Here is a 56,516-nt window from a genome sequence, read left to right on the forward strand (position 1 = left end):
CACCCCGTAGCGGGGTGCGGGCCCTCCGACAGTCCAGTCAGCTGCGTCGCGTCGGCGCGTCAGCCAACGGCCACGCGGACCATGTCGGCCTGCGGGCCCTTCTGACCCTGCGAGATCTCGAACTCCACCCGCTGGCCTTCCTCGAGGGTGCGGTAGCCGTCCATCTGGATCGCGCTGTAGTGGACGAACACGTCCGCACCACCGTCGACCGCGATGAAGCCGTACCCCTTCTCCGCGTTGAACCACTTGACGGTGCCCTGAGCCATTCCTAACTCCCCTATTGCTGGCCCTTTTGCGCAGGACCGCACTCCGCGGACCCGGGTCAGACCTCACCCTCCGGTCAGGGAGGGTGTGCGCCGGAACGCGTCGACCGCCGCTGAATGTATCCGTCCCAACGCCCTCTGCAACAGGTCAATCGGACGAGAATTCTGGGGACGGCCGAAGGTCCAAAAGTGAAGGATTCTCACGAATGTGGGACAACTCGGGCCGGACATAGGGCACTAACTCGACAAATCATGCTCACATTTCGCGCACAACTTGACGAGTTCCGTATGTGGAATCCGGCCTTCAGCCGGTTCGGAATCTGGCCAACTGTATCGCGATTCCACACACGGAATCGCCCCGTCCGTTTTTCTCCGGACGGGGCGATTCCGATGGTGAAGGGGTGATGGGGGGTCAGCAGCCGCCCGCCACCGCCGGGATGATCGAGACCCCGGCACCGTCCGGCGTGGCCGTGGCCAGGCCCTCCGCGAACCGCACATCGTCATCGTTGACGTACACGTTCACGAAGCGGCGCAGCTTGCCGGTGTCGTCCAGCACGCGCGCGGAGATGCCCTGGTGGTTCTTCTCCAGGTCCGCCAGGACCTCGGCGAGGGTCGCGCCCTCGGCGCTGACCTCGGCCTGACCGCCGGTGTAGGTGCGGAGGATGGTCGGAATTCGGACGTTGACGCTCATACGAGTCCAGCCTCTCGGAACGAGTCAAGGGTGGGGCGGATGGTGGCGGAGGGGCCCGTGGTGGGGGCCACCGCGTCGAGGGTCTTCAGGCCGTCGCCGGTGTTGAGGACGACGGTCGTCAGGGCCGGGTCGAGGAGTCCGTCCTCGATCAGCTTCCTGGTCACGCCGACGGTCACCCCGCCCGCGGTCTCCGCGAAGATCCCCTCGGTGCGGGCCAGCAGCTTGATCGCGTCGACGACCTGCTCGTCGGTGACGTCCTCCACGGCACCGCCGGTGCGGCGCGCGATGTCCAGGACGTAGGGGCCGTCCGCCGGGTTGCCGATGGCCAGCGACTTGGCGATGGTGTTCGGCTTCTGCGGGCGCACCACGTCATGACCGGCCTTGAAGGCGGCGGAGACCGGGGAGCAGCCCTCGGCCTGGGCGCCGAAGATCTTGTAGGGGCGGTCCTCGACCAGGCCGAGCTGGATCAGCTCCTTGAGCCCCTTGTCGATCTTGGTGAGCTGGGAGCCCGAGGCGATCGGGACGACGATCTGGTCCGGCAGCCGCCAGCCGAGCTGCTCGCAGATCTCGTAGGCCAGGGTCTTGGAACCCTCGCCGTAGTACGGGCGCAGGTTCACATTGACGAAGCCCCAGCCCTCGCCCGCCGGGTCGCCGATCAGCTCGCTGCAGAAGCGGTTGACGTCGTCGTAGGTGCCCTCGATACCGACCAGGTCACCGCCGTAGACGGCGGCCATGACGACCTTGCCCGCCTCCAGGTCGTGGGGGATGAAGACGCAGGAGCGGAAGCCCGCGCGGGCGGCCGCGGCGCCGACCGCGCCCGCGAGGTTGCCGGTGGAGGAGCAGGAGAGCGTGGTGAAGCCGAAGGCGCGGGCCGCCTGGACGGCGATGGCGACGACCCGGTCCTTGAAGGAGTGGGTCGGGTTGCCGGAGTCGTCCTTGATGTGCAGCTCGCCCGTGACCCCGAGCTCACGGGCGAGGTTGTCGGCCTTGACCAGCTTGGTGAACCCTGGATTGAGGCTGGGCGTGTCCGCCACGTCCGCCGGGACCGGAAGGAGCGGGGCATAGCGCCAGATGTTGTTCGGACCGGCCTCGATCCGCCGGCGGAGCCCCTCCGGGTCGCCGGTCGGCAGCTCGTACGCGATCTCGAGCGGGCCGAAACACGCCGCACACGCGAAGATCGGGCCGAGGTCGAAGCGCTCACCGCACTCGCGACAGGACAGCGCGACGGCGGGGCCGAAGGAGGGCGAGGTGGACGCCGGGGCGGCGGTGTCGGAAGAGGTGGTTGAGCTTTCGACGGATTGCACAGCCATGGAGGCGAGGCCCTTTCTCCTCATCTTCCTCGCGACGCACTTCGCCACGAGACGGAATTGGCACCTTCCCGAGCTGGGAGCCTCGCGGTGAGCACGAGACCAGCTGGAGGGTTGCCGGGGCTTCAACGGGCCGTTCCCTCTGCCCCTCTGGATGAGCGGTATGGCACCGGGCTCCGCCCGGGCGTTTGTCAACGCGATGAGCGCCGTGGAGCCGGGTCGACCCCGACATATGACGGTCATGCGCGCTGTTCAAGACTGTAACCGAAGGCCCGGAGGGTTGAGACAGCCGTCCGAAGCGCGAGATGGATCACAGCTGATCACAAATGATCACAGCAGCAGGGAGACAGACAGGTGCTGGATGAGGTGGAGCGCTGGCTGGAGCACCGCTCCTGGTCGGCCGACGACCGTCCGCTGGACCGCCTGCTGGCCGCCAAGCGCGACACGGGCCGCACCGTGAGCGTGGTGCTGCCCGCGCTGGACGAGGAGGCGACGGTCGGGGAGATCGTCGCGGTGATCCGCCGGGAGCTGATGGACGGGGCGGTGCCGCTGGTCGACGAGCTGGTGGTGCTGGACTCCGGCTCCACCGACCGCACCGCGGAGGTCGCCGCGGCGGCCGGGGCCACGGTGGTCCACCGCGACTCCCTGCTGCCGCGGCTGCCCGCGCTGCCGGGCAAGGGCGAGGTGCTGTGGCGCTCGCTGCTGGCCACCCGTGGCGAGATCGTCTGCTTCATCGACGCCGATCTGCGGGAGTTCGACGCGCGCTTCGTCTCCGGGATCGTCGGACCACTGCTGACCGATCCGGAGGTGCAGCTGGTCAAGGGGATGTACGACCGTCCGCTGGGGGACGCGGCCGGTCAGGGCGGCCGGGTCACCGAGCTGGTCGCCCGTCCGCTGCTCAATCTGCACTGGCCGCTGCTGGCCGGGTTCGTCCAGCCGCTGGGCGGGGAGTACGCGGCACGGCGCTCGCTGCTGGAGCGGCTGCCGTTCCCCGTGGGGTACGGGGTGGAGCTGGGGCTGCTGGTGGACTCGCTGCACACGGTCGGGCTCGACGCACTGGCCCAGGTCGACATCGGTGTGCGCAGACACCGCCACCAGGACGGGCAGGCGCTGGGCCGGATGGCGGCGGCCATCTACCGCACCGCGCAGCTTCGGCTGGCCCGCGGCCATCTGGTGCGGCCGCGGCTGACCCAGTTCGACCGCGGCGAGAACGGCTTCGAGCCGCGGACCTCGGCGGTGGACACCGAGGAGCGGCCGCCGATGATCGAGATCCCGGAGTACGCGGAGCGGCGGGCGGCCTAGGCCGGATGGGGCGGGCCCGGCGCGGCGCCCGGCCGGGTACCCCCTACGGGCCGAGAGACCGCCGCCACGTTTGCGTCGCGCGCCCGCTGGCTAGGCTCGCGACATGGCTGCCCCGCGCACTGCCCAGATCCTCGTCGCCTCCAACCGCGGCCCGGTCTCGTACGCGCTGGGCGAGGACGGTTCGCTCGCCGCCAGGCGCGGTGGCGGCGGGCTGGTCTCCGGTCTCAGCGCGATCGGTCCGGACGCCGGTGCGGTGTGGGTGTGCGCAGCCCTCGGCGACGGCGACCGGGAGGCGGCGCGGCGCGCCGGGAGCGGCCATCTGGACACCGCCGACACCGGCGGGCAGCAGGTGCGGATGCTGGACATCGCGCCGGACGTGTTCGCCGCCGCGTATAACGGGGTGGCCAACTCGGTGCTGTGGTTCGTCCACCACCTGCTCTACCAGACCCCGGTGGAACCGGTCTTCGACGCCGGGGCCGCCGCCCAGTGGGCGGCCTACGAGACGTACAACGCGGCCTTCGCCGACGCGCTCGCCCAGGAGGCGGCCGAGGGCGCGGTGGTGCTGGTGCAGGACTACCACCTGGCGCTGGTGCCGGGGCTGCTCCGGGCCCGCCGCCCCGATCTGCGGATCGGCCACTTCTCGCACACCCCGTGGGCCCCGCCGGACTACTACCGGCTGCTGCCGGACGACGTGGCGGAGGCGGTGCTGCGCGGGATCCTCGGCGGTGACCGCGCGGCGTTCCTCACCGAGCGCTGGGCCACGGCCTTCGCCGACTGCTGCGCGGCGGTGCTCGGCGCCGAGGTCGTCCGGGACGGCGGTGCCGGTGGCGCGGCCACGGCGGTGCGGTTCGAGGGACGGGAGACCCGGCTCGGGGTGCACGGACTGGGCGCGGACGCGGAGTTCCTGCGGGAGCGGTCGCACGCGGCGGACGTGGACGAACGGCTCAACGCGCTGCGGACCCAGATCGGCGCTGGCCGGAAGACCATCGTCCGGGTGGACCGGACCGAGCTCTCCAAGAACATCGTGCGGGGGCTGCTGGCGTACCGGCGGCTGCTGGAGACCCACCCCGAGTGGCGCGAGCACGTGGTCCACCTGGCGTTCGCCTACCCCTCACGCCAGGACCTCGCCGTCTACCGCGACTACACGGCGCGGGTGCAAGCCGTCGCGGACGAGATCAACGCGGAGTTCGGCACACCGGGCTGGCAGCCGGTCGCCCTGCATGTGAAGGACGACTTCGCCCGTTCGCTGGCCGCCTACCGGCTGGCCGACGTGGCGCTGGTCAACCCGATCCGGGACGGGATGAACCTGGTCGCCAAGGAGGTGCCGGTCGTCTCCGAGCGGGGGTGCGCGCTGGTGCTGTCCCGCGAGGCGGGGGCCTGCGCGGAGCTGGGCGAGGACGCGCTGGTGGTGAACCCGTACGACGTGGAGGGCACGGCGGCGGCGCTGCACGAGGCCCTGCGGATGAGCGACGCCGACCGCGCCGACCGCACCAAGCGCCTCGCCGCGGCGGCCACGGCGCTGCCCCCGCAGAAGTGGTTCCTGGCGCAGCTACAGGCCCTGGAGGCATAGCCCGAGGCGTAGCCCGTCTTGGGCCGTCGTCTCCGCCCGAATGCCCACCCGGCGCGGGAACGGCAGCCCCCCGCCGGCCGGCCCGTAGCACGGCCGGTCCCCGCCGCTCGGACCACCGCGCCCCGGCCCCACCCACGTATGCCCGGCGGCGTGGCTAGGCCGGGTCGGCGGCGGTCGCCAGGGAGTCGAGCAGGGCGACCACGCCCGCCGGGCCGTCGACCACGAGGTCGGCGCGGGCCGCCAGTTCGGTGACCTCCGTACTGCCGCTGCACACCAGGACGCCGCGCAGACCCTCCTCGCGCAGCTTCTCCACGGCGGCGAAGGCGGCCAGATCGCCGAGGTCGTCGCCCGCGTAGAGGACGGTCTCGGCGCCGGTGGCGCGGAGGTACTCGGTGAGGGCGACGCCCTTGTCCATCCCGGACGGTCGCAGCTCCAGCACCAGACGGCCCGGTTCGACGATCAGCCCATGGCGTTCGGCCAGCGCGTGGAGCGGGTCACGGAGCCGTTCGAAGGCGGCGTGCGGATCGTCGGCGCGGCGGGTGTGGACGGCGAACGCGCGCCCCTTGTCCTCGGTCCACAGGCCCCGTCCACCGCCGTGGGCCTCCAGTACCGCGGGGAGCTCCGCCTTGGCGGCGGCGACGCCCGGCGGGGGCGCGGGGGCGGTGAGCCCGCCGTCGGCCGCGTCCCAGCGCTCGGCACCGTAGGCGCCGAGGACCACCAGACCGGCCAGTTCCCCGACCCCGGCGAAGCCGCCGTAGTCCACCGCGATCCGGGCCGGACGGCCGGTGATCACGGCGACGGAGCGCACCAGCGGGGCGAGGCGGGAGAGCGCGGGGACCGCGCCGGGGTGGGCGCGGGCCTGGTCCGGGTCGGGGACGATCTCGGCGAGGGTGCCGTCGAAGTCGAGTCCGACGACGGCGCCGCCGGGCCGCTCCAGGAGGGCGGTGAGGCCCTCGCGTCCGGCGGCCGTGGTCGGTTCGGGAAGGGGGTGGCTGCCCATGCCGGTGACCCTACCCAGCCCGGTGCCCGGTCAGCGGCGCATCCGCCGCTCCTGCCGCACGCGGCGGAGGCGGTTGACGGTGACGGGGTCGTGCTCCAGGGCCCGGGGGTCGTCCAGCAGCGCGTTCAGGAGCTGGTAGTAACGGGTCGGGGAGATGCCGAGGCGTTCGCGTACCGCGCGCTCCTTGGCGCCGGGGCCCGGCCAGCCGCGCCGCTCCAGGGCGAGCACGGCCAGGTCCCGCTCGGACAGCCCACCGGGCTCGGGGTCCGGTCCGTCAGCGGAGTCGGGCCCGTCAACGGAGTCCGGCCCGTCAACGGGGTCCGGTCCGTCCACGGCCTCCGGCCCGTCGGCGGGCTCCGGTTCCGGTCCGGCGTCCCCCGTCACATCCGTCATGTCCCCGCGTTCTCCATCGCGTCGGCCGCACGCTGGATCTCGCCCAGCACGCTCGCCGGGTCTCCGCCCTTGACCACCGTCGAGCCGATCTTCTCCTTGACCAGCTTGCTGACGGCCGCCCAGGAGGTCTTGTCCGACGGGTAGAACTCGGCGCTCTCCAGCTCGTCCAGGAAGCGCCACAGCGACTTGTACTCGCGGTCGTCGAGCATGGTCTCCCGGACGGTGGTGGTCACGGGCAGCAGATCGTACTGGGTGGCGAAGCCGAGCACGTTCTTGTCGCTGTAGACGAAGTCGAGGAAGTCGCCGATCTGTTCGCGGTTGCCGTGGGTGTTGAAGGCCATCAGCCAGTCGGCGACGCCCATCGTCGAGCGGGACTTGCCCTTGCGGCCGGGCAGCGCCGCGGTGCCGTAGCTGATGCCGTGGCCGGATGCCTGCTGCATCAGGGTGGGGTGGCCGTTGAGCATGCCGACCTCACCGCGGGTGAAGGCGTCGAAGACGTCCTGGCGGTTGGTGCGGGCCGGGGAGCCGGGGCCGGTGAGGCCCGGGGCGACCAGCTTGTCCCGCAGCCATTCGAAGGTCTCGATGTTCTCGGTCGAGTCGATGGTGTAGCTGCCGTTGGCGTCGGTGTAGCCGCCACCGCCGCTGAGCATCCACATCATGGTCTCGGCCTGGGTCTCCTCCGGGCCGAGGGGCAGTCCGTACGGGGTGCGCACCCCGATCCCCTTGAGCGCCTCGGCGGCGTCCTTCAGCTCGGCCCAGGTGGTGGGCGCGTCGGTTATCCCGGCCTGGTCGAAGAGCTTCTTGTTGTAGAAGAGCAGCCGGGCGCTGGAGACGAAGGGCAGTCCGTACTGCACCCGGTTCACCTCACCCGCGTGGGCGATCGAGGTGATGAACCCGGCCTGGGTGGGGATGGAGAGCATCTGGTCGGCGCGGTAGAGCTTGCCGTCGGCCGCGTAGTCGGCGTACGCGCCGATCTGCGCGATGTCGGGGGCGTCACCGCTCTTGACCATCTCGGCGACGCGCTTGTCGACCTCGGTCCAGCTGTAGACCTTGACGTCGATCTTGACCTTGGTGCCGTGTTCGGCCTCGTAGGCGCGGGCCATCTTCTCCCACGCCTTCTGGGAGCTGTTGGCGGCGCTGTCGCCGTAGTCGGCCGCGACCACCTTGAGGGTGACCTCACCCCCCGAGCCGCTGCCCCCGCCGCAGCCCGTCAGCACCGGCGCCGTGGCCGCCGCAGCGACTCCAGCCGTCGTCAGACCCAAGAACCGTCGCCGCTGCACCGCTGTTTCCCACCCTGTTGGCTTGATTCATCCCCAGGGGTTCGTCCCCGGAGTCTCCCGGGGTGCGCCCCCGAGGTCGAGCGAGTCTGCCTTGCAAACCTCCACAAGGTCTACACCATGGGCATATCACTTCGGTATCGGGGCCCCGCCTTCCCAGTTCAGGGATGGTCCACACCTATAAGTGGAATGTGCCACGCCGCCACAACTCCCGTACGGCGCACGGAAACAAGGGTCAGAACGCGCCGAAGGCGGGAAGGGGCGAACGGGTCCCTCTTCCGGGGAGAAGCGGCGAGTGGACTAGACCTCTCATGGGGGATCGCGGGAGACTGTTTCCCGTGGAACACGTCATCGCCCTCGATGTGGGCGGCACCGGCATGAAAGCCGCCCTGGTCGGGGCGGACAGCACCCTGCTGTACGAGGCCAGGCGGCCCACCGGACGCGAGCGCGGCCCCGAGGCCGTCGTCGCCGCGATCCTGGACTTCGCCGCGGACCTGCGCGCGGTGGGCGAGGAGCGTTTCGGGCGGCCGCCCTCGGCGGCCGGCGTCGGCGTGCCCGGGGTCCTCGACGAGGCCCGCGGGGTCGCGGTCTTCGCCGCCAACCTCGGCTGGCGGGACGTCCCGCTGCGCGCACTGCTCTCGGAACGGCTGGCCGGGGTCCCGGTCGCACTGAGCCATGACGTCCGGATGGGCGGACTGGCCGAGGGGCGGATAGGAGCGGGCGAGGGCGCCGACCGGTTCCTCTTCGTATCGGTCGGCACCGGGATCGCGGGCGCCATCGGCATCGAGGGCCGGATCGACCCGGGGGCACACGGCTCCTCGGGGGAGATCGGCCATGTGGTGGTACGGCCGGGCGGCCCGGAGTGCGGCTGCGGTCAGCGGGGCTGTCTGGAGACGCTCGCCTCGGCGTCCGCGGTCGGCCGCGCCTGGGCGGCGGCCAGCGGTGACCCGTCGGCCGACGCCGCCGCCTGCGCCGAGGCCGTCGTCGCCGGCGATCCGCGGGCCGAGGCCGTGTGGGGGGAGATGACCGCGGCGCTCGCCGACGGTCTGGTGATCGCCCACACCCTGCTCGACCCCCGGGTGCTGATCATCGGCGGTGGGCTCGCCGAGGCCGGGGAGACCCTGTTCGGCCCGCTGCGCACGGCGGTCGAGAAGCGGCTCACCTTCCAGCCGCTGCCCCATATCGTCCCGGCGGGCCTCGGGGACACCGCCGGATGCCTGGGCGCGGGCCTGCTCGCCTGGGACCTACTCGCCACGGAGGTTTCCGCCTGATGGTGCAGCGAACGGTTCTCACGGGCGCCCGGGTCGCACTGCCGTCGGGGGTGGTGGAGAACGGGCGGGTGACGGTCGAGGGCACCCGTATCGCCGCCACGGACGCGGGGCCGGGCGCGGGCGCCGGGCGGGACACGGATGCCGGACCGGGCGCGGCCGGGTCCGGCGCAGTGCGCGATCTGACCGGCTGCTGGATCGTCCCCGGCTTCATCGACATCCATGTGCACGGCGGCGGTGGCGCATCGTTCTCCGCGGGCACCGCGGAGGAGGCCCTCACCGTCGTCCGCACCCACCGGGCCCACGGCACCACGACCCTGCTCGCCTCCACCGTCACCGGTGACCTGGACGACCTCGCCCGGCAGGCGTCCGTCCTCTCCGAACTGGTCGAACAGGGCGAGCTCGCGGGCATCCACTTCGAGGGGCCGTTCATCTCCCCGCACCGCTGCGGCGCCCACCAGCCCTCGCTGCTGCGCGTCCCCGACCCGGCGGACGTCCGCAAGCTGGTCGACGCGGCCCGCGGCACCGCACGGATGATGACGCTCGCGCCCGAACTGCCCGGCGGCCTTGAGTCCGTCCGGCTGCTCGCCGACAGCGGGATCATCGCGGCCGTCGGTCACACCGACTCCGGCTACGAGGCGACCCGCGAGGCGGTCGACGCGGGCGCCACCGTGGCCACCCACCTGTTCAACGCGATGCCCTCACTGCTGCACCGTGAACCGGGTCCCATCGCCGCGCTGCTGGAGGACGAGCGGGTCACCGTCGAGCTCATCAACGACGGCACCCATCTCCACCCGGCCGTGCTCCAGCTCGCCTTCCACCGCGCGGGCGCCGGTCGCGTCGCGTTCATCACCGACGCCATGGGCGCCGCGGGCATGAGCGACGGGCGCTATCCGCTCGGCCCGATGGAGGTCGAGGTCAGGGACGGGGTGGCGCGGATCAGCGACGGGCCGACGGCCGGTTCGATCGCGGGCTCGACCCTCACCCTCGACCGCGCCTTCCGGCGGGCGGTGACCGTCGACGGGCTGAGCGTCGGCGAGGCGGTGCGGGCGCTGTCCACCACCCCCGCGAAGGTGCTGGGCGTGGACGGCCGGGTCGGCTCGCTGGAGCCCGGCAAGGACGCGGATCTGGTCGTCCTCGGCCCGGACTTCCGGCTCCGCGGCGTGATGCGCCGCGGCACCTGGGTGGTCGATCCCGAAGTGAACTGATATACCCCGGTGTTGAGCCGTCCGGCAGGGGCCGAGGTCTGGGCCGGGGGCCACGGCTTTGGCATGATCGCCTGACGGCGAGCGCCGCTCGTCGCACAGCCGTACGCTTCAGCACAGGAATCTCCGTCCGGCGGGGGGACGGGAGAGGGGATGCCAGGGTGATCCTGACGGTCACGCTCAACACCGCCCTCGACATCACCTACCGGGTGCCGCAGTTGCGCCCGCACACCACCCACCGCGTGACCGACGTCGCCGAACGGCCCGGCGGCAAGGGACTCAATGTGGCCCGGGTGCTGGCCGTGCTCGGCCACGACACCGTCGTCACCGGCTTCGCGGGCGGGGTCACCGGCGCGGTGCTGCGCGAACGCCTCGCCGCCCTCGCCGGATCCGGATCCGCTGCCGGCACCGGCACCGAGCCGCCCCGCGGCCGGATCACCGACGCCCTGGTGCCCATCGCCGGGACCACCCGGCGCACCATCGGCGTCGTCGACGACTCCACGGGCGACACCACCCAGCTCAATGAGCCGGGACCGATCGTCACCACCCCCGAGTGGTCCGCATTCCTCACCGGCTACGCCCGGCTGCTGCGCGAGGCGTCGGCCGTCGCGCTGTGCGGCAGCCTGCCGCCCGGTGTCCCCGTGGGCACCTATGCCCAGCTCATCCGGGAGGCGCACGCGGCGGGGGTGCCCACCCTGCTGGACACCAGCGGGGAGCCGCTGCGCCGCGGGATCGCCGCCCGGCCGCATCTGGTCAAGCCCAACGCCGCGGAGCTGGCGGGACTGACCGGCGCCACCGATCCGCTGCGCGCCGCCCGGGACGCCCGGCGGCGCGGGGCGCGGGCGGTGGCCGCCTCCCTGGGCGCGGACGGCATGCTCGCGGTCACCTCACAGGGCACCTGGCGGGCCCGGACGCCGCTGCGGCTGTCGGGGAATCCGACCGGGGCCGGGGACTCGGCGGTGGCGGGGCTGCTGTCCGGTCTGGTGGAGGAGGTGCCGTGGCCGGACCGGCTGGCCCGCGCGGTGGCCCTGTCCGCGGCGGCGGTGCGGGCCCCGGTGGCGGGCGAGTTCGACCGCGCGGACTACGACGAGCTGCTGGGGCGGGTCGAGGTGACGGAGCACCCGGCAGCGGCGTGACCGGCCGGGTGCCCGGGACCAGGGCGTGTTCCGAAAGGAGCGCCGTCCGCCCGGAGCGCGGGCCCCGCGGCGTCAGGGGGCACCGCACCTCCCGGCGGTAGCCGGGAGAGCGTGCGATCGCACGGCGGAGGGTCGCCCTCGCGGGGGTGCCCCCGGACGGAGTCCGGGGACGGGCCCACTCGGACGAAACACGCCCCGGCGTCCGTCACCCGGTCCGCGTCAGTCGCCCGGCTTCTTGTTGGTCAGCCACATCTGGTCGAGGTTGGCGTTGCACTTGTCGCCCGCCTCACAGGACACCGTGATGGTGTTGGTGCCCGCGTTCAGCTCGACCAGGGACCAGCTATTGGTCCAGCCCTTCTCCCAGTCGCCCTTCGGGCCGTGGGCGAAGTTGTCCATGTTGATCGGACGGGACTGCTTCTGGCCGTTGATCGACAGCGTCATGCTCTGCTTCTCGCCGGGTACGCCGTAGCCCACGTAGAGCCGGTACCCCTTGCCCTTCTTGACGTCCACGCTCCAGCTCGCGGAGGCGCCCGGGGTGTTCAGACCGGCCACGTACTGGCCGCCCGCGGCCTGGGCGCCCTTGATGTCGCCCGCGGCCGCCGCGCCGCCCGCGAGCTGCATCTTCACAGCGTCCTCGGTGGGCAGCTTCTGGTTCGGCCTGGCGGACGGACCGGCGCTCCGGCCCGGCTTCTCGCTCTGCCCGGTGGTCGGCTCGTCGCTCGGCCCGGCCTGGTCGTCCTTGTCGTCGCCGCCATTGGTGATCATCGCGATACCGATACCGACGATGACCACGGCGACCACCGCGATCGCACCGATCAGCAGGCCCCGGTTGTTGGGGCCGCGGCCACCACCACCGCGGCCGCCGGCCGGGGCGGCGGACGGCTGCCGGGGCGCGCCGCCGGGCAGCGTCTCGGGCGCGGCGTAGTGGGCGTTCTGGCGGCCGTAGCCGCCCTGCTGCTGGCCGTAGCCGCCCTGCTGCGGACCGGGCGCCTGCTGGCCGTAGGTGCGCTCGCCCACCGCACGGACCTGGTTGTACGAGGTCCGCGGGACGCCGGGCTGGGCCGGACCGGGATAGCCGTAGCCACCGGTACGGGCACCCGGCTGACCCGGCTGGCCGGACTGCTCGCCCTCGGAGCGGTACAGATAGGCGAACGGGTCGTCGTTCTCCGGTGTGTCCGAGCCGTTGTTGCCGGCCGTCATCCCTCGTCACTCCCCTGTGCATTGGCCTTCGGCGTCACGATGCGTTGCGCCACGACTGCTCATACCAGGGCCGACAGGGCCTCGGCAGGTGGTGCGCTGTCCGGATGGCCAATATTCATGATCGGTTCACTGTCGGCGGCAGGGCCGCATCGGCGCAGCCTACCGTGACAGGGACGTGCTGAGCCCCCGCCCGGGTTCCACCCGGCCGGGACCGGTGGGACACCCGGGGCCTTAACCGGCCCGTCTGCGCTCCTTGGAACGCGACCGCTTCTCCACATACATCCGCTGATCAGCGGATTGCAGTACTTCCTCGGCCGACATTCCACAGCCCGCCCAGCCGATGCCGAAGCTGGCCCCGACCCGGACCGCCCGGCCGTCCACCCGGATCGGCGGGATGATCGCGTTCCGCAGGCGGACGGCGAGGTCCTGGGCGTCGGCCCGGCCGAGCCCGTCGGCGAGCACCACGAACTCGTCACCGCCGAGCCGGGCGACGGTGTCCCCGTCCCGGACGCCGTTGGTCAGCCTGCGGGCGACCTCGATCAGCACCGCGTCGCCCGCGTGGTGGCCGAACCGGTCGTTGATGGACTTGAAGCCGTCGAGGTCGCAGAAGAGCACCGCGAGCCCCTTGTGGCCGTCGTCGACGTCACTGTCCTCATTGGGCGGGACGGTGTGCACATGGCTGTCGAACGGGACGCCGCCCGGGGCGGGCGGACTGCCGAACGCCTCGAACTCGTCGAAACCGTAGAGATGGCCGCCCGGACCGCCCGGGTCTGCCTGGGCGGCGACCACGGCGGGCTCCTCCTCCACCCCGCCCGGCAGCGGCGGGGTGCCGCACAGCCTGCTGCCGAGCCGGGCGCGCAGCTCGGCGCTGTTGGGCAGGCCGGTCAGCGAGTCATGGCTGGCCCGGTGGGCGAGCTGGAGCTCATGCCGCTTGCGCTCCTCGATGTCCTCGACGTGGGTGAGCAGGAAGCGCGGCCCGTCGGCGGCGTCGGCGACGACCGAGTTGCGCAGCGAGACCCAGACGTAGGAGCCGTCCCGGCGGGCGAGGCGCAGCTCGGAGCGGCCCCCTTCGGCGGAGGTGCGCAGCAGGGTGCCGATGTCCTCGGGGTGGACCAGGTCGGAGAAGGAGTAGCGGCGCATCGCGGAGGCCGGGCGGCCCAGCAGCCGGCACAGGGCGTCGTTGGTGCGCAGCAGACGGCCGTGCTGGTCGCCGCCCATCTCGGCGATGGCCATCCCGCTGGGCGCGTACTCGAACGCCTGCCGGAAGCTCTCCTCGCTGGCGCGCAGGGCCTGCTGCTCGCGCTCCAGGCGGAGCAGGGCGCGCTGCATATTGGCGCGCAGCCGGGCGTTGCCGATCGCAATGGCCGCGTGGAAGGCGTACATCTGGAGCGCTTCACGGCCCCAGGCGCCGGGGCGGCGGCCGTTGCGCGGGCGGTCGACGGAGATGACGCCGATCAGCTCACCGCCGGAGGCGCCCGCCGCATAGAGCGGGGCGAACAGCCGGTCCATCGGATGCCATTCGTCGGCGAACCGGGGGGCGGGGCCGGGGGTGTGCCACTGGGGGACGTCGTCGTCGTCGAGGACCCAGCCCTCGGTGTACGGGATGAAGCGCAGATCGCCCCAGCGGTCGCCCATGGAGAGCCTGCGGTCCCAGGAGGTGCGGGAGCCCACCCGCCCCGCCATCAGCGCTTCGGCCCCGGCGCTGCCGCCGACGGCCGCGACCACGAGATCGCCGTCCGGACGGACCAGATTGACGGCCGAGAGCTCATAGCCGAGCCCGGCTATGACCCCGTCCGCGACGGTCTGCAGGGTGTCGGCGAGGCTGCGCGCGGTATTCAGGTCGGCGACCACCTGGTGCAGCTGCCGCAGGGTCGCAAGGCGGATATAGGGCTCCGACTCGGTCTCCATTGCTCGCACTCCCCCGAGACCTCGACAGCAACTCCTGGCTTCTTGTCGTCCGATTGCCACGGCCACTGAATCACAGCGAGCTGCTCACTCGGTACACAGGGTCAACAATTACTGGCTGCTGTGACTCATGTCACAGACCGTGTTCAATCCTTGGCGAGAGGGTGTGGGAGCGCTCCTATCTTTCCGGTCCGCAAATTCCGAAATGACAATGCCTGGTCATCCCTTGCGTTCCCTGGTAACCGGGGCGATGTCCGATCTAGAACCGAAGACCTAGGCCCGCTTTGGGTCCAGAGTCCGATGCGGGCGGGAAGTGTGCGGCGTTAGCGTCGGGACGTGTTCCCGACAACGCCTTCCACTCCCGCGTCCGCCCCTGCCGGGCCCTCCGTCCCCCATGCTGGTGGGGTGAGTGAGGACGATTTCCGGGCCGCGCTGTCCCGCCTGGCCGCGGGCGTGGTGCTGGTGACCGCGCACGACCCCGAGGAGGGGCCACGCGGTGAGGACGTCGGTATGACGGCCACCGCGTTCATGTCCGTGTCGCTCGATCCGCCGCTGGCGATGGTGAGCGTGCGCAACGGCTCCCGGATGGACGACCTGCTGGAGCGGCAGCCGCTCTGGGCGGTCTCGGTCCTGGCGGAAAGTCAGCGGCATATCGCGGGACGTTTCGCGATGAAGGGGCGCATCAGCGACAGACTGCTCTTCGACGACATGCCGGTCGTACGGGGCACGGCGAGCGGGGCGCCGCTGGCCGCGGGCGCGCTGGCCACGCTGGAGTGCCGCACCGAACAGCGGATGACCGCCGGTGACCACACCCTGGTGGTCGGCCGCGTCCTGACGGCGGCCACGCCGACGGGCGCCGAGGGCGGCCCCCTGATGTACTTCCGCGGCCGCTACCGGACGATGGACTGACCCGGGGCCGGGACGACGCGCGACCCGTCAGCCGGAGGGCGCGTTCGGGTGCTTTCCGGTGCCGGGGGTGCTTTCCGGCGCCGGGGCGCGGGTCAGTGCCAGTCGCGGCCGGAGCGGCCGCGCTTGGTGTCGCTCCGCTGCTTCTTCTGCCGCAGCCGCCGCTCATTGATCCCGCGCGGGATCCGGGTGGCCCGGCGCGGCTTCGGCGGCGGCGCGGTGGCCTCCGCGAGCAGCGAGGCCAGCCGCACGGCGGCGGTCTCGCGGTTGCGCCACTGGGAGCGGTGCTCGGACGCCCGTACGGTCACCACGCCGTCGGTCAGCCGTCCGGCCAGCCGCTCCAGCGCGCGCTCCTTCCACACCGGCGGCAGCGCCGTGGTGCGGCCGAGGTCGAAGCGCAGCTCGACCTGGCTGTCGCTGGTGTTGACGTGCTGTCCGCCGGGCCCGGAGGACCGCGAGAAACGCCACATCAGCTCGGCCTCCGGCAGGGAGACCGAGCCACGGATGACATAGGGCGCGGACATGGCCCCATGGTCCCGTGTCCACACGGCCCCCGTCACCTCGTTTTGCGGTCCGTTCCCGGTACGGCGTCCCGGCCCGGCATCAGGATTTGGCAAAGAAAGTAAAGAGAGCTGGAACCCGACACCGCCCTGATGGCGTTGTGGAGGGTGACGGTAGCTTCGTCCGGTACGAAGCCCGACGCTCGGATTCATCGAGACCACGAAAGGGACTCCCCATGGCTGTAAGCCTGTCCAAGGGCGGCAACGTCTCGCTCACCAAGGAGGCACCGGGCCTGACCGCCGTCACGGTCGGCCTCGGCTGGGACGTCCGCACCACCACGGGCACCGACTTCGACCTGGACGCCAGCGCCATCGCGGTGAACACGAACGGCAAGGTCTACTCCGACCAGCACTTCGTGTTCTTCAACAACAAGGCCACCCCGGACCAGACCATCGTCCACACCGGTGACAACGTCACCGGCCAGGGCGAGGGCGACGACGAGCAGATCAACGTCAACCTGGCCGGTCTGCCCGCCGACATCGAGAAGATCGTCTTCCCGGTCTCGATCTACGACGCCGAGTCGCGCAGCCAGAACTTCGGCCAGGTGCGCAACGCGTTCATCCGCATCGTCAACCAGGCGGGCGGCACCGAGATCGCGCGCTACGACCTGAGCGAGGACGCCGCCACCGAGACCGCCATGGTCTTCGGCGAGCTCTACCGCAACGGCGCGGAGTGGAAGTTCCGCGCCGTCGGCCAGGGCTACGCGGCCGGCCTGGCCGGCATCGCCCAGGACTTCGGCGTCAACGTCTGACGTTCCGCCGGAACCACGTGTGCGTAACACGAGGGCCGGATCCCGCTGCAGCGGGATCCGGCCCTCGGCCGTGGTGGCTCAACCGCAAGGAGAACCCCCGTATCTCCCCGCCGGTCGTCATGGGCCGCCCGCCGGGCGGCCCGCCGCCGTCCAGCATGGTGGAGGGCGCGCCGGACGTCATGCGCACAGCGTCCACTGTTATGAGCAGGGAGTCGACGGCACGGCCGCGCCGGGGACGTGGAGGGCCTGCCGCCGGTAGTCGCTGGGCGGTACGCCGTACGCGGTGCGGAAGGCGCGGGTGAAATCGGCGGCGCGGGGGAAGCCCCAGCGGGTGGCGACGGCGTGGACGGGGGTGGCGGCCATCCCCGGATCGCCCAGGTCACGGCGTGCCCGCTCCAGCCGCTGCGAGCGGATCCAGGCCGCCACGGTCTCGTGCTCGCCCTGGAAGAGGCGGTGCAGATAGCTGATCGAGATGTGGTGCGCGGCGGCGATCGACGTCGGCGTCAACTCCGGATCGTGCAGATGCCGTTGCACATGGGCCCGGATGCGCAGCACCAGGCTCCGGGTGCGGGTTTCCGGCGGGAGCGCGCCGTCCGCCTCCAGGGTGTGCGCGAAGAGCGAGGACAGCAGATCGATCACCACCCCGCCCAGCCGGGGCCCGTCGGACGGCAGATAACAACTGGTGTCCGACGAGAGCTGGGTGAGGAACTGCAGGAGCAGGGCGCCGAATCCCTCCCGTCCGGACATTCCGCGGGCGAACAGCCCGTCCATTCTGTTCTGCGGCAGGGGCAGCACGGCCTTGGGGACTTCGATCCCGATCCCCGTGAACTGCTCGGCCCCGTTGGAGGAATAGACCTGGAAAGCCCGTGAGCTGTCGAAGACCTGTATCTCGCGGGCGCCGTACACGGCGTTCTCGTTGTCCCAGGAAATGTGGTTGGTGCCGTGTATCGGAATCCCGATGTGGTACTGCTCGGGGTCGGACTGGCGAATGAGCTTCGTGGTCCGGCGAAAGCGGATGGCCTGGTGGGTCGTGGGCCACACATACACCGCGCCGAGGTCAAGCACCCGCTGCCGCGCCTGGTAGTCCGCCGCATGGGGGCTGTACAGATCCAGTGGCGCATGGGTCCGCCCGACGCGCTCGCACCAGAAGTCGAACCGGTCCGCCCCGTGCAGTCCCTCGGTCCGGAACACGGTCTCGTTCAGCATCCCGCCGCCGCCTCCCCTCATCTCCCGCCCCTGCCCTGGCCAGGGCACCGGGGCGGGTTCCAATCCAGCCGTACCAACTCCATTCGAGTCCATCACAAGGCGGGGACATGACATCGACACGGGCACATTCGGCCTCTGTCACCGGACATGGGGCCACGACGCGCCGCGATGGCCTCCGCCGACGGGAGGAGCCGCGTCCCTACGCGCTGAACGAAGCGGGCGCCACCGTCCGAGCCCGCTCGCGCAGCTCCCGGGCGACTCGGTTCTTCAGATGCGGACGGAGGAGCCCCGCCATCACACGCATACGCTCGTCCGCTCGGCCCGACTGGACCAGCGGGTAGTCGTCCAGGGCCTGGTGCCAGGTCGCGCAGGCGGCCTCCAGATGGCCCACCTGCATCTGACGCTCGGCGAGCATGGCTCGGTGGCGGACACCCGTACGGCGATAGACGCTGTATCGCAGTGCGTCCGACTGCTGCATAGCCGCGATCGACCCGTGGATATCGCCCAGCTCGAAGCGCACCTGACTGATGTGGTAATTCATCGACGCCGGGTCATAGGAGCCGAACGCCTTCTCCCTGGACTCCGCCTTGTCCATGGCCGACTCCGCCTCACGCAGACGCAGCAGAGCCGTCTCACGCTCACCGATCTGCGCCGCGGCATGGGCCTGCTGGCCCGCCAGAAACGCTCGCATCCTGGGCCCGGCCTTGGGCGACGCCGAAGCGGCGGCGTCCGCCAATCGCATGGCCTCGCGGCCGTGGCCGAGGTCGACCGCCTGGACGCTCATCCCGCGTAACGTCGTGCAGTAGGTCAGATGGTCTTCCGAAGCCCCGGCCAGCTCCAACGCCTTGACGTAATACCGCTGCGCCAGGCCGTGCAGCCCCTCATCAACAGCCATCCAACCCGTCAGATAGCAGAGATCGGAGGCGGCCGACATCATCGCCTTGCGCACGGCCTCGGGGGCGTCCGCCTTCAGATAGGGCACGACAGTGTTCACCAGGAACGCCGCCGCCATGGGGCGGGCATGCCGTCCGCCGAATTGGTCGTCCGCTTCGGAGATGCGCTCGGTCATGGCCGTGACCATGTCCACGTCGGCCATTCCGGCCCGCTGGACCCGCCCCTTCCCTGCCGCTTCCATCCGTCCCACGACATCGGGCCAGTGCGGCACGGTCAACGCGACGGAGAAAAGACTCGCGCCAAGGACGCTGCGGCGTGAGGGGTCCATGTCCTGCCTCCCCAAGTCGACCAACCCCTCCACGGTACTCGGGCGGGCGTTCGACTCATCGGCGGTCACGGGGAATCCCGATTCGGCGTGCGTGATCGGGCGGCCCAGTTTCCGGGCGAACGCTTCCAGGATCAGCGGCCGGGTGGCCTCTTTGGGCAGATGCCCGCGAAGCCACTGATGAGCGGAGGGTTCCCGGTACTTCTGCGGTGTACCGCGTTCCGTGCCGATGCGGTTGATCTCCTGGACCCACTGCCGCAACGTCCATCCGGTCGCCCGGAACAACCGCTCCAGACCGGCGTTGGGATCACGCTGACTCACTCGCGCTCAACTCCTCGGCAAAGCACGGCGCTTAAAGCTTTTAAAAGCTGCTGCGCGCATCACCGTACCGCGATGCGTAGCGGACCGGTTGCATAGAGCGAGAGAGCACCCCCGCGGCCGTGGCACCGGCCCGGGGGCATGGTCAACGCCGTAGAGCTGAAGAGGAGCGTCAACATGCGTGAGCGTATCGCCCGGTTCATGGTGCGGTGGCGAGAAACCTTACGGCCCGCCCTCGGGCTCGCGTATCCCGCACATCCCGCGCCCGCACCCGCACCCCTGCGGGAGTACACCACCGCCCCGGTGCGCCTACCCGCCGTTGTCGACCGCGCGGATCCCCCCACGCTGCGCCTGCCGCGTCTCCCTGCCGGGGATCGCTTCCCCATCGCCTGGGACACGGACCCGGTTCCGCTGTACGTCCTCCGGCACGAGCACCTACGGACGCTGGGGGCTCGGTGAGCACCGCGCGGCCCCGACCGGGCCAGGAAGCCTATGACACCGCCACGGGACGTGTAGGCGTCCTCCAGGCCATCTGCGACGCCAAAGAGCTCATCTTCGACCACCGGATGCCGGGCCCGCGCGTCGCATTCCTCCGCCCCATGAGAGGTGGACAGGAGTGGACGACCGACTTCCAGAACGTCACGTTCCCCGAGGGAGCACGAGCGCGTTCCGACGCCGAGGACGAGGGCGGCACACCAGGCTGGACCACGAAGGGAACACCGTCATGACAGCAGTAGCCAACGATCAGCGGACCGGCCGATCACTGGTCAGCGAGGAACTGTTCGACAGCATCGCCCACTTCGTGGCCGTCCACGACGCACAGCCCTGGGAGCGCGCCGAGCGGATCGCCGACCAGGCCATCGCGTTCATCGCCACAGCGGCGACAGCGAGCACGGCCATGGTGCCGTCCGACGACGTGGACCTGGGCTTACACGCGTTCATCCTGCACACCCAGGAGTACGCGCGGTTCTGCCACGCGCACGCCGGTCGCTACCTGCACCACAATCCCGCTCCCGGCGGACCCGGGCGGACTCTGGAAGCGGTCACCACCGGTGCCCATGCCATGAAGGCGGCAGGCTTCATGGTCGTCGACGCCCTGTGGACCGTGCGGGGCGAGAACGCCGCCCAGTGCGATTCCGACTGCGGACGGCCGTACGGGCAGTCGGAGTAGTCTCCGGCCGGTGACATAGGACGGGCCGGCCCTCAACCTGGACCGGGGGTCGGCCCGTTTCGTGAGAGGACCGGATCCATGGCCGCCGTCGAAGCACCGTACGAGATCCCCGCCGACGTCTCGGCGGCGCTGGATCCCCACGAGCGGCGGCTGGTGCTCGATCGGCGGGGATCGACCGTCTGGGACGTCGGGACGGAGCGGGGACGGTACGCCGTGAAGCTCGGGTATCCCAGCGTGCCGCACGCATGGACCGCGTTGGCCCCCGCCCGTGAGGGGGTCGTCCTGCGGCAGCTCGGCCGCGGAGAGGTGAGCTACGGCGACTGGGAGCACGGGACCTGGAACGTACAGCCCTGGCACCAGGGCATCAGCCTGTACGACAGGTGGCGGCCGCACCGTGCCGAAGGGGCCTCGTCCGAACCCGACCTCGCCGACGCGCTCTCCTGCGCGCGGGCCGTGGCCGCCCTGCACGCCACGGGATGGGTGCACGGGGACGTCCAGCCCGCGCACTTGATCATCGGGGCGGGCGGGACGGCGCTCATCGATCTCGCCCTGGCGCACGGTGGGGAGGTCCCGGCCGCCTATGACTTCCGCTACCGGGGCTGTCTGGTCCACTACGAGAGTCCGGAGATCTCGCGGAGCGTGCTGGAGACCGGCACGGCCACTCCGAGTACGGCGTCGGACGTCTACGCGCTCGGCGCCTCGCTCTTCATCAGCGCCACGGGGCTGCGTCATGTCCCGTATCCCGACGACGCGAGCCGCGCGGAACAGCGGCAGGCCATCGTGGACGGACCGCATCGGCCGGTGGACGTACCCGGGGTGCTCGGCGGGCTCATCGAGGCCATGCTGAGCCCGGACCCCGCCGACCGGCCGACGAGTGGCGAGGTCTGTGCGATATTGAGCGACGCGCGGTGAGCCCACCTGATCGCCACTCCGGCGGACAGCGATGTCCGCCGGGTCAGAACTCGCTGGTGTCCAGGTCGAATCCGAGGGGTTCGGGCAGGGAGAGCGGCTGGGAGAGGTCGACCTCGACCTTGCGGGTGTAGCGCGTCCCGGTCGGCAGACTGTGCAGGACCGCCTGTCCCCGCCCACGGTCGATCAGCAGATAGAACGGGATACCCGACCGGGCATACCCGCGCAGCTTCGGCCCGCGGTCGTTGTCGGCGGTCGAGGGTGAGGTGACCTCGCCGACGAGCATCGCGGGACCGGGGGCGTGGTACTCGAGGGCGTCACTGAAACTGCCCTTCGGCGCGACGACCAGATCGGGAACCACTCTGCCCGCGGGGGAGGCGCCGGGCACGAGCAGTCCGATGCCGGTGTAGCGCCCCAGGTCCTTCCGGTGGTCCCGCACCTGACCGGACACTTCCGACACGATCTCTTCGTGCTCCCCATTCGCCGGAGGCACCACGTGGATCTCCCCTTCGATCAGTTCCACGCGCCACCCCTCTGGAGCTGCCGCGCTCAACGCCTCGAAGGCGTCCTCGACCGATGAGGTGGCGCACCCGCCGCCTCCCGTGTGGGGTGCACGCTCGGGAGCCGTCAGTGCCACGGTGGACCTCCTTCGTACGGAGCGACGATTCCAGCGTAGGCGAGTGACCGTGACCGACTGGATCGCATGCCACCCGAATGGGTGATGGACAGGGTGCCTCCCTGCCCCGTGACCTCGCGCCGAGCCCCCATGCGCAGGTGGTCCGCGTCTGCCGCGCAGACGGCGGCAGGCGCCCGGGAGCGCGGGGCCCGGTCCGCGTCCGACAGCGCGTCAACCAAATAAACTACGGGGTCAAACGAATGCGCCATCCCGTGATCCGGTGGGCGCGCCCGGGGGATCGCCGGGGGTGAAACCCCCGGTGGGGGCTGAAAGGTGCCACCCGGGGGCGGGTGATCCGGATGTCGATGGGGCGATAAGTCGCCATACTCCGGGCGCCGTTACGCATCAGAAGCTGACCGATTTCGCCCCTGTATCAACAAGCCCAAGTCAAATCCTTGTTACGGACCTGTCAGAACCGGTCGTTCGGTGACAGTCTCTGCTCGACCTCGCCACGCGCATCGGCAAACGCGTCGGTAAGGCCGTACCTCACGCACCACTCCTGCTGTACCGGACGGTCCACCCACGGCTGTCCGAACCCCCTACACAGGGCCACGAACCGGTGGCCCCCAAGCAAGGAGACCGAGTGAGACCCAACGCTTCCTCCCCCCGCAGACGGACCGTCCGTGCGGCGGCGTTCATCGCCTCCGCCGCCATGGTGGTCATCGGTGTCCAGACCGGCCAGGCCAGCGCCCAGCCGGACCGCGCGGACCAGGCAGGGGCGTCCGCGCTCCAGCTCAGCGCCGCGCAGCGGACCACCGCGATCAAGGCGGCACAGGCCGACGCCTCCGCGCAGGCGGAGTCCCTCGGACTCGGGGCCAAGGAGAAGCTCCTCGTCCGCGATGTCATCAAGGACGCGGACGGGACCGTCCACACCCGCTACGAGCGCACCTACGCGGGACTGCCCGTGCTCGGCGGTGACCTGGTGGTCCATGAGAAGAAGAGCGGCAAGCGCTCCGTCACCAAGGCGACCGGCGCGCGGATCGCGGTGGACAGCACCACGGCGGGCATATCGGCCGCCACCGCCGAGAAGGCCGCGCTGAAGACGGCGCTGAAGGCCGCGAAGGGCGCGGCCGACTCGGACGACCCGCGGCGCACCCGTTCGCCGCGCAAGGTGATCTGGGCGGCCACCGGCGAGCCCGTGCTGGCCTGGGAGACCGTCGTCACCGGCACCCAGCACGACGGCACCCCCAGCGAGCTGCACATCATCACCGACGCCACGACCGGCAAGCGGCTGTTCCAGGACGAGGCCGTGGAGACCGGCACCGGAACCAGCCAGTACAGCGGCACGGTGTCACTGGGCACCACCCGCAGCGGGTCCGGCTACACCCTGAACGACGGCACCCGCGGCAGCCACAAGACCTACGACCTGAAGCAGGGCACCTCGGGCACCGGCACCCTGTTCACCGACGCGGACGACCGCTGGGGCGGCGGACGGCAGACCGCGGGGGTGGACGCCCACTACGGCGCCGGGCAGACCTGGGACTTCTACAAGAAGGTGCTGGGCCGTAACGGCATCCGCAACGACGGCGTCGGCTCGTACTCCCGCGTCCACTACGGCAACAACTACGTGAACGCGTTCTGGCAGGACTCCTGCTTCTGCATGACCTACGGCGACGGTTCGGGCAACGCCAACCCGCTGACCTCGCTGGACGTGGCCGGTCACGAGATGACCCACGGTGTCACCGCGGCCACCGCCAAGCTCAACTACAGCGGCGAGTCCGGCGGTCTCAACGAGGCCACCTCCGACATCCTCGCCACCGCCGTCGAGTTCTACTCGACCAACTCCGCCGACCCCGGTGACTACCTCATCGGCGAGAAGATCGACATCAACGGTGACGGCACCCCGCTGCGCTACCAGGACAAGCCCAGCAAGGACGGCGCCTCCAAGGACTACTGGTCCTCCTCGCTCGGCGGGATCGACGTGCACTACTCCTCCGGGCCCGCCAACCACTTCTTCTACCTGCTGTCCGAGGGCAGCGGCGCGAAGACCATCAACGGCGTGAGCTACAACAGCCCGACGTACGACGGCTCCAGGATCACCGGGATCGGCCGGGACAAGGCCGTCCGGATCTGGTACCGGGCGCTGACCACGTACCTGACCTCCACCTCGAAGTACGCCCAGGCCCGCACCGCCACCCTCAGCGCGGCGCGTGACCTCTACGGCTCCACCTCCACCGAGTACAAGACGGTCGCGGCGGCCTGGACCGCGATCAACGTCCGGTGAGAAACGGCTGACAGCGCGACGCGGACCGCACCGGAAAACCGGTGCGGTCCGTTCCTGTCGTCACCGTTGATCGGCACTTACGCTGCTCCCATGACTCAACAGGTACGCGGCGTGGTGGCCCCCGGAAAAGGCGAGAAGGTCAGGATCGAGACGATCGTGATCCCCGACCCCGGCCCCGGCGAGGCCGTGGTGCGGGTCCAGGCGTGCGGTGTCTGCCACACCGATCTGCACTACCGGGAAGGCGGTATCAACGACGACTTCCCCTTCCTGCTCGGCCATGAGGCGGCCGGGACCGTGGAGTCCGTCGGCGAAGGGGTCACCGAGGTGGCGCCCGGCGACTTCGTGGTGCTCAACTGGCGGGCGGTCTGCGGTGAGTGCCGCGCCTGCCGCCGCGGCCGTCCCTGGTACTGCTTCAACACCCACAACGCGTCGCAGCCCATGACGCTGACCGACGGCACCGCGCTGACGCCCGCGCTCGGCATCGGCGCGTTCGCCGAGAAGACGCTGGTGGCGGCCGGGCAGTGCACCAAGGTGGACCCGGAGGCATCGGCCGCCGCCGCGGGGCTGCTCGGCTGCGGGGTGATGGCCGGGATCGGCGCCGCGATCAACACCGGCGCGGTCGGGCGCGGCGACTCGGTCGCCGTCATCGGCTGCGGCGGCGTGGGCGCCGCGGCGGTCACCGGGGCCCGGCTGGCCGCCGCCGCGAAGATCATCGCAGTGGATGTGGACGACCGGAAGCTGGAGTGGGCGCGCGGGCTCGGTGCCACCCACACCCTCAACGCCACCGAGGGCGACGTGGTGGAGCGGATCCGCGAGCTGACCGACGGCAACGGCGCCGATGTGGTGATCGAGGCGGTCGGCCGCCCCGAGACCTACCGGCAGGCGTTCTACGCCCGGGACCTGGCCGGGACCGTGGTGCTGGTCGGCGTCCCGACCCCGGAGATGAAGCTGGAGCTGCCGCTGCTGGACGTCTTCGGGCGCGGCGGCGCACTCAAGTCCTCCTGGTACGGCGACTGTCTGCCGTCCCGTGACTTCCCCATGCTGATCGACCTCTACCGGCAGGGCCGGCTCGACCTGGACGCGTTCGTCAGCGAGACCATCGGCCTGGACGACATCGAGGAGGCGTTCGCCAGGATGCACCGCGGTGAGGTCCTCCGTTCGGTGGTGACGCTCTGATGACCCCTCCCCCCGTACGCATCGACCACCTCGTGACCTCCGGCACCTTCTCGCTGGACGGCGGCACCTGGGAGGTGGACAACAACGTCTGGCTCGTCGGCGACGACCACGAGGTCTATGTCATCGACGCCGCCCATGACGCGGATGCCATCGTCGAGGCCATCGGCGGCCGCAGGCTGCTGGGCATCATCTGCACCCACGGCCATGACGACCACATCGACGCCGCCCCGGCCGTCGCCGACCGCACCGGCGCGCCGATCCTGCTGCACCCGGAGGACGAGGTGCTGTGGCGGATGCGCCATCCGGACCGGACGCCGGACAAGCCGCTGGCCGACGGGGACGTGCTCACCGTCGGCGGGACCCAGCTACGGGTGCTGCACACCCCGGGCCACTCCCCCGGCGCGGTCTGTCTGCACGCCCCCGCGCTGACCACGGTGTTCTCCGGGGACACGCTCTTCCAGGGCGGTCCGGGGGCGACCGGGCGCTCGTACTCGTCCTTCCCGACGATCATCGAGTCGATCCGGGAACGGCTGCTGGCGCTGCCGCCGCAGACCGTCGTGCGTACCGGGCACGGCGATCCGACCACGATCGCCGACGAGGCCCCGCACCTGGACGAGTGGATCGCCCGCGGCCGGGCATCTCCCGGCCCATGACACCATCGACGGCGTGATCGACCTGGGCTACTCCCTCTCCCGCCGCTTCCCGGACCCGCCGCAGACGGACTACCGGAGCGCGGACCAGCGTGCGCTGCGCCACGATCTCTTCTGCGGCGACGTCTATCTCGCCGACACCCGCGAGGACCGTGAGGTGTCCACCGCCTGGGGCTGGGTTCCGGTGCTCGACTTCGCCTGGGCGCTGTGCGACATCGTGGAGCGGCTCGACCGGGATCCCCGGGGCAGCCGCTCGGCCACCCCCGTCCACGCGGAGCTGGACTTCACCGAGTCCACCGACCGGCTGCTCTTCGAGCGGCGGTTCGGCTGGGTGGACATCACCGCCGACTGGGTCCCGGCCGGGGAGCCGCCGCTGTCCTTCAACCACACGGCGCTGCGCCGGGAGGCCCGCGACTTCCTGCACGATGTGATCGCCGACCTCGTGGACATGCATGAGGGCCTGGACGACAACCCCGTGGTGTGGGACCTCCAGTCCCGATTCCCCCGGGTCTGATCCGCCTCCCGCAGCAGCTTGACTTCAACCTTTGTTGAAGTCGGAGGCTCATCGGGCAGGGGCACCGATCATCCGGTGCGCCACCGGCCCTTGGGAGAGCGCCATGCACGCCGTACGACTGCACGCCTTCGGTCCCGCCGAGAACCTGGTCCTGGAGGAGACCGAGGACCCCGAGCCCGGTCCCGGCCAGGTGCGGATCGCGGTCGCCGCGGCCGGGGTGCACCTCCTGGACACCGCGCTGCGCGCCGGGATGACCAGCGCCGTGCACACCGCCCCCGCACTGCCCACCGTCCCGGGCCGGGAGGTCGCGGGCACGGTGGACGCGCTCGGCGAGGGCACCGACCCGGCCTGGCTGGGCAAGCGGGTCGTCGCCCATCTGGGCATGGTCCCCGGCGGCTACGCCGAACGGGCCGTGGTCGCCGCCGGGAAGCTGCACGAACTGCCGGACGGACTGGACGAGGCGGAGGCCGTCGCCATGATCGGTACCGGCCGCACCACCATGGGCATCCTGCAGTTCGCGGAGCCGGCCCCGGACGATGTGGTGATCGTGACCTCGGCGGCGGGCGGGATCGGCCAGTTGCTCGTCCAGTACGCGAGGAACGCGGGCGCCACCGTCGTCGGACTCGCGGGCGGGGCGGCCAAGGTGGCGCGCGTCCGGGAGCTGGGTGCCGGGATCGCCGAGGACTACGACGACCCGGCGTGGCCCGGACGGGTGCGGACCGCGCTGGCCGGGCGGACGGCCACGGTGCTCTTCGACGGGGTGGGCGGGGAGCGGGCGCGGGCCGGCATCGGCCTCCTGGGCCGGGGCGGACGCCATCTGGTCTTCGGCTGGTCCTCGACGGGGCTGACCGGCGGCGGCCCGCTGGAGCTGGACGAACGGGAGCTCGCCGAGCGCGGGATCACCTCCGTCCCGGTGCTGGGCCCGCCGATGCTGGAGCGGGCCGGTGGCCCGGACCCGCTGCGCACGCTGGAGGAGCGGTCGCTCGCGGAGGCCGCCGCCGGACGGATGGTCCCGGCGGTGCAGCGGTTCCCGCTCGCCGAGGCCGCCGCCGCGCACCGGGCGCTGGAGACCCGCGCCACGATGGGAAAGGTCGTCCTCATCCCCTGAACCGGCTACCGGGGAAAGGGCATTCCCCGGCGCCCGGATATCCGTGCCGAGTTGCCGCCTGGCGGGGGTCCAGGCGGCGGCTCAGAAACTAGCAGCGCAGGGAAAGCACCCGCGATCTCAAGTCAAAGAATTCGATCTCGGACGCACTCCGCCGGTCCCCGGCAGCACCATGGGCCCCGGTGCCCACCGCATGTCACGCCCCGTCCCACTCCCGTTCCGCCCCGCTCCGGCCTGTGCCCGTGCCCGCCACGGAGGGATCTATCAAACGTCTATAGCCGGTGCGGACCGGAGAATAGAGCGGTGATGGGCGCGTATTCCATGCTGGTACCACGGCACCGCTGTCGGCGCCCGCAGGGAAACCGGGGAGGAAGCATGGGAAACGACACGACGGAGATCCTCGCCAGAATGGAACGCGACTACACGGCCTGGCTGGAGCAGGGCGGGCTCAGCCATATGGTGAGTCTGGACGGTCGCGATCTGGCCGACCCGGCGGTATTCGCCGAGGTGATCAGTGAACTCGCCCTGGCGGCGCACCGGGCGGAGTACACCGGGTCGCTCGCGGGCCAGTCGCTGATGAGCGACGCCAGCGCCCGCTGGGCCAGTCTGGTGGCGCTCTTCATCAACGCCGTGCACAACGACACCCTCGACGCGCTGCGCGCCGAGACCTCCGTGATGGCCGCCAGCCTCGACGGAGGCCATGCGGGCGGCTGCGGCTGAACCACCGCGCGCACCGTGAGACGGCGTCGGCGGCCACCGCGCGGTGGCCGCCGACCGGGGTTCAGGCCACCAGCGCGGGACCGGGGAAGCCGGTCAGCTCCGGCTCGGCGGCGTCCTGCTCCCGGGCGAACTGCCGGACCAGGAAACGGAACCGGTACTCCAGGCGGTCCCCCTCGGCCGAGAGCTCCAGCAGCCGTGCGGTGGTGAGGGAGTCGAGCGCGTTCTCCGCGCTGGCCTCGGACCAGCGCAGCTCGGCCGCCGCGTCCCGGGCGGTGAAGGCCGCCGCGAACCGGTGGGCCAGCGCGCGGAAGGCGTGCCGTGCGTCGGCGGCCAGCCGGACGTGGCTGCGGCGCAGCGCGGCCCGCACATCGAGGCTGCCGAGGGAGAGTTCGCCCAGCAGCCGGTCCACCGGCCCGAGCCGGTTGGCCAGATGGGCCAGCCGCCACTGCGGCTGGGCGGCCAGCCGGGCCGCGCAGATCCGCAGCGCCAGCGGCAGTCCGTCGCAGCGCTCCACGATCCGCCCGGCCGCCTCGGGCTCCGCCGCGACCCGTTCGGATCCGGCGACCGCGGCCAGCAGCCCGCACGCCTCCACCGCGTCCAACGGGCCGAGTCTGACCAGCCGTACGCCCTCCACCGAGGTGAGCGGGGAGTGGCTGGTGACCAGGGTGCGGCAGCCGTCGCCGACCGCGAGCAGCGGGCGGACCTGGCGGTCCTCCACCGCGTTGTCCAGGACGACCAGGGCGCGGCGGCCCGCGAGCCGGCTGCGGTAGAGCTGGGCCCGCTCGTCCAGCGCGGCGGGCAGATCGTGAGGACCGGCGCCCAGGGCGCGCAGGAACCAGCCGAGTACGTCCGAGGGGTCCTTGGGGCTGCCGTCCTCGGCGCGCAGATCGGCGTAGAGCTGGCCGTGCGGAAAGGCGCGGCGACAGCGGTGGGCGGCGTGCACCGCCAGTGCGGAGGTGCCGGTGCCGGGGGCGCCGGTGAGCACGATGCCGCCGGTGCCGTGCGGATCGGCCAGGGCGGTGCCGAGTTCGGCGAGCGGCTGGGCGCGGCCGGAGAAGTCGGCGATGTCCGGCGGCAGCATGGCGGGGACCAGCCCGGCCCAGATGTCCGCCGGGGGCGGCGCGACGGCGGACGCGAGGGCGGCTCCCCTCCCGGGCCCCCGCCCCGCCGGACCCGGTTCCTCCCCGGCCCGCGGTCCGGCGCCGAGGGTGACGGCCTTCGGCGCGGCGGCCGGTCCGGTCACCTCACCGGTGAGCAGCTCCCGGTGCAGACGGCGCAGGGCGGACCCGGGGTCCACGCCCAGTTCGTCACGGAGCGCCCGGCGCCCCCGCTCGTACACGGCCAGCGCGTCGGCCTGCCGGTCGCAGCGGTACAGCGCGGTCATCAACTGGCAGCGCAGGGTCTCCCGGAGGGGGTGCTCGGCGACCAGCCGGGTCAGCTCGGGAACGGACTGGGCGTGGCGGCCCAGGGCGAGTTCGGCTTCGATCCGGTTCTGTACGGCGGCGAGCCGGGCCTCCTCCAGACGCGGCAGTTCGGCCTCGCTGAGCCGGCCGGTGACATCGGAGAGGGCGGGGCCGCGCCACAGCGCGAGGGCAGCGGTCAGCCGGTCGGCCGCGGTGGCGTAGTGGCCTCCGGTCAGCGCGGTACGGCCCTGTTCTGCCAGCCGCCGGAACTCGTCCCAGTCGTAGCGGGCGTCGCCGGTGTCCATCGCGTAGCCGCTGCCCCGGCGGTCGGTGCGCAGCCAGGGGCCGCAGCGCTTCCGCAGCCGGGAGACATAGGTGTAGAGCTGCGCGGTACGGGTCGGCGGCGGGGTGGGGCCCCACAGCAGTTCGCTGAGCCGGTCGTCGGAGAGCACCCGGCCGCCGGAGAGCAGCAGGGCGGCGAGGACGGTGCGCTGTTTGGCCCCCTCGACCGGTACCGCCGAACCGTCCACCCGGACCTGCACCGGGCCGAGGATCCGGAACTCCACGTGCGGCGGGCGCTCCTGACCATCACATTCCAGCCGCAAAGCTGCACTCCTCCAGGCTTGAGCCTGTCAGCATCCTGACAGTTCGCTGAGTCTGACGGCCGCGCCGATCGTGTCGGATCCGTACTCCTGCCCGGGGTTCCGGGTCAGTCTGCTGACCGGTCCGGAGAGCGACAGCGCGGCGATCACCCGGCCGCCGGGCCCGCGGACGGGCGCGGCGACGGTGGCCATGGCGGGTTCCCAGCCGCCGAAGCTCTGGGCCCAGCCGCGGCGGCGGACCCCGGAGAGCATGCCGGCGCTGAACCGGGCGCCGCGCAACCCCTCGTACAGCAGCTCGGGCTCCTCCCAGGCCAGCAGCACCTGGGCGACCGCACCCGACTTCAGCGGGAAGGCGCTGCCGACCGGCACGGTGTCGGCCCCGGTGCCGAGCGCTTCGGAAGCGGCCACGCACACCCGCAGTTCACCGCGGCGGCGGTAGAGCCGGACGCTGGCGCCGGTGCGCTCGCGCAGTGCGGTGAGCACGGGTTCCGCGGTGAGCAGCAGCCGGTCGTGGCGCGCCTCGACGACCATGTCGCCCAGGCGCGGGCCGAGTGCGAACCGCCCGTCGCGGTCCCGGGCGACCAGCCGCAGCCGTTCCAGGGCGAGGGCCAGCCGGTGCACGGTGGGCCGCTTGAGACCGGTGGCGGAGACCAGGGTGGCCAGGGTGGCCGGACCGCTCTCCAACACGCCCAGCAGCAGTGACGCCTTGTCCAGTACGCCGACGCCGCTCTCCAGCCGGGGCGGGCCGGGCCGGACGGCACCGGCCGCCCGCCGCGCGGCCGGGTCCACTGTGGTTGTCATCGTCAAGGTGGCCATGGCAGTCGTCCTCAGCCGAGGTGGGCGGCCAGCGCGCGGAGGACCGCCTCCCGCTGCTGGACGAGGTAGAAGTGGTCTCCGGGCAGCACCGTGAGGTCGAACCCGGCGGGGGCCACCGCGGCCCAGGCCCGCACATCGGCCACGGAGACGCGGGGGTCGCGGTCGCCGACGAGGCCGGTGACGGGGCAGCCGACCGGGACCGGGGGACGCGGTCCGTAGGTGCCCACGGCCTTGAAGTCGGCCCGGAGCGCGGGCAGGACCAGGGCGCGCAGCTCCGGATGGTCCAGCAGCGCGGTGTCGGTGCCGCCGATGCCGCGGATCTCCTCCAGCAGCGCCTCATCGCCGCGGAGGTAGGTGTCCTTGGGGGTGACCTGGTGGGGTGCCTTGCGGGCGGAGACGACGAGCGCGTCGAGGCGGATACCGTGTCCGCTCTCCAGCCGCAGCGCCACCTCGTAGCCGACCGAGGAGCCCATGCTGTGGCCGAACAGGGTCAGCGGGGTGTCGGTGAACGGCAGCAGCGCGGCGGTCACTTCGTCGGCGAGCCGCTCGACGCTGTCGATGGCCGGTTCCTCAAGACGCTCCTGGCGGCCGGGATAGCGCGTGGTGAGGACCTCCACACCGGAGGGGAGCGTCCCGTCGGCGGCCGCCCGTCCCCAGCCGTGGAAGAAGCCCGCCGAGCCGCCCGCGTGGGGCAGACAGACCAGCCTTCTGCGGACCGCCCCGGCCGGGGCGTACCTGCGGAACCACCTGCTGTCGACACCGATGGCCATCGTCTGCTCGCCTCCCCGCACGGGAATTGACGGGATTCACCCTACGGATCGGTCCGCCCGGATTCCCCTGGTCTTTTCTAGCGGCGTGAGTCGGCGTCCGGCAACGCGGCTTCATGAACCTGCCAGCGGGTTGCGGAAAACCAGAAAAGGGGGTTCATCTTCGGCTGCCGGGGGATTGCGAGAGCAGCAGTCCCAGTTCAGCGGCGCGCACTCCGGCTTGAAATCTCGAGGTGGCACCTAACAGCGCCATTATTTCGGCCACATATCTTCGGTAGGTACGGACCGACATGGCCAGTTCCCGGGCGGCGACGTCATCGGTGACCCCGGCGCGCAGCCGTTCCAGGATCTGCTGGGCGATCTCGGTACGGCCCTTGTCACCGAAGTCGATGCGGTCCGAGACCACCACGGCGTTGCGCCACACCCCGTCGAAGAGGGCCAGCAGCGGCCGGATCACCCCGCCGGAGCGGATGACCGACGCCCGGCGGCCGACCGCGGAATCGGCGCAGACCAGGGCGCGTTCATGGTCGGCGATCACGGCGGCCAGGGCGGGGATCCGGGCGACCCGGGTCTCCACCCGGGGCTCGCCGACATGGCCGCTGACGAACCGCCAGTCGAGGGTGGCCGGGGTGCACAGCAGCCGCACGGTCAGCTCCTCGTGGCCGTCGGCGGCCAGGAGTACGGTGAGCGCCTGGTGGACGGCGCGGGAATAGCCGGGCTCGGCGGCGAGCACCACATCAACGCGCGTAGTGGCGTCGGAGACCAGTTGTGCCGCGGTGTCCACCGCGGTGTCCTGGCCCTCGATGACATCGACCGTGGCGCCCTGGTGCATCCGGTCGCGGCGGCGTACGACGGTGGAGGCCAGCAGCGCGCTGACTTCCAGGAGTTCCTGCTCGAATTCATCGCCGACATCGACCGATTCCAGGCCGAGTTCCGGCCGACTGGTGCCGTGCGCCCGTTCGGGCATCACCGATGACACACCACTCACCCCCGTGTGAGTCGTCGTTCAGCGGACGGCGCCGCCGAACCCCTCTTCAGCTCCGTGTCCCCCCGCGCCGGTGCGGCGCCTCAGTCGTTGGACGACAGCAGCCCCAGTTCGACCGCCCGTACCCCCGCCTGGAAGCGGGAACTGGCGCCGAGACCGCGCATGATCTCGGCGACATGGCGGCGGTAGGTACGCAGGGACACCTCGACCTCGCGGGCCGCCACATCGTCGGTGTAGCCCTGGCAGAGCCGCTCCAGGATGCGGCGGGCGGACTCGGTCCGCAGCCGCTCGCTGATCCACTCGTGCTCGGCCGGCTGGACGGCGCCGCCCCAGGCGCCGGCGAACAGCAGGTCCAGCGCGCGGACCAGGGCCGGGTCCTCGATGACCGAGACCACTTCCTCACCGCCGCGCTCCAGCCGGGACCGCACCATGGCCACCCGGCCGTCCACGATCAGGGTTTCGGCCACGGCCTCGGTGACCCGGAGCTGCACATGGGCGCCACCGCGTTCGGCAACGGTCCGTACGGCGGACTCCCCCAGCGATTCGGGAGTGCACAGCAGCCGGGCGGGAATGCGCTTGCGGCCGCCCGCGGTGAGCCGTCCGACGGCGGCGCCGACCGCCTTGGCGCGGTCACCGCCCTCCGGCAGGGCCGCGCTGACACCGTGCCGGGCCTGGCTGATGAGCACCTCGACGGCGTTGGCGACGACCGCTTCATCGCGTTCGAGGGTGACGATGGAGTTCCGGGCGGCGGTACGCCGATGCAGATTCACCGTCGACTCGATCAACTCGCGGGCCTGGAGCAGCGCTTCTTCCACGCTGTCGGCCGTTCTCGAGGAATCGGATGCCTTCGATGGACCTGTCATGCCTACCCCCGAGACGTTTCGACGAACAGCGCTGCCCACGGCATGTCGATCGACCAGGAGTGACCCAGCGGTTGACCCTTGAATGTATTGCTGGTGACCAGGGTCCGACCCAACGGGAATCGCCTGAACATCCGAGCGGAACTCCGTGAACGGGAAAAGCTGCGAAGCACGGAACACTTCACCAAGCGGCTCGGGGCCGAGATTAGTTTGAGCGGTGTACGGCAGTCAACGCACCGGAAACGGTCAAGAGTCGGCAAAGTCCGCTTCTTATGGGTCACTTCACGTTCATCCGGGCGGAGGCGCGCCCGCCGTGTCAGCAACTTGCGCCGCCCAACCGGAAACTCGCCCCTATTTCGCCCCATGCCGATCACGCTACGCACCGCTCTCGCGACCTTCGGCTACCATCACGCCTCTCTCTGTCCTGTTGCTGCCACCTCCGGAGCATTCGCGGGGTCAAGCCCACGGTAAAGTCCGGCCATCGCACAATTGCTCCGGTGTTCCGGCGGATGCGGAATAGAGGAATCTATACAAGCGTCCTCCGGATTTCCCATCCGCCGTCGCCCAGCGTCCACCAGCGCGTCGCCCGCACGTCACCGGCCGCTTCGGCCAGCGGTTCGGGCCGCACCGGGGCGTCCACGCTCAGCGCCACCACGGCGTCCTCGCCCGGCGCCGTCCTGGCCAGCCGCATCGCGGCGATGTTCACCCCGGCCGCGCCCAGCGCGGCGCCGAGCGCGCCCAGCACACCGGTCCGGTCCGGACAGCGGAAGAACACCGCCTCCCCGCCCAGCGGGAAGTCGATCGGCAGCCCGAAGATCTCCACCAGCAGCGCCCGGCCGCCGGGTTCGGTGAGCGTGCCGGTCACCGACGCCTCGGAGCCATCGGCGAAGACCGCCCGCAGCGTGACCGCCGAGCGGTAGCCCAGCGCGTCCGGGCCGGTGGTGGCGACCGCCTCCAGCCCCCGTCCGGCGGCCAGCGCCGGGGCGTTCACATACGACACACCGCCCTCCACCGGACCGGTCAACGCGCCCTTGAGCGCGCCCAGTTCCAGCACTCGCACATCATGGCCGGCGATCTCCCCACGGCCCACCGCCTCCAGCCGCCCCGGCAGCCGTCCGGTGGCCGCGACCAGCAGTCCCGCCAGCCGCTCCGTGAGCACCAGCCATGGCGCGAGATCCGGGGCGATGACCCCGGCCCGCACATTGACCGCCTCCGGCAGCAGCGCCCCGGCCAGCGCCCGCCGCACCGAGCCGGCCACCGACACCCCCGCCCGCTCCTGGGCCTCGGCGGTGCCCGCCCCCAGATGCGGGGTGACCACCACCGAGTCCAGCTCGAACAGCGGTGACTCCGGGCATGGTTCGACGGCGAACACATCGATGCCCGCCGCGGCCACCCGCCCCTCCTTGAGCGCCGCGTACAGCTCCGCCTCGTCCACGATGCCGCCACGGGCCGCGTTGACGATCCGCACCCCGGGTCTGACCCGGTGCAGCGCCTCGAACCCCAGCAGTCCGGTGGTCTCCGGGGTGCGGGGCAGATGGACCGAGATCAGCTCGGACCGCTCCAGCAGTTCCTCCAGCGGCACCAGCGTCACGCCCTCCTGGGCCGCGTGGGCGGGCTGGACATACGGGTCGTAGGCGATGACATCCATCTCGAACGCCCGCATCCGCCGGGCCACCAGGGTGCCGATCCGGCCCAGCCCCAGCAGGCCGAGCGTCTTGCCCGCCAGCTCCACCCCGGAGAACCGGGAGCGCTGCCACTGTCCCGCCTTGAGCGCCGCGTCGGCCTGCGGGATGTTGCGGGCCACCGCCACCAGCAGTCCCACCGCCAGCTCCGCCGCGCTCACCACATTGGAGGTGGGGGCGTTGACCACCATCACCCCGGCCGCGGACGCCGCGGGCACGTCGACGTTGTCGAGGCCCACCCCGGCCCGGCCGATCACCCGCAGCCGGTCCGCGGCGGCCAGGGCCTCGGCGTCCATCCGGGTCGCGCTGCGGATCAGCACCGCATCGGCTCCGGGGAGCGCGGCGAGCAGCGCCGCACGGTCGGCCCCGGCGCAGTGGCGCACCTCCACGCCCGGCCCGAGCGCGTCCACGGTGGCGGGCGACAGCTCCTCGGCGATCAGTACGACGGGCCGGTGGACCACGGGCTCGTCCATGGCTTGCCTCCTCCAACGACTCCTGCTGGGACAACTCCTGGCATCACGGTGACCTCCAAGGCCGGGGCGGGGCGCTCAGCCGACGCCCGCGACCAGCCGCTCCGCCGGGACCGGCGGCACCGGCGGCTCGCCGTCCCCCTCCAGGGGGGCGTAGTGCTCGGCCACCCACTCCGGGTCGTAGACCGAGTCGAGATAGCGGTCGCCCTGGTCGGGCGCGATGGCCACCGCGGTGAGCCGCTCCCCGCCCGGCCGTGCGGCCAGCCAGCGCCGCGCACCGCTCACCACCGTCCCGGTGGAACCGCCGAAGAGGAAACCGCGGCGGGCCATCGTCCGGCAGGTCTCGATGGTCTCCCGCTCCTCCACCAGCACCACGTCGTCGACCAGTCCGGTGTCCAGCAGCGGCGGGCGCACCCCGGCGCCGAGCCCCGGGATCAGCCGCCGCGCGGGCGGACCGCCGAAGGTCACCGAGCCGACCGAGTCCACCGCCACCACCGTCACCGACCGGCGGTGCTCCCAGAACCAGCGGGCGCAGCCCATCAGGGTGCCGGTGGTGCCCGCGCCGACGAACAGCACGTCCAGCGCCGGGAACTGGGCGGCGATGGCGGGGGCCGTGGTGCGGTAGTGCGCCGACCAGTTGTGCGGGTTGGTGTACTGGTTGAGCCAGACGTAGCGGGGGTCGTAGGCCACCAGCCGCTGGACGTAGTCCATCCGCGCGCCGAGCAGTCCCCGGGTCCGGTCCGGACGGCTGATGGTGAGCACCTGGGCGCCGAAGGACTGCATCTGGCGGCGGCTGGCGGGGTTGCAGCGCGAGTCGGTGACACAGAGGAAGCCGTAGCCCCGGCTGGCCGCGATCATGCTGAGCGCGATACCGAGGTTGCCGGAGGAGGACTCGACGATGACCGAACCCGGGGTCAGCGCCCCGTCGCGTTCGGCGGCGAGCACCATCTCCCGGGCGGCCTTCAGCTTCACCGATCCGGCGAAGTTGAAGCTCTCGCACTTGAGGAAGACAGGGAGGTCGCACACCGCGGCGAGATCCACATAGAGGTCCTCCATGTTGATCTCGTGCGGGGCTTGGATTACGGGCACGTCATCACCGCGATTCGTTGGGAGCGCCGCTGTCCGGCGCTTACGAGCCGGCCCGCCCGTAGCGGCTGAGCTCGTGGAAGAAACCGTCCACCACCGACAACTCGCCCGCGCGGGCCAGCCGGTCGTGGACGAAGCGGCCGAGGGCGATGTCGAGTACGCCCAGGCCGAACGGGGAGAACACCAGCGGCCGGTCGGCGGGCAGCTCCACCCGGCCCTCCAGTACGTCGTACAGGGTCCCGGCGATGAAGTCCCGGTTGCCGGTGAGCTGTTCCACCAGGTGCGGGGAGGTGTCCGCCTTCAGACAGTGGTCCACATCGTCGACGACGTTGGTGGCGCCGAGCAGGATCTCGGGGGCCAGATCGCGCAGCGAGACATTGAGCACCAGCGGGTTGTGGGCGAACCAGGCCGGGTCGTGGATATGCGGGGCGCCCGCCACCGTCGCGAACACCACCAGATCGCTGGCCCCGATCAGCTCCCGCGCGGAGCCGTGCACCACCGAGGGGGCGGCGCCGGGCCGCGCGCCGAGGTATCCGGCGAAGCCCTGTGCGTGCTGGTCGGACAGGTCGAAGACACCGACCTCGTCGAAGCTCCAGCCGGTCTCCACCAGATAGGTGTGGATGTAGCGGGCGATCAGCCCGGTGCCGATGAAACCGATCCGCCGCGGCCGCTCGCCCCGGCTGAGCCGGTCGGCGGCCAGCGCCGCGGAGGCCGCGGTGCGCGCGGCGGAGATGATCGAGGACTCCAGGCAGGCGAACGGATAGCCGGTGTCATGGTCGTTGAGGATCAGGACGGCCGAGGCGCGCGGAATACCCGCGGCCACGTTCTCCGGGAAGCTGGAGATCCACTTCAGTCCGTCGGTGGGCCGCTCACCGCCGACCGAGGCCGGCAGCGCGATGATCCGCGAGCCGGGCCGGTCGGGGAAGCGCAAGAAATACGACGGCGGATTGACCGTCCGCTCCGCGCCGTGCAGCCGGTAGACCTCCTCGACCAGCTCCAGGACCTGCTTCTCGTGGCCCGAGAGCACGTGGTCCACCTGGGCTCCGGAGATGACGGCGAACGGCGGCACGCCGGACCGCTGGGACATGTTGGGCTCCATCCATTGCATCGGTGGTGACGGTCGGTCGGTGGGGACGGGGTGGCTCAGGCCGGGCCGGGGACCCGTACCGGATCGCCGAGCACCACGGCGATCTCGCGCTCCCCCTCGTAGGGTTCGCGGCTGTGCGCCATCCGCAGGTTGTCCACGACCATCAGGTCCCCGGGCCGCCAGGGCTCCCGCAGGGTGTGCTTCTCGTAGACACCGTTGATGGCCAGCACGGTGTCCTCGGTGATGGCGCCGCCGTCCCCGTAACGGCTGTTGAACGGCAGTCCGTCCGCGCCGAACTCGAAGGTCAGGTACTCGCGGACGACCGGGTCCAGCGTCCATTCGTTGAGGAACGCGATCTGGTTGAACCAGCCGCGGCGGCCGTCGGCCGGATGGCGCAGCACCGCGGCCGAGCGCTGCCGGGTGCGCAGATCGCCGCCCGGCAGCCATGCGGTCCCGATGCCCCACCGGGCGCAGTACGCCTCGATGGCCGCGCGGTCCGCGGCGCCGAAGGACTCCTCGCGCCCCACGCCCACGGTGTCGGTGTAACTGCGCTCCAGCCGCCAGCCGGTGCGCTCGAACCGTTCCACCAGCGCCGGGTCCAGCGCCTCCAGCACCGTCCGGGAGTCGGCCACCCCGGTGATCCCGCCGGAGGCGGGCGCGGTGAGGCAGCCGAAGAGCAGGGTGGCGGGCACCTCACGGCGGTAGCTCAGCTCGTGATGCATACACATCGGCTGGTCGGGGGGCCACTCCGAGGAGGAGTACACCCCCTCAGCGAGCCGCCGCCGGGTGGCGAACCCCTCCCGTTCGTCCATCACCTCCTCCAGCAGCTCCCGGCCGACACGGCCCACCGCGGCCGCGTCGGCCAGGCCCAGACCGCGCACCAGCACCGCGCCGTGTGCGGCGACGGCCGCGCGCAGCGCGGTGCGGTGGGCGGCGGCCCAAGCGGCGGGGTCGGCGGGCGGCGGCCCGTCGAGCCGGAGGACGGCGGGGCGGTCGGCGAGGACCTCCACCGGGGGGAGCGGGGCGTGCACGGCCATCGTCGGGGTCCTCACGTCTCGGGGGCGGCGTCGACCAGCGCGGCCAGGTCGGCCAGTACGGGCATGCGGTGGAGGTCCTTCAGGGTGAACCGGCGCTCCATCGAGACGATCAGCCGCACCGCGGTGAGCGAGGTGCCGCCCCGGTCGAAGAAGTTCTCGGTGCGTCCGATCTCCTCGGCGGGCACCTTCAGCACCTCGGCCCAGGCGCGCGCCAGCCGCTGTTCGGTGCGGGTGCGCGGGGGCTCGTGGCCGGTACCGCCGCCGCTGTCACCGAGTTCGGCGGCCAGGGCGCGCAGCGCCTTCTTGTCGGTCTTGCCGTTGCCGGTGAGCGGCAGCCGCTCCAGCCGTTCGATCCGGCGCGGCACCATATAGCCGGGCAGTACCCGGGCCAGCCGTTCGCGCAGCGCCTCGGCGGGTTCGGTGGAGCCGGACTCGAAGGCCACGAGCTGCTTCCCGGCGTCCGGGGTCTCCACGACCACCACCGCGCCGTCCCGCACCCCGGGCAGCCGCAGGAGCTGGTTCTCGATCTCGCCGATCTCGATCCGGAACCCCCGGATCTTGACCTGGGCGTCCCGGCGGCCGAGGAACTCCAGTTTCCCGTCCGGCAGCCAGCGGCCGAAGTCACCGGAGCGGTAGAGCCGCTCACCGGGCCGGTGGGGGTCGGTGGTGAACGCCTGGGCGGTGCGCTCGGGGTCGTTGACGTAGCCGCGGCCGACGCAGATCCCGGAGAACACGATCTCGCCGGGGGCGCCGAGCGGCACCGGCCGGAGCCGTTCGTCCACCACGTACACGGTGACGTTGCCGACCGGCGGGCCCAGCGGTACGGAGTCCCGTGCGGGGACCGCCGTCATCACCTCGTGGTTGGTGTCGTCGCTGGTCTCCGTGAGCCCGTAGGCGTTCATCAGGGCGATCCGCGGGAAGCGGGCGAACCAGCGGACGGTCAGCTCCTTCTTCAGCGCCTCGCCGGTCACGGACACACAGCGCAGCGCGGGCAGTTCGCGCGGCCGGGTCTCCAGCCGGGAGAGCACCACCTCCAGATAGGAGGGCACCGCCTGGAGCACCGCGACCTCACCGCGCTCGATGGTGTCGAGGTAGCGGTCGACGTCGAGGACGGCCTCCTGCTCGACGATGAGCGTGCGGCCGCCGGCCACCAGTGCCGCCACGAGCTGCCACAGCGAGATGTCGAAGGACTGCGGGGCGGTCTGCGCCACCACCTGGCCCTCGGTGATCGACTGGTCGTCGATCTTGGCGTAGAGGTGATTGACGAAGCCGCCGTGTTCGCACATCGCGCCCTTGGGCTCACCGGTGGAGCCCGAGGTGAAGTAGAGGTACGCCAGCCGCTCGGGTCCGATGGCGAGCCCGGGGTCGGTGTCCGGGTGGCCCTCGGCGCACGCGTCCTGGACGGTCAGCAGCTCCGTGCCCGCGGGCGCGGCCTGCCGGAGGTGGCCGGGGCCGCCGGGTTCGGTGAGCACCAGACGGCATCCGGCACGGGTCAGGGTGCGGCCCATCCGGTCGGCGGGCGCGCCCGGTTCGACGGGCAGATACGCGGCCCCGGCCTTGAACACCCCGATCACCGCGGCCATCCAGTCCAGGTTCCGTTCGGTGACCACCGCGACCACGGCCTCCTCGCCGAGGCCGCGGGCGAGCACCGCGTGGGCGATCCGGTTGGCGCGCGCGTTGAGCCCCGCGTAGGTCAGGCTCCGTCCGGCGTACACGGCCGCGATGTCGTCCGGGCGGACGGCCACCTGCTCCTCGAACAGCTCGTGGAACCGCCGGTCGGGCAGCGTCCGTTCGGGGCCGGACATGCCGGTGAGCTGGTGGTGCAGCTCCTCCTCGGAGAGCAGGGTGCGGGCCCGGCAGGACGTGTCGGGCTCGGTGGCCAGCCGCGCCAGCGCGGTCAGGTAGTAGCCCGCGACCCGGTCCGCCGCGGCGCCGTCCAGCACATCGGTGCGGTGCCGCAGCCGCAGCTCGGCGCGGCCGGGGGCCAGATGGAGGGAGACGGTGAGCACCACCGGGGAGCCCTCGGCGGGGATGTACCGGCCGTCGCCGAGGTCGAGCACCGTCTCGTACGGCGCCTCGTCCGGCCGGGGCGCCACCGAGCCGCGCAGCAGCTCCCGCCAGCTCTCGTCACCGGCCATGACCCGCACCCCGAGGGGGACGGTCTCGCCGTGGGCCACCCAGCCGGTGGTGAGCTCCCGTTCGCCGCTGAGCGCGGCGAGCACCACGGTGTGCGCGGCCAGCGCCACGGTCTGCCAGCCGCAGCCGGAGCGGCGGGCCCGCAGCCGCGCGGCGGCCAGCAGCCGCGCCGGGAGCGGCCGGGAGACCGTGGCGGTGTGTCCGGCGGCCGGACCGGTCGCCGACGACCAGCGGGGCACGGTCCGTACGGGTCCTGCGCTCATGACGGGGTCCTCTCCAGCCGGCCGCCGGCGACGGCCGTGACATCCTCGGGAACGGCCACCGGGGCGGCCGCGAAGGGGGCGTCCGAGACGCCGTCCCACGCGGTGCCGCGCACCGCCGCCACGAACGCCGAGACCCGCTCGGCGCCCCAGAAGCCCTCCCGCCCGTGCACGAAGTACGGCACCCCGAAGGCGTCGTCCTGGTACGCGGCGGCCAGACAGGCCACGCCCCTGGCGCGCAGCCGCTCGTCGTCCACGGCGTCCGCGACGCCCGGGTCCAGGCCCAGTTCGTCCGCGATGAGGGTGATGGTGGCCCGGTCCGCGAGGTCCAGTCCGCGGTTCCAGCGCGCCCGGTAGGCGGCGGCCACGAACTCCCGTCCCCGGCCCGCCTCCTCGGCGGCCAGATAGGCCAGGTGCGAGACCTCCCAGTGCGGTGCCCGGTCCACCGGCCAGGTCACCTGCCAGCCGCGGGCGTGGGCCCAGCGGCGTGCGTCGCGCAGGATGTAGAAATTCTTGGCCCGCGACATCGGGACCACGGGCAGGGTGATGCCCTCATCGGCCAGCAGCTTCTCGGACGCGGCGTCCGGCTCCCAGTACGGGATCCACTCGATGGCGTCCAGGACGTCCGGGTAGCGCTCGCTCAGGTCCCGGTAGGCGAACCACGAGTACGGGCTGCGCAGCGAGAAGTACCAGCGGGGCTGTCGGTTCCGGCGGCTCACAGCACGATCCCCCCGTCGATGTGGACCACGGATCCGGTGATGTACGCGGCGCGGTCCCCCGCCAGGAAGGCCACCAGCTCGGCGACCTCCTCCGGGGTGCCCATACGGCCGAGGGTGACGCCCGCGAGGGCCTTGTCGCGTGCGGTGTCGCCGACGGCCGCCACCATGTCGGTGTCGATGAAGCCGGGCGCCACCACGTTGACGCGGACGCCGTAGCGGCCGATCTCCTTGGCCAGGGAACGGGAGAAGCCGATGATCCCGGCCTTGGAGGCCGCGTAGTTGGTCTGGGTGGCGTTGCCGTGCACCCCCGCCACCGAGGAGATGTTGACCAGGGCGCCGGAGCGCCGCTTCATCATGGAGAAGGCGACCGAGCGGCAGACGTGGAAGACGCCGTCGAGGTTGGTGCCCACCACCGCGCGCCAGTCGTCGTCGCTCATCATCACCATCGCCTTGTCGCGGGTGATCCCGGCGGAGGTGACACCGACCGCGACCGGGCCCAGCTCCCGTTCGGTGTGCGCCACCCAGGCCCGTACCGCGTCCGGGTCGGACACATCCACCCGCTCGGCCAGCACCCGGGCGCCCAGCGCCTCGGCCTCCTTGGCGAGGAGTTCGGCGGCCTCGGGCCGGGAGTGGTAGCAGAAGCCGACGTCATAGCCGTCCTGGGCCAGCCGCAGCACCGTGGCCCGGCCGATCCCGCGGGATCCGCCGCTGATCAGCGCCACCGGTCTGGTCCCGTCCGGCCGTCGCTCGTCCTGGGTCATGAAGTCGCCTCCTTCAGCGCACCGGCCGGCCGGAAGGCCATCACCATGCGCGCCACGGACATCACCGGGCGGGAGCCGCAGCGGCTCTCGCCCTCGAAGATCACCGAGTCGCCGAGCGAACGCGCCACGGTGACGCGGTGCTCGATCAACTCGCCGGGGTGGACGGGGCCGTGGAACTCCGCGTCGGCCACCGAGCCGAACAGCATCACCTGGCCGCGGGTCGCGGGGGCACCGGCCGAGGCCAGCAGCCCGGCGGCCTGGCCCCAGGACTCGATCACCAGCGAGGAGGGGTAGGCCGTTCCGGTGCCGGGGGTCAGCCCGGCGTACCAGGGCTCGTTGAGGGTGACGGCCTTGACCGCGGTCACGCTCCGTCCGGGGACCAGTTCCAGCACCCGGTCCACCAGAAGCATCGGATAGCGGTGCGGCAGCAGCCCGGTCAGCTCGGGGCCGTCGGGGGCGGCTGTTCGGCCACCGTCCGCGGGCCGGTAGCGCAGCCGTACCGAGGCGGCGTCACCGCGCGGGGTCACGGCGGTGGCCGCGCAGCGCCAGCCGTCGTCCCGGCGGCGCCAGGTCAGCGTGAGGTCGAGGGTGTCGCCCGGGTAGACCGCGCCGCCGAACCGCGCCGAGTCCACGGCCCCCAGGGCGACCGGTCCGGGCGCGGTGGCGAGCGCCGCCCGGTGGGCGCATTCCACGACACACACCCCGGGGAAGATCGGGAAGTCCGGATAGTGGCCCGCGAACACCGGCTCCGCGGCGTCGATGTCCACCCGTGCCACGGCCTTCCCGCCGTCCGGCCCGGACACCACGCGCACCCCGGCGGCCACCGGGCTCACGCCGTTCATGACGCCACCAGCCGCAGTACGGCACAGGCCAGCGAACCGTCGCGGTCCGCGGAGGTCACCACCGCGAGCCGCCCGGCCGCCTCGTCCGACAGCGCCGCGGTGGCCAGCAGGAAGGCGATCTGGAAGGTGGCGGAGGCGGCCGAGACATCACCGAGCCGCCCCACCGGCGGCACCCGGTCCACCGTCTCCGCGCCGAACAGCGCGGTCAGCGTGGCGCGTTCGTCCCGGCCGAGCCGCCCGTGGGCGTCGCCGGGGCTCGCGGCCCACACCTCCCCGGGCCGGGCGCCCGCCGCCTCCAGCGCGGAGGCCACACACGCCTCCAGCGCCGGCCGCACCCGGTCGCCGGTGGCCACCCGGGTGCGTACGGACAGGATCTCGGCGAGCGGCGGGCGGCCGGGACTGACCGTGTCGGGGCGCTGCATCAGCAGCACCGCGGCCCCCTCGCCCAGCGCCACATGGTCCTCGCCCCGGCTGTGCCGCTCCAGCCAGTAGCGGGCCCGGGAGTACTCCTCGGCGGCGGCGCACAGCACCGACTCCGCCCGGTCCGACGCCAGCAGCCGGGCCGAGTAGTGGAGGGCGGCGAGTCCGGCCGTACGGCCCCCGGCGAGCGTGGTGTTGGGGCCCCGGATGCCGTACCAGATGGAGCACTGTCCGGCCGCGCAGTTCATCACCGCGTTGGGCATCACGGCCGGGTCCACGTCGAACGGCGCGTCCCCCTCCAGGGAGGTGCGGGTGAAGTCCATCATCGACTCGGCGCTGCCGGTGGTGGTGCCGAGCACCAGACCGGCCCGTTCCCCGGTCTCCCGCTCCCGGTCCGCCCCCGGCTGGTCCAGCAGCCCGCCCACCGCGCTGACCGCCAGACCGGTCACCCGGTCCATCGAGCGGGTGCCCCGTTTGCCGAGCGCCTGCCGGGTCTCGAAACCCGGCACCAGATGGGCCGTTCCCACCGGCACCCGCCAGCGGGCGGTGTCCACCGGGGCACCGGTCGCACGGCCCGAGCGGACCCCGTCCACCAGCGCCGCGGTGCCCAGACCGTAGGGGGAGACCGCCGACCACGCGGAGATCACCGGTGGCGCGGCCGGTGCGGCGCCACGCATACGGCCGCTCATACCGCCGCTCGCTTCGGGCTGCTGAGCGCGGCGGTGGTGGCCTCGTCGAGGGTGGCCATCGCCCACTGGTTGGGGGCGTGTTCCCGCAGGTAGCCATGGGTGATGGTGCCGGTGGCGGTGTGCACGAGCTCTCCGCCGCGGATGACGTAGCAGTCCATCCGGGCGGTGTAGAGCAGGCTCTTGAAGACGTCCTCGATGGTGTAGACGGTGTAGAGCTCCTCCTCCATCACCGTCTCGTCCAGCAGCCGGATCCGGGACTGGGTGACGACCGGGATCCAGCCGCGCGAGTCCAGGACGTGCTTGATGGGCAGCCCCCGGTCGGCGAGGAACAGGTCCTCGGCCTCCTCCATCACACGCAGGAAGCCGGACATCTGCACCCGCTCGTTGAAGTGGCAGTAGAAGTACGGCATCCGCCAGCGCCAGCCGAACGCGTTGTCCTCACCGATCAGCCGGGCCAGCACCGGATCGGTGGTGCCGGTGGTCCCCCGGCCCTCGGCGAGGGCGCCGTACGGACGCGGGGTGACCCCCAGCTCCAGGCGGTCGCCGGTGCCCAGCCGCGGTACGGCGAACCGGCCGAGCCCGGCGGGGTACTCCTCGGACGGGGCGATATGGCCGTCGATACGCAGCGCCACCCGCACCGTGGAGCCGGCGCACTTGATCCGCTGCCCGTCGCGCTCGACGAACTGGTTGACGGTGAAGGTGAACTCGGTGGCGCCGTCCTTGGTGGCGGGCACCACCTCCGCCTCCACCTCGTCGTCCACGGCCAGCAGCGCGCCGAGCCGGGAGCGCAGCTCCACCACCTCGAAACCGAGTCCGTACCGCCGGTACAGCTCGCCCACCGGCAGTCCGGCGGTGCGGAAGTGGTGCAGCACCGCGGCCTCGGACACGTAGTTGATGTGCTTGAAGCCGATGGCGTAGCTGATGTTGTTGCCTTCGAACACCGGCCGCAGCCGTACGGTGGTCGGGGCGTCCAGCAGGGCCGACACGGCCGGATCTGACACCGGGCCCATCGCAGTCTCCTTCGGTTCCAGGGGTCGTTTCCGGATTCAGGTGCCGACGGGGTACGCGCCGCTGCCGCTCCGGGCGCGCTCGGCGGGTCCGTCGAGGACGTCGTGGACGGCGCCGGTGAACCACACGGGGTCCGCCAGCATCGGGAAGTGGCCGCCGCCGGTGCGGATCGACTCCCGGCCGCGCGGCAGCGCGGCGGCGAGCGTCCGGGCCTCGGCGGCGTCGGCGGTGGTGTCCCGGTCGCCACCGATCACCAGACACGGGGTGCCGATGGTGTGCACCGGGACCAGCGGGGTGCTCAGGTACGCGTCCAGGAAGCGCAGCCAGCCGTAGGGACCGACGAACTCGCACAGCCGCTGGGCGATATCGGCCCGCAGGGCCGGGTCGATCGGCCGATTACCGGACTGCAGCCGTACTCCCTCGGCCATGGTGGCGGGGAAGGACGCCAGCAGCGGCGCGATCATCGCCCAGGGGAAGTCGTCCGCCGACGGCCGGTAGAACGGGTTCACCAGCACCGCTCCGGCCACCCCCGGCGGGTCCCCGGCCACCGCGCGGCGGCCGAGCAGCTCCAGCAGCGGCATCGAGGCGAAGGAGTGGGCGACCACCAGATCGGCGCCGCCGGGCACCGCGGCGAGCACCTCCGCCAGCAGCGCGGCGGAGTCCCGCTCATGCCGCCAGCCGGCGATCCCCGCGCTGCCCCAGGGCAGTTCGGGCGCGTGGACCTCCACATCGGGACGCCAGTGGGCGGCGCAGGCGGACCAGATGGCTCCGCTGTTGCCCAGTCCGTGCAGCAGGACGACTCGTCTCACGCCGGTTCCTCCACGGGGAGGGCCGGATGGGGCGCATGGCGGGTCAGGGGCCCGGCCGGGGGCGTGGCCGGTGCTTCATCCGGTGCTTCGGCCGGTGCTTCGGCCGGGAGGACCGGGCGTACCGCCGGGCGGAAGACCGTGGCCGTCGCCTCCGCACCGGCGCCGCCCAGCAGCGCGTGGACCGGGCCGGTCCGGCCGGCGTCGGCCCAGCCGACGGCCGCCGCGCACTGGAGCAGCCCCAGCGCCCCGGAGCATTCGCCCCAGTCCGTCAGTCCGGCCGTCTCCGCCCCGGACGGGACGAGCGCCGGATCGGGGCACAGCCACAGCCCGCCGCCCCCGTCCGGTGCCGCCGCGGTCAACCGGGCGGCGGCGTCGCGGAGTTCCGCGGTGCGCACCACGGGGCCGAGCAGCAGCCGGGGCGCCGCACCGCCCACCGCGTCGGTGCTCCCCTCCGCGTCCGTCCGGCTGACCACCACGGCCGCGCCGCCGTCCACCACCGGGCCGCCGGCCAGCCGCCGGGTGATCTCGTTGTCCGGTTCGACGCCGATCACCAGCATGTGGTCGGCCCGTCCGGACCGCAGGGTCAGCCGGGCCCAGCGCAGGGCATCCAGACCGGAGGTGACGCCGTTGCACACCGAGAGGTTGGGGCCGCGCAGCACGAAGCGGATCGCGGTCTCGGAGGCGATGATGTTGCTGGAGGCGTTGGGGGTGTCCATCGCGCTCAGCGCGGCGGTGGTCTCCCGCGCGATGGTCTCCACCGCCCGGCAGACGGTGTCGGCGTTGCCCAGGTTGGAGCTGACCACCACACCCACCCGGCCGCCGGGGACCCGGAGGCCGTGCGGGCCGAGCAGTCCGGCGTCCCGCAGCGCAGCGTCGGCCGCGCACAGTCCGAGCTGGGTGGCCCGGTCCTTGAAGCGCAGCCCCTTCTTGCCGATCAGCTCGGCGGGGCACACCGGTCCGGCACCGGCCACCGCGCCGCGCAGCAGCCCGGCCGGGTCGCCGATACCCGGCAGCACCACGCCCGTCCCGGTGATCGCCGTCCCCGTCATGCCGCACCCGCCACGATCGCGACGGCGTTGACGCCGCCGAAGCCGAACCCGTTGATCTGCGCCACCCGTACCGGGGTGGTGAGGGGGGCGCCGCGGACCAGCCGCAGCCCCTCGCCCTCCGGCAGCGGATCGGTGAGATGGGCGATCGGGGGCACCCGGCCGCCCGCCACCGACGCCAGCGCCACGATCAGGCTCATCAGCCCGGCGGAGCCGGAGGTGTGGCCGGTCAGCGATTTGATCCCGGTGAAGGCGGGCCGTGCGCCGCCGAACACTCCGGCCATCACCTCGGCCTCGGTACGGTCGTTCAGCGGGGTGCCGGTGGCGTGCAGCACCACCAGGTCGATGTCCTCGGGACGGCTGCCCGCCGCCGCCTGCGCCCGTTCCACGGAGGCCCGCACCCCGGCCGCGTCCGGCGCGGTCTGGTGGTGGGCGTCGCAGTTGACCGCGACCGAACGCAGCCAGCCGCGCACCGGGCGGTCCGCCACCGGCTCCCGGCGCAGCACCACGGCCGCGGCGCCCTCGCCGAGGATGGTGCCGCGGCGGGCGCGGTCGAAGGGCCGGACGACATCGGGCGGATCGAACTGCACCCGGTCGGCCAGGCCGAACATGGACTCCGTCACGGTGTCGCAGCCCGCCACCACCACCGTGTCGCTCTCGCCCTGTTCCAGCAGGTCCCAGCCGAGCGCCAGCGCGTAGAGCGAGGCAGAACAGGCGCCCGCGAAGGTGTGGGTGTCATACGCGCCGAAGCGGCGGCGCAGCGCCGGGCCGAAGTCCAGGTCCCCGGCGGCGAACGGAACTCCGTCGCGCCACCACAGCTCCAGTGAGCGCAGTTCGCGCAGCCCGGTGCCGACGAGCACCGGGATACCGCCGAGGTCCTCGGGGAGCCCGGCGTCGGCGGCGGCCTGGCGGACCGCCTCCAGCAGGAAGCGGGTGGCCCGGCCGGGTTCATCCGTGCCGTCACCGCCGGAGCGGTCCTCGATCTCGAAGAGCTGCCGGGCGGTGAAGCGTTCGCGGTCGAACCCGCGCAGCGGTCCGAGGCCGCTGCGGCCCTCGCACAGCGCGTCGAAGATCTGCCCGGGGTCGTCCCCGATACTGGCGACCGCGCCGACGCCGGTGATCGCATAGCTCATGAGGCGCTCCCGGCGAGCGGCCGCTGTCCGGCACCGGCACCGGCGCCGCCCTCGTACTTGCCCAGGATCACGATGGCGTTGTTGCCGCCAAAGGCCAGTCCGTTGTTCTGCACCACCCGCAGATCGGCGTCCACGGCCCGGTTGGGCACACAGTCGATCTCACAGGCCGGGTCGGTGGTGGTGTGGTTGATGGTCGGCGGGATGAAGCCGTGGGTGATGGCCAGGCCGCAGGCGATGGCGCCCAGCGCGCTGGCCGCGCCCATGGTGTGGCCGAGCATCGACTTCAGCGAGATGGTGCGCGGGGTGGCTGCCCCGAACACCTCGCGGATGGCGCGGGATTCGGTGATGTCATTGGCCTTGGTGCCGGTGCCGTGGGCGGAGATCAGATCGACCTCCTCCGGTTTCACCCCGGCGTTCTCCAGGGCGATGCCCATACAGGCGGCGACGCTGGACCCCTTCGGCGCGACCTGGTGGTACGCATCGCAGTTGAGGCCGTAGCCGAGCACCTCGGCGTAGATCCGGGCACCGCGCGCCAGCGCCGACTCCAGGCTCTCCAGCACCAGCACCCCGGAGCCCTCGCCGGTGAGGATGCCCTTGCGGTCGACGTCGAAGGGCTGGCAGCACTCGGGGGCGATGGTGCCCAGCCGGTAGAAACCGGTGAAGGTCTTGCGGCACATGGCGTCCGCGCCGCCGCACAGCGCGAACTCCACCTCACCGGAGCTCACCGCGTCGAAGCCGTAGCCGATCGCGTAGTTGCCCGCGGAGCAGGCGGTCGCGATGGTCAGCGCCTCGACATCGGTGAGCTGGAGCTCCTGCGCGATGGTGGTGGACAGCCGGGCGGCCGGGACCCGGCGCACGGTCTGCCGGTCCATCCGCTCGGGTCCTTCGGCGACATCGGTCTCCACGAGCTGGTCGAGTTCGAAGGACTCACCGTCGGTGGTGCCGACGGAGATCAGCCCGCGCCGTCCGGCGAGCCATTCGGGGTCCAGACCCGCGTCCCGCACCGCCATCCGGGCCGCCGCGACGGCGAACCGGCTGGCCCGTCCCAGCTCCCGGACCGGGGTACGGGTGATCCACTCCTGTGGATCGAATCCCCTGACCTCGCATCCGTTGACGTGCGCGAAACCCTCGACGTCGAACACCGAGATGGGGCTGACCCCGCTGCGCCCCTCCCGGAGGCTCCGGGTGAACTCGTCGGCGCCTATACCGATACTGGAAATGACGCCGAAACCGGTGAGGACCACACGGCGTTTCACCGCCGCGGCACCGGGACGTGAATCGGACATGGTGACTTCCCTTTTGACTCGGCGGCCACGGGCCGGTTACCGGCTGGGGGCCTCCGCCACGACCTGGTAGACCTTCTCCAGATTCACCATCTCGCTCAGCTCCGACTGATCGATGGTGATCTTGAACTCCTTCTCCAGGGAGGCGAGGATCTCGATCGCCCGGAGGGAGTCGGCACCGTGGTCGTCGATGAAGAGGCTGGTGTCGGTGACCTCGTCCTCTTCCAGTTCGAGAATGTCGCAGACGATCTCCTTGATCGTCGCCTGGCGCTCCGCCGTGATCGTGGCCATGGTGGTTCTCTCCTCGTGGTGATGCTGATGGGAGTGGGGCTTACGGGGGACGGCGTCCGGGACGCCGTCAGGACGCGTTCGCGGCCATGGCCTCGGCGAGGCTGCGCGGACGCATATCGGTCCAGTTCTCGTTGATGTGGTCGAGGCATTCCTGACGGGCCGCCGGTCCGTGCACGGACTTCCAGCCGTCCGGGATCTCGGCGAAGACGGGCCACAGGGAATGCTGGCCCTCATCGTTCACCAGTACGTGGTAGGTGGCCTCGTCGTCCTCGAATGGATTAGCCATCTGCTTCCCCTTCCAGGGGCTCGCCCATTTCGGCTCGACCATAGGCAGCCGTGATTACGGGCCACAAGCGTCTTCGGGAACGAGCGGGGAGAAGCGCGTCAGAGATTCCAATGAGAAGAATTCGATAAAGCGTTGCCAACGGAGCGGCCCCTGCTTTCGGCCGCCGCGGGCACAGGGAAAAGGGGCGTTCGCCGCCGCGCGGTCACCGGACGGTCCGTCCGGCCGTCACCCATCCCGCCCGGCCCACCACTCAGGGTGACACCGGGCCATCAAGAAATTCTCGGCCCCGGGCCGTCGGCCGGGCCCCGCGCGGTACCGTGACCGCGCCAACCGCCGTCCACCGCACGGGAGTCCACCGATGTCGCGGTCGCTGCTCCGTCCGCTGCCCCGCCCCGGCGCGACCCGGACCCTGCTGTGCCTGAGCTTCTGCGGTGGCGGCACCGCCTCCTTCCGGCCCTGGGCCGAAGCCCTGCCGCCGGACGTGGAGTTGGTGCTGTACTGCTACCCCGGACGCGAAGGCCGATACACGGTTCCTTTCGCGGCCGACTGGAACGCGCTCCTCACGGACGCGCTGGACGCCGTCCGCACGGTCGCCGCCGAACGCCCGTACCTGCTGCTGGGGCACAGCATGGGCGCCTGGGTCGCGTTCGACCTCACCTGCCGGCTGGAGGCCGGCGCGGGCACTCCGCCGCGCACACTGATCGCCTCCGGCGCCGACTCCCCCGTCCGCTGGGCCGAGAAGCGCCGCGAGACCCCCACCTCGGCCGACACCGATGAGGAACTCCTCACCTGGATGAGCACGGTGGGCCAGCTCTCGGACGCCGTGCTCGCCGAACCCGAGCTGCGCGCGATGGCCGTCGAGGTGTTCCGCGCCGATCTGCTCGCCTCCGACGGCTACCGCTACCGCGAGGGCGTCACGGTGCGCACCCCGCTCCAGGTGCTGTACGGCGCGGAGGACGACCTCGAGGACCCGGCGAAGGGCTGGCGGCCGCTGGCCGCCGGGGAGTTCCGCGCGGATGTGCTGCCGGGCGGCCACTTCTACACCCCGGAGGTCTGGGCCCGGCTGCCCGAGGCCGTCGCGGCCCTGCACCCGGCCGCGGCCGGGAACCGCGGATGATCCGGCGGGGGGCCGGAGGCCGGCGGTCCCGGGAAACCCGGTTGAGGCCGGGTAGGGACCCGGCTACCGTGCCCGGTGTGATGAGCCCCGAGTCGGACAGAACCGAGCCGCCGGTCACCCGGCGGCGGGTCATGCGCTGACCGAACACCGACGCTCGGTCCGCGAGCTCCTCCGAGCTGCCTCCGAGCTGCCGACGTCGGTTCCCGCTCCGGTGACCGGACGACTTCCGCGCGTCCGGCCCTTCCGCTGCCCACGCCACCTTCCGGTGCCATGGGCGGCGCCGCCCGGCGCGCGGACGCCCCCATCCGCGTCCGCACTCACCGGAGCCGATTCCTTGCCCGTGTTCCTGCATGTCCTGGGCCTCGCCGTATTCGCCCAGGGCACCTCCGAGTTCATGCTGTCCGGCCTCGTCCCGGGCATCGCCCATGACCTGTCCGTGTCCGTCGGCGCCGCCGCCGGGCTGACCTCCGCCTATGCCATCGGGATGATCGTGGGCGCGCCGGTGATGGCCGCCTGGAGCGCGCGGTGGCCACGCCGCCGCGCGCTGGCGGGCTTCCTGGCCGCGTTCGTCGTCGTCCATGTCCTGGGCGCCCTGACCACGGACTTCACGGTGCTGTTCGCCACCCGGGTCATCGCCGCCGTCGCCAACGCCGGTTTCCTGGCGGTGGCGATGTCCGTCGCCACCGCCCTCGTCCCCCCGGCGCTGCATACGCGCGCCACCGCCGTGCTGCTGTCCGGGGTCACGCTGTCCTGTGTGGCCGGGGTGCCCGCGGGGGCGCTGCTCGGTGAACGGTCCGGCTGGCGCGCGGTGTTCTGGGCCGTCGCCGTCCTCTGTCTGCCCGCGCTGGCGCTGGTGTTCCGGCGGGCCCCCGCCGATGCGGCACCGCACGGGGAGGTACCGGTCCGCCGCGAGGTCCCGGTCCGCCGGGAGGTACGGGCCCTGCGGGCGCGCCCGGTGCGACAAGCGCTGGTGCTCGCGGCCACGGTCAACGGCGCCACGTTCGCCACCTTCGCCTATCTCGCCGTCATCGCCACCGACGTGGCCGGGCTGCCCGGCGGCGCGGTCCCGGCCCTGCTCGCCGCGTTCGGCGCGGGTGCGTTCGCCGGTGTCACGGTGGCGGGCCGCCGCGGCGGATGGGGCCGCGGACTCTTCCTCGCGATGGGCGCGCTGCCCATCGGCTGGGCGGTCCTCGCGCTGACCGGCTCGCACCCCGTACCGCTGATGGTGATGGCGGTGGTGCAGGGCGGTCTGTCCTTCGGTGTCGGATCGGCGCTGGTTGCCCGGGTGATGCGGACCGCGTCCTCCGAAGCGCCTTCCCTGAGCGGTGCGTTCGCCACCGTCGCGCTGAACGTCGGTGCGTTCGCCGGTCCCCTGGCGGCCGAGGCGGCTGCCGGGGCGCTCGGGGACTACCGGGGCGCGGTGTGGCTCAGCGCGGCCCTGTCCGCGACGGCCGCCGCCGTCCTGGCGGTGTCCCGCGCCACCGGTCCCGCGTAGCAGGACTCCTGGTCTTTCCGCTGCTCACAGCCGTGTTAGCCGGATGTTAGCGACGCGGAAGCCGCGCGGTTCGAAGGGTTAGCGGTGCGGCAGTGTCCCGATAGCGGGCCCGGCCAGAGTGGATGTCGTACCGAGGAGAACGACAACACCAACCGTCCCGGGGGGAACCGAAATGAGCGCCAGCACCACTGTCCGCACCGTCCGTCGCCGCAGCCTGCGCGTGGCCGCCGCGGCCCTGATCGCCGCCGCCGGTCTGTCACTGACCGCCTGCAACAACAACGAGGCCAACGCCTCCAAGCCCGCAGGCCAGTCGGACACGGCCGCCGCCGGATCCGCGAGCTCGGGCTCCGCGGGCGGCGCGCAGGGCTCCGCCCCTGAGGCCGACGCCGGTACCAAGGCCGGCGGCAAGGCCGGGGCGTCCGTCCAGCGCTGCCACACCTCCGGTCTGACGGCCGCGTTCGCCACCGGCGAGGACGCGGCCCCGGACCCGGAGGCGGGCGGTTCGACGACGACCAGCATCGTGCTGACCAACAAGAGCGGCCGCACCTGCAGGATCGGTGGCTTCCCGGGAGTGGACCTCAAGACCGAGAACGGCGGTGAGAGCTGGTCGCTGCAGCGCTCCTCGGCGAAGTTCGGCGCGATCACCCTGGGCCCCGGTGAAAGCACCGACTTCACCCTCAACGTCGCCCTGGCCGAGGAGGACGCGGAGGACGGCTTCTGGGCTCCCGCCCACGTGTCCGTCACCCCGCCCAACGAGACCTCCTCGCTGACCGTGGAGTGGCCGTGGGGCGCGCTCGTCGACCAGCGCGGCGCCACCCACCCGGCCACCTTCGTCAACCCCATCGGCTGACCACCCCGGCACGCACCGCCCCGGACGGGGGCCGAAGACCCTCCGGGCAGGACCAGCCCGGAGAACGCGGAAAACAGAGAAGGAGACAACCATGAAGTCGTGGCGTTCTCGTATCGGCGTAGGACTCGCTGTCGGTGCGGCGGCTATCGCCATCCCGCTGACCGCCACCACCGCCTCCGCGGCCCCGCCCCCCGGCGACGGCTGGGTCCCCGTCGGCGCCCTGAAGTACCCCTCGAAGGCGGCGTGTGAGGCGGCGGAACTCCCGCAGGCCCAGGCCAACGGCTACCACGAGGTGTGGTGCGACGACAGCGAGACCATCATGCCCATCTACAGCCGCTGACCACTCTCCACCCGGCGGGACACCGCCCGCCGACACCCCCGCGATGAAGGTCCGCTGCCCCGGTGTGTGCCACCGGGGCAGCGGACCTTCCGCGTTCACGGAACCGCGCCGCCGCCGAGCGCGCGCCGGCGGATCGCCCGCAGCATGGAACGCCGGGTGAGGCCGCTCCCGGCCCGGATGGCCAGCCAGTACGGCCGGAACCGGCGCCGGGTGCGCTCGTCGGTGGCGTACACCCGGGTCTCCGTACTGAGCACACCGCCGCCGAAGCGCACGTTCATCACCACCTTCAGCAGCCCCGGTTCGGCGCACTCCCGGACCACCTCCAGCGCGCTCCCCTCGGGCCGGGCCCGGCCGTCCTCCAGCGTGTCCACGCCGACGAACAGCACCTCGCCCTCCCCGGCGCGCACGGTCTCCCCCATCCCGCCCAGGAAGTCCCCGACGATCCGCCGCTCCCGCCCCACATCGGCCCGTGTCAGCGCCACCAGCGTCCGCGCCACCGGCGCCTCCGCCCAGGTGGTCTCCCACACCGCCCGCATCACCACCCCGGCGGACGCCGCCACACACACCCGGTGGACCTCCCGGAAGTGCCACCGCGGCAGCAGCCGGTCCAATTCCGTACGACCGTCGAGATCGTGCGCATCCATCGGCATCTCCCGGGACGGTGAATACGACTACCCGGAAGTCGTCCCACGGCATCCGCATTCCCGTCCACGCCATATCGAATTCTGCGATGTCGTATCAGGGCTTGAGCAGGCGGCTGGTGAATCCGTCGCGGACGAGCGATGTGTAGGCGGTATGAACGTCCTCCGGAACGTCCTGCTCGATGGCGAATCCGAGCCGGGGGTACTCGATGACCCGCTGGAGGTCTCCCACGAGCTGGTCGGTGACGAGCCACTCGTCACCGATGTGCTTGAGGTAGTCGTCGAAGTCCAGCGGTGCGGACGCGCAGATCACCTCGACCTCGGGCCACATCCGGCGAGCTGTGGCGAAGGATCGCCGCTCCATATAGGGCATGGAGATCAGCATCACCGTGCGTGGTGTGATCCCGGCGGACGCCAGGACCTCACGGGAGAAGGTGATGTTCTGGCCTGTGTTCCGGGCCTTCGGCTCAAGGAGGATCGTGCTCTCCGGAACGCCGAGTTCGATGGCGTGCTCGCGGAATCGGACGGCTTCGCCTCGGGGAAACCGGTCCGGAGCCGTGGGATTGGGCCCACCGGTGAACACCAGTGACGGGAAGAGCCCGGCCGCGTAGAGCTGGGCGCAGAAGGCCGGGACGCCCAGATCGTGGCTGCCCAGGCCGATGGCTACGTCTGCCGGACGGATCTGGTGATGCATCCGGTGGTAGTCCCAGATGCATTCGGCCCACTGCCGATGCTGCCCGGTCAGAGCGCGCTGGTCGTCCGTCACACGCATTCTCCTCTCCCTGATAACCGTTGCCAGGGGCCGGAGGCCCCTCGGCCATCGTCGATGAGGCGCTGCCCACTCTCCGGGAGCCTGGGCGGAAACAGGACGGTTCATTGCCGAATCTCAGGGGGCGTGGAACGTGGCCCAGGTGGTTCGGCCTTGGTGGCTCACACCCCAGCCGCTTGCCAGAACTGCGACCAGGTACACAC

55 protein-coding genes and 1 riboswitch (1 of these 56 running past the window's edge) are annotated in these 56,516 nt (G+C 72.1%); of the genes, 19 read left to right on the plus strand and 36 right to left on the minus strand.

The window, feature by feature from the left end; translation table 11 throughout:
- Positions 1-59: 59 nt before the first annotated feature.
- The 3 genes from NMK44_RS07015 to thrC form a co-directional block, all read right to left on the minus strand.
- Positions 60-266, minus strand: a complete 207-nt coding sequence (locus tag NMK44_RS07015) for a cold-shock protein (RefSeq protein WP_009716982.1) — start codon at positions 264-266, stop codon at positions 60-62.
- A gap of 409 nt (positions 267-675) precedes the next feature.
- Entirely contained in the window at positions 676-954 is a 279-nt protein-coding gene (locus NMK44_RS07020) for a MoaD/ThiS family protein (protein WP_254739496.1), read from the minus strand.
- Entirely contained in the window at positions 951-2,264 is a 1,314-nt protein-coding gene (gene thrC / locus NMK44_RS07025; protein WP_254739498.1) for a threonine synthase, read from the minus strand. Before thrC ends, NMK44_RS07020 begins: the two co-directional genes overlap by 4 nt.
- A 17-nt stretch (positions 2,265-2,281) precedes the next feature.
- Positions 2,282-2,422, minus strand: a riboswitch (SAM riboswitch).
- Between the two features lie 193 nt (positions 2,423-2,615).
- On the opposite strand from thrC, the gene NMK44_RS07030 reads away from it, so the two are divergent.
- Both NMK44_RS07030 and NMK44_RS07035 read left to right on the plus strand, forming a co-directional pair.
- Entirely contained in the window at positions 2,616-3,563 is a 948-nt protein-coding gene (locus NMK44_RS07030) for a glucosyl-3-phosphoglycerate synthase (RefSeq protein ID WP_254739500.1), read from the plus strand.
- Positions 3,564-3,666: 103 nt separating this feature from the next.
- Positions 3,667-5,133, plus strand: a complete 1,467-nt coding sequence (locus NMK44_RS07035) for an alpha,alpha-trehalose-phosphate synthase (UDP-forming) (protein WP_254739502.1) — start codon at positions 3,667-3,669, stop codon at positions 5,131-5,133.
- A gap of 154 nt (positions 5,134-5,287) precedes the next feature.
- Here NMK44_RS07035 and otsB read toward each other — a convergent pair whose 3' ends face one another.
- From otsB to NMK44_RS07050, 3 genes are all read right to left on the minus strand, one after another.
- Positions 5,288-6,133 (minus strand): trehalose-phosphatase, encoded by an 846-nt coding sequence (otsB, locus tag NMK44_RS07040; protein WP_254739504.1) that lies wholly within the window; start codon positions 6,131-6,133, stop codon positions 5,288-5,290.
- A 30-nt stretch (positions 6,134-6,163) separates the two neighbouring features.
- A complete protein-coding gene (locus NMK44_RS42655) occupies positions 6,164-6,382 on the minus strand; it encodes a DUF3263 domain-containing protein (protein ID WP_374215251.1) in 219 nt (72 codons plus the stop codon).
- A gap of 140 nt (positions 6,383-6,522) precedes the next feature.
- Positions 6,523-7,806 carry an extracellular solute-binding protein gene (locus tag NMK44_RS07050; protein WP_254739508.1) on the minus strand — a complete coding sequence of 428 codons (1,284 nt, stop codon included), beginning with the start codon at positions 7,804-7,806 and terminating at the stop codon, positions 6,523-6,525.
- A gap of 335 nt (positions 7,807-8,141) precedes the next feature.
- Here NMK44_RS07050 and NMK44_RS07055 point away from each other — a divergent pair, with 335 nt between their 5' ends.
- The 3 genes from NMK44_RS07055 to NMK44_RS07065 all read left to right on the plus strand — a co-directional run bounded on the left by NMK44_RS07055 (position 8,142) and on the right by NMK44_RS07065 (position 11,412).
- Entirely contained in the window at positions 8,142-9,074 is a 933-nt protein-coding gene (locus tag NMK44_RS07055; protein ID WP_254739510.1) for an ROK family protein, read from the plus strand.
- Entirely contained in the window at positions 9,074-10,279 is a 1,206-nt protein-coding gene (gene nagA / locus NMK44_RS07060; protein WP_254739512.1) for an N-acetylglucosamine-6-phosphate deacetylase, read from the plus strand. The genes NMK44_RS07055 and nagA overlap by 1 nt, the downstream gene beginning before the upstream one ends.
- A 158-nt stretch (positions 10,280-10,437) precedes the next feature.
- Complete coding sequence (locus NMK44_RS07065; protein ID WP_254739514.1) at positions 10,438-11,412, plus strand: 1-phosphofructokinase family hexose kinase; 975 nt, start codon at positions 10,438-10,440, stop codon at positions 11,410-11,412.
- Between the two features lie 219 nt (positions 11,413-11,631).
- Here the strand turns inward: NMK44_RS07065 and NMK44_RS07070 are convergent, their stop codons facing one another.
- Together NMK44_RS07070 and cdgB are read right to left on the minus strand one after the other, a co-directional pair.
- Positions 11,632-12,612 carry a carbohydrate-binding protein gene (locus NMK44_RS07070; protein WP_254739516.1) on the minus strand — a complete coding sequence of 327 codons (981 nt, stop codon included), beginning with the start codon at positions 12,610-12,612 and terminating at the stop codon, positions 11,632-11,634.
- A 231-nt stretch (positions 12,613-12,843) separates the two neighbouring features.
- Positions 12,844-14,520 carry a diguanylate cyclase CdgB gene (cdgB, locus tag NMK44_RS07075; RefSeq protein ID WP_254739518.1) on the minus strand — a complete coding sequence of 559 codons (1,677 nt, stop codon included), beginning with the start codon at positions 14,518-14,520 and terminating at the stop codon, positions 12,844-12,846.
- Between the two features lie 402 nt (positions 14,521-14,922).
- On the opposite strand from cdgB, the gene NMK44_RS07080 reads away from it, so the two are divergent.
- Complete coding sequence (locus NMK44_RS07080; protein ID WP_374215245.1) at positions 14,923-15,426, plus strand: flavin reductase family protein; 504 nt, start codon at positions 14,923-14,925, stop codon at positions 15,424-15,426.
- Between the two features lie 92 nt (positions 15,427-15,518).
- Here the strand turns inward: NMK44_RS07080 and arfB are convergent, their stop codons facing one another.
- Positions 15,519-15,947 carry an alternative ribosome rescue aminoacyl-tRNA hydrolase ArfB gene (arfB, locus tag NMK44_RS07085; protein WP_254739522.1) on the minus strand — a complete coding sequence of 143 codons (429 nt, stop codon included), beginning with the start codon at positions 15,945-15,947 and terminating at the stop codon, positions 15,519-15,521.
- A 212-nt stretch (positions 15,948-16,159) separates the two neighbouring features.
- Between arfB and NMK44_RS07090 the strand changes: the two genes are divergently transcribed.
- Positions 16,160-16,735 (plus strand): TerD family protein, encoded by a 576-nt coding sequence (locus NMK44_RS07090; protein ID WP_254739524.1) that lies wholly within the window; start codon positions 16,160-16,162, stop codon positions 16,733-16,735.
- Positions 16,736-16,933: 198 nt separating this feature from the next.
- On the opposite strand, the gene NMK44_RS07095 is transcribed toward NMK44_RS07090, so the two are convergent.
- Both NMK44_RS07095 and NMK44_RS07100 read right to left on the minus strand, forming a co-directional pair.
- Complete coding sequence (locus tag NMK44_RS07095; RefSeq protein ID WP_254739527.1) at positions 16,934-17,941, minus strand: AraC-like ligand-binding domain-containing protein; 1,008 nt, start codon at positions 17,939-17,941, stop codon at positions 16,934-16,936.
- 199 nt (positions 17,942-18,140) lie between these two features.
- Positions 18,141-19,481, minus strand: coding sequence for an NsdA family TPR-like regulatory protein (locus NMK44_RS07100; protein WP_254739529.1), 1,341 nt, complete (start codon positions 19,479-19,481; stop codon positions 18,141-18,143).
- 721 nt (positions 19,482-20,202) lie between these two features.
- Here NMK44_RS07100 and NMK44_RS07105 point away from each other — a divergent pair.
- Both NMK44_RS07105 and NMK44_RS07110 read left to right on the plus strand, forming a co-directional pair.
- Positions 20,203-20,649 carry a UCP032817 domain-containing protein gene (locus tag NMK44_RS07105; protein WP_254739531.1) on the plus strand — a complete coding sequence of 149 codons (447 nt, stop codon included), beginning with the start codon at positions 20,203-20,205 and terminating at the stop codon, positions 20,647-20,649.
- Between the two features lie 78 nt (positions 20,650-20,727).
- Positions 20,728-21,561, plus strand: coding sequence for a protein kinase domain-containing protein (locus NMK44_RS07110; RefSeq protein WP_254739533.1), 834 nt, complete (start codon positions 20,728-20,730; stop codon positions 21,559-21,561).
- 43 nt (positions 21,562-21,604) lie between these two features.
- Here NMK44_RS07110 and NMK44_RS07115 read toward each other — a convergent pair whose 3' ends face one another.
- Positions 21,605-22,195 carry a Uma2 family endonuclease gene (locus tag NMK44_RS07115; protein ID WP_374215246.1) on the minus strand — a complete coding sequence of 197 codons (591 nt, stop codon included), beginning with the start codon at positions 22,193-22,195 and terminating at the stop codon, positions 21,605-21,607.
- A gap of 622 nt (positions 22,196-22,817) precedes the next feature.
- On the opposite strand from NMK44_RS07115, the gene NMK44_RS07120 reads away from it, so the two are divergent.
- The 6 genes from NMK44_RS07120 (at position 22,818) to NMK44_RS07145 (ending at position 28,623) form a co-directional block, all read left to right on the plus strand.
- Positions 22,818-24,458 carry a M4 family metallopeptidase gene (locus NMK44_RS07120; protein WP_254739535.1) on the plus strand — a complete coding sequence of 547 codons (1,641 nt, stop codon included), beginning with the start codon at positions 22,818-22,820 and terminating at the stop codon, positions 24,456-24,458.
- A 90-nt stretch (positions 24,459-24,548) separates the two neighbouring features.
- Entirely contained in the window at positions 24,549-25,634 is a 1,086-nt protein-coding gene (locus NMK44_RS07125) for an S-(hydroxymethyl)mycothiol dehydrogenase (RefSeq protein ID WP_254739537.1), read from the plus strand.
- A complete protein-coding gene (locus tag NMK44_RS07130) occupies positions 25,634-26,287 on the plus strand; it encodes an MBL fold metallo-hydrolase (protein WP_254739539.1) in 654 nt (217 codons plus the stop codon). The genes NMK44_RS07125 and NMK44_RS07130 overlap by 1 nt, the downstream gene beginning before the upstream one ends.
- A gap of 13 nt (positions 26,288-26,300) precedes the next feature.
- Complete coding sequence (locus NMK44_RS07135) at positions 26,301-26,798, plus strand: hypothetical protein (protein ID WP_254739541.1); 498 nt, start codon at positions 26,301-26,303, stop codon at positions 26,796-26,798.
- Positions 26,799-26,901: 103 nt separating this feature from the next.
- Complete coding sequence (locus tag NMK44_RS07140) at positions 26,902-27,906, plus strand: zinc-binding dehydrogenase (RefSeq protein WP_254739543.1); 1,005 nt, start codon at positions 26,902-26,904, stop codon at positions 27,904-27,906.
- Positions 27,907-28,278: 372 nt separating this feature from the next.
- Entirely contained in the window at positions 28,279-28,623 is a 345-nt protein-coding gene (locus NMK44_RS07145; RefSeq protein ID WP_254739545.1) for a hypothetical protein, read from the plus strand.
- 61 nt (positions 28,624-28,684) lie between these two features.
- Here NMK44_RS07145 and NMK44_RS07150 read toward each other — a convergent pair whose 3' ends face one another.
- The 21 genes from NMK44_RS07150 to NMK44_RS07250 form a co-directional block, all read right to left on the minus strand.
- The gene (locus NMK44_RS07150) at positions 28,685-30,592 is read right to left on the minus strand and encodes an AfsR/SARP family transcriptional regulator (RefSeq protein ID WP_254739547.1); all 1,908 of its coding nucleotides are present in this window, start codon (positions 30,590-30,592) and stop codon (positions 28,685-28,687) included.
- A 66-nt stretch (positions 30,593-30,658) separates the two neighbouring features.
- Positions 30,659-31,429, minus strand: a complete 771-nt coding sequence (locus NMK44_RS07155) for an IclR family transcriptional regulator (RefSeq protein WP_254739549.1) — start codon at positions 31,427-31,429, stop codon at positions 30,659-30,661.
- Between the two features lie 26 nt (positions 31,430-31,455).
- Positions 31,456-32,214: a thioesterase II family protein gene (locus tag NMK44_RS07160; protein ID WP_254739551.1), complete on the minus strand. Its 759-nt coding sequence runs from the start codon at positions 32,212-32,214 to the stop codon at positions 31,456-31,458.
- Positions 32,215-32,368: 154 nt separating this feature from the next.
- On the minus strand, positions 32,369-33,190 hold the full coding sequence (locus NMK44_RS07165) for a helix-turn-helix transcriptional regulator (protein ID WP_254739553.1): 822 nt from the start codon (positions 33,188-33,190) through the stop codon (positions 32,369-32,371).
- An 89-nt stretch (positions 33,191-33,279) separates the two neighbouring features.
- Positions 33,280-34,011, minus strand: coding sequence for a helix-turn-helix transcriptional regulator (locus NMK44_RS07170; RefSeq protein WP_254739555.1), 732 nt, complete (start codon positions 34,009-34,011; stop codon positions 33,280-33,282).
- A gap of 571 nt (positions 34,012-34,582) precedes the next feature.
- On the minus strand, positions 34,583-36,211 hold the full coding sequence (gene serA / locus NMK44_RS07175; protein ID WP_254739557.1) for a phosphoglycerate dehydrogenase: 1,629 nt from the start codon (positions 36,209-36,211) through the stop codon (positions 34,583-34,585).
- Between the two features lie 75 nt (positions 36,212-36,286).
- Positions 36,287-37,297 (minus strand): 2,3-diaminopropionate biosynthesis protein SbnA, encoded by a 1,011-nt coding sequence (gene sbnA / locus NMK44_RS07180; protein ID WP_254739559.1) that lies wholly within the window; start codon positions 37,295-37,297, stop codon positions 36,287-36,289.
- Positions 37,298-37,337: 40 nt separating this feature from the next.
- Positions 37,338-38,381, minus strand: a complete 1,044-nt coding sequence (gene sbnB, locus NMK44_RS07185; protein ID WP_254739561.1) for a 2,3-diaminopropionate biosynthesis protein SbnB — start codon at positions 38,379-38,381, stop codon at positions 37,338-37,340.
- A 56-nt stretch (positions 38,382-38,437) separates the two neighbouring features.
- The gene (locus NMK44_RS07190; protein WP_254739563.1) at positions 38,438-39,418 is read right to left on the minus strand and encodes a TauD/TfdA family dioxygenase; all 981 of its coding nucleotides are present in this window, start codon (positions 39,416-39,418) and stop codon (positions 38,438-38,440) included.
- Positions 39,419-39,429: 11 nt separating this feature from the next.
- On the minus strand, positions 39,430-41,817 hold the full coding sequence (locus NMK44_RS07195) for a non-ribosomal peptide synthetase (protein WP_254739565.1): 2,388 nt from the start codon (positions 41,815-41,817) through the stop codon (positions 39,430-39,432).
- Positions 41,814-42,533: a 2-hydroxychromene-2-carboxylate isomerase gene (locus NMK44_RS07200; RefSeq protein ID WP_254739567.1), complete on the minus strand. Its 720-nt coding sequence runs from the start codon at positions 42,531-42,533 to the stop codon at positions 41,814-41,816. Before NMK44_RS07200 ends, NMK44_RS07195 begins: the two co-directional genes overlap by 4 nt.
- A complete protein-coding gene (fabG, locus tag NMK44_RS07205) occupies positions 42,530-43,294 on the minus strand; it encodes a 3-oxoacyl-ACP reductase FabG (protein ID WP_254739569.1) in 765 nt (254 codons plus the stop codon). The genes NMK44_RS07200 and fabG overlap by 4 nt, the downstream gene beginning before the upstream one ends.
- Positions 43,291-44,136, minus strand: a complete 846-nt coding sequence (locus NMK44_RS07210; protein ID WP_254739571.1) for a 3-hydroxyacyl-ACP dehydratase FabZ family protein — start codon at positions 44,134-44,136, stop codon at positions 43,291-43,293. The genes fabG and NMK44_RS07210 overlap by 4 nt, the downstream gene beginning before the upstream one ends.
- Positions 44,133-45,245 carry a beta-ketoacyl synthase N-terminal-like domain-containing protein gene (locus NMK44_RS07215; protein ID WP_254739573.1) on the minus strand — a complete coding sequence of 371 codons (1,113 nt, stop codon included), beginning with the start codon at positions 45,243-45,245 and terminating at the stop codon, positions 44,133-44,135. The genes NMK44_RS07210 and NMK44_RS07215 overlap by 4 nt, the downstream gene beginning before the upstream one ends.
- Positions 45,242-46,255 carry a thioesterase family protein gene (locus NMK44_RS07220; protein WP_254739575.1) on the minus strand — a complete coding sequence of 338 codons (1,014 nt, stop codon included), beginning with the start codon at positions 46,253-46,255 and terminating at the stop codon, positions 45,242-45,244. Before NMK44_RS07220 ends, NMK44_RS07215 begins: the two co-directional genes overlap by 4 nt.
- Positions 46,256-46,291: 36 nt before the next feature.
- Positions 46,292-47,062 (minus strand): alpha/beta fold hydrolase, encoded by a 771-nt coding sequence (locus NMK44_RS07225; RefSeq protein ID WP_254739577.1) that lies wholly within the window; start codon positions 47,060-47,062, stop codon positions 46,292-46,294.
- The gene (locus NMK44_RS07230) at positions 47,059-48,111 is read right to left on the minus strand and encodes a beta-ketoacyl synthase N-terminal-like domain-containing protein (protein WP_254739579.1); all 1,053 of its coding nucleotides are present in this window, start codon (positions 48,109-48,111) and stop codon (positions 47,059-47,061) included. The genes NMK44_RS07225 and NMK44_RS07230 overlap by 4 nt, the downstream gene beginning before the upstream one ends.
- Positions 48,108-49,241, minus strand: coding sequence for a beta-ketoacyl synthase N-terminal-like domain-containing protein (locus tag NMK44_RS07235; RefSeq protein ID WP_254739581.1), 1,134 nt, complete (start codon positions 49,239-49,241; stop codon positions 48,108-48,110). The genes NMK44_RS07230 and NMK44_RS07235 overlap by 4 nt, the downstream gene beginning before the upstream one ends.
- Positions 49,238-50,527, minus strand: a complete 1,290-nt coding sequence (locus tag NMK44_RS07240) for a beta-ketoacyl-[acyl-carrier-protein] synthase family protein (protein WP_254739583.1) — start codon at positions 50,525-50,527, stop codon at positions 49,238-49,240. Before NMK44_RS07240 ends, NMK44_RS07235 begins: the two co-directional genes overlap by 4 nt.
- Before the next feature lie 36 nt (positions 50,528-50,563).
- Positions 50,564-50,815: an acyl carrier protein gene (locus NMK44_RS07245; RefSeq protein WP_254739585.1), complete on the minus strand. Its 252-nt coding sequence runs from the start codon at positions 50,813-50,815 to the stop codon at positions 50,564-50,566.
- Between the two features lie 67 nt (positions 50,816-50,882).
- Positions 50,883-51,101 (minus strand): MbtH family protein, encoded by a 219-nt coding sequence (locus NMK44_RS07250; protein ID WP_254739587.1) that lies wholly within the window; start codon positions 51,099-51,101, stop codon positions 50,883-50,885.
- A 358-nt stretch (positions 51,102-51,459) separates the two neighbouring features.
- Here NMK44_RS07250 and NMK44_RS07255 point away from each other — a divergent pair, with 358 nt between their 5' ends.
- The 4 genes from NMK44_RS07255 (at position 51,460) to NMK44_RS07270 (ending at position 54,903) form a co-directional block, all read left to right on the plus strand.
- On the plus strand, positions 51,460-52,218 hold the full coding sequence (locus NMK44_RS07255) for a thioesterase II family protein (protein ID WP_254739589.1): 759 nt from the start codon (positions 51,460-51,462) through the stop codon (positions 52,216-52,218).
- A gap of 334 nt (positions 52,219-52,552) precedes the next feature.
- A complete protein-coding gene (locus NMK44_RS07260) occupies positions 52,553-53,713 on the plus strand; it encodes a Cmx/CmrA family chloramphenicol efflux MFS transporter (protein ID WP_302887911.1) in 1,161 nt (386 codons plus the stop codon).
- A gap of 172 nt (positions 53,714-53,885) precedes the next feature.
- A complete protein-coding gene (locus NMK44_RS07265) occupies positions 53,886-54,563 on the plus strand; it encodes a DUF4232 domain-containing protein (RefSeq protein WP_254739591.1) in 678 nt (225 codons plus the stop codon).
- Between the two features lie 91 nt (positions 54,564-54,654).
- Positions 54,655-54,903 (plus strand): hypothetical protein, encoded by a 249-nt coding sequence (locus tag NMK44_RS07270; RefSeq protein WP_254739593.1) that lies wholly within the window; start codon positions 54,655-54,657, stop codon positions 54,901-54,903.
- Positions 54,904-54,998: 95 nt separating this feature from the next.
- Here the strand turns inward: NMK44_RS07270 and NMK44_RS07275 are convergent, their stop codons facing one another.
- The 3 genes from NMK44_RS07275 to NMK44_RS07285 all read right to left on the minus strand — a co-directional run.
- Positions 54,999-55,547, minus strand: coding sequence for a hypothetical protein (locus NMK44_RS07275; protein WP_254739594.1), 549 nt, complete (start codon positions 55,545-55,547; stop codon positions 54,999-55,001).
- A gap of 94 nt (positions 55,548-55,641) precedes the next feature.
- Positions 55,642-56,310, minus strand: a complete 669-nt coding sequence (locus tag NMK44_RS07280; RefSeq protein ID WP_254739596.1) for a YdcF family protein — start codon at positions 56,308-56,310, stop codon at positions 55,642-55,644.
- Between the two features lie 120 nt (positions 56,311-56,430).
- A protein-coding gene (locus NMK44_RS07285) for an ATP-binding protein (RefSeq protein ID WP_254739598.1) crosses the window boundary here: on the minus strand, positions 56,431-56,516 show its final stretch. Its footprint extends 445 nt past the window's final position; only the last 86 of its 531 coding nucleotides appear in the window; its start codon lies off the right edge, out of view; its stop codon occupies positions 56,431-56,433.

It is taken from the genome of Streptomyces cucumeris (assembly GCF_024295805.1).
Lineage (GTDB): Bacteria > Actinomycetota > Actinomycetes > Streptomycetales > Streptomycetaceae > Streptomyces > Streptomyces cucumeris.

Bases quoted from the DNA above. Each gene is read 5' to 3' on its own strand.
- NMK44_RS07145 (WP_254739545.1), top strand. From the start codon at position 28,279: ATGGGAAACGACACGACGGAGATCCTCGCCAGAATGGAACGCGACTAC.
- NMK44_RS07190 (WP_254739563.1), bottom strand. From the start codon at position 39,418: ATGGCCGTGCACGCCCCGCTCCCCCCGGTGGAGGTCCTCGCCGACCGC.
- NMK44_RS07250 (WP_254739587.1), bottom strand. From the start codon at position 51,101: ATGGCTAATCCATTCGAGGACGACGAGGCCACCTACCACGTACTGGTG.
- cdgB (WP_254739518.1), bottom strand. From the start codon at position 14,520: ATGGAGACCGAGTCGGAGCCCTATATCCGCCTTGCGACCCTGCGGCAG.
- NMK44_RS07235 (WP_254739581.1), bottom strand. From the start codon at position 49,241: ATGAGCTATGCGATCACCGGCGTCGGCGCGGTCGCCAGTATCGGGGAC.
- NMK44_RS07195 (WP_254739565.1), bottom strand. From the start codon at position 41,817: ATGAGCGCAGGACCCGTACGGACCGTGCCCCGCTGGTCGTCGGCGACC.
- sbnB (WP_254739561.1), bottom strand. From the start codon at position 38,381: ATGTCCCAGCGGTCCGGCGTGCCGCCGTTCGCCGTCATCTCCGGAGCC.
- NMK44_RS07275 (WP_254739594.1), bottom strand. From the start codon at position 55,547: ATGGATGCGCACGATCTCGACGGTCGTACGGAATTGGACCGGCTGCTG.
- NMK44_RS07270 (WP_254739593.1), top strand. From the start codon at position 54,655: ATGAAGTCGTGGCGTTCTCGTATCGGCGTAGGACTCGCTGTCGGTGCG.
- NMK44_RS07245 (WP_254739585.1), bottom strand. From the start codon at position 50,815: ATGGCCACGATCACGGCGGAGCGCCAGGCGACGATCAAGGAGATCGTC.
- NMK44_RS07035 (WP_254739502.1), top strand. From the start codon at position 3,667: ATGGCTGCCCCGCGCACTGCCCAGATCCTCGTCGCCTCCAACCGCGGC.
- otsB (WP_254739504.1), bottom strand. From the start codon at position 6,133: ATGGGCAGCCACCCCCTTCCCGAACCGACCACGGCCGCCGGACGCGAG.
- thrC (WP_254739498.1), bottom strand. From the start codon at position 2,264: ATGGCTGTGCAATCCGTCGAAAGCTCAACCACCTCTTCCGACACCGCC.
- NMK44_RS07070 (WP_254739516.1), bottom strand. From the start codon at position 12,612: ATGACGGCCGGCAACAACGGCTCGGACACACCGGAGAACGACGACCCG.
- NMK44_RS07015 (WP_009716982.1), bottom strand. From the start codon at position 266: ATGGCTCAGGGCACCGTCAAGTGGTTCAACGCGGAGAAGGGGTACGGC.
- NMK44_RS07255 (WP_254739589.1), top strand. From the start codon at position 51,460: ATGTCGCGGTCGCTGCTCCGTCCGCTGCCCCGCCCCGGCGCGACCCGG.
- NMK44_RS07265 (WP_254739591.1), top strand. From the start codon at position 53,886: ATGAGCGCCAGCACCACTGTCCGCACCGTCCGTCGCCGCAGCCTGCGC.
- NMK44_RS07110 (WP_254739533.1), top strand. From the start codon at position 20,728: ATGGCCGCCGTCGAAGCACCGTACGAGATCCCCGCCGACGTCTCGGCG.
- NMK44_RS07230 (WP_254739579.1), bottom strand. From the start codon at position 48,111: ATGACGGGGACGGCGATCACCGGGACGGGCGTGGTGCTGCCGGGTATC.
- NMK44_RS07160 (WP_254739551.1), bottom strand. From the start codon at position 32,214: ATGGCCATCGGTGTCGACAGCAGGTGGTTCCGCAGGTACGCCCCGGCC.
- NMK44_RS07095 (WP_254739527.1), bottom strand. From the start codon at position 17,941: ATGCTGAACGAGACCGTGTTCCGGACCGAGGGACTGCACGGGGCGGAC.
- arfB (WP_254739522.1), bottom strand. From the start codon at position 15,947: ATGTCCGCGCCCTATGTCATCCGTGGCTCGGTCTCCCTGCCGGAGGCC.
- NMK44_RS07105 (WP_254739531.1), top strand. From the start codon at position 20,203: ATGACAGCAGTAGCCAACGATCAGCGGACCGGCCGATCACTGGTCAGC.
- fabG (WP_254739569.1), bottom strand. From the start codon at position 43,294: ATGACCCAGGACGAGCGACGGCCGGACGGGACCAGACCGGTGGCGCTG.
- NMK44_RS07020 (WP_254739496.1), bottom strand. From the start codon at position 954: ATGAGCGTCAACGTCCGAATTCCGACCATCCTCCGCACCTACACCGGC.
- NMK44_RS07220 (WP_254739575.1), bottom strand. From the start codon at position 46,255: ATGGGCCCGGTGTCAGATCCGGCCGTGTCGGCCCTGCTGGACGCCCCG.
- NMK44_RS07130 (WP_254739539.1), top strand. From the start codon at position 25,634: ATGACCCCTCCCCCCGTACGCATCGACCACCTCGTGACCTCCGGCACC.
- NMK44_RS07210 (WP_254739571.1), bottom strand. From the start codon at position 44,136: ATGAACGGCGTGAGCCCGGTGGCCGCCGGGGTGCGCGTGGTGTCCGGG.
- nagA (WP_254739512.1), top strand. From the start codon at position 9,074: ATGGTGCAGCGAACGGTTCTCACGGGCGCCCGGGTCGCACTGCCGTCG.
- NMK44_RS07215 (WP_254739573.1), bottom strand. From the start codon at position 45,245: ATGAGCGGCCGTATGCGTGGCGCCGCACCGGCCGCGCCACCGGTGATC.
- NMK44_RS07240 (WP_254739583.1), bottom strand. From the start codon at position 50,527: ATGTCCGATTCACGTCCCGGTGCCGCGGCGGTGAAACGCCGTGTGGTC.
- NMK44_RS07090 (WP_254739524.1), top strand. From the start codon at position 16,160: ATGGCTGTAAGCCTGTCCAAGGGCGGCAACGTCTCGCTCACCAAGGAG.
- NMK44_RS07155 (WP_254739549.1), bottom strand. From the start codon at position 31,429: ATGACAACCACAGTGGACCCGGCCGCGCGGCGGGCGGCCGGTGCCGTC.
- NMK44_RS07125 (WP_254739537.1), top strand. From the start codon at position 24,549: ATGACTCAACAGGTACGCGGCGTGGTGGCCCCCGGAAAAGGCGAGAAG.
- NMK44_RS07140 (WP_254739543.1), top strand. From the start codon at position 26,902: ATGCACGCCGTACGACTGCACGCCTTCGGTCCCGCCGAGAACCTGGTC.
- serA (WP_254739557.1), bottom strand. From the start codon at position 36,211: ATGGACGAGCCCGTGGTCCACCGGCCCGTCGTACTGATCGCCGAGGAG.